50 protein-coding genes and 3 pseudogenes (1 of these 53 running past the window's edge) are annotated in these 57,059 nt (G+C 70.0%); 17 read left to right on the top strand and 36 right to left on the bottom strand.

Annotated elements, in window-relative coordinates:
- The 8 genes from AC07FY_RS30955 to AC07FY_RS30920 all read right to left on the bottom strand — a co-directional run.
- Positions 1-801 carry the 5' end (the start) of a TIGR02680 family protein gene (locus AC07FY_RS30955; protein WP_479013088.1) on the bottom strand. Its footprint begins 3,288 nt before the window's first position, so 801 of the gene's 4,089 nt are visible here — the first part of the coding sequence; it begins with the start codon at positions 799-801; its stop codon lies off the left edge, out of view.
- Between the two features lie 35 nt (positions 802-836).
- On the bottom strand, positions 837-2,147 hold the full coding sequence (locus AC07FY_RS30950; RefSeq protein WP_471399152.1) for a TIGR02678 family protein: 1,311 nt from the start codon (positions 2,145-2,147) through the stop codon (positions 837-839).
- Positions 2,144-3,700, bottom strand: coding sequence for a TIGR02677 family protein (locus tag AC07FY_RS30945; protein ID WP_479013059.1), 1,557 nt, complete (start codon positions 3,698-3,700; stop codon positions 2,144-2,146). Before AC07FY_RS30945 ends, AC07FY_RS30950 begins: the two co-directional genes overlap by 4 nt.
- Positions 3,701-3,817: 117 nt before the next feature.
- A complete protein-coding gene (locus tag AC07FY_RS30940; RefSeq protein ID WP_479013056.1) occupies positions 3,818-8,362 on the bottom strand; it encodes a sacsin N-terminal ATP-binding-like domain-containing protein in 4,545 nt (1,514 codons plus the stop codon).
- On the bottom strand, positions 8,349-11,228 hold the full coding sequence (locus tag AC07FY_RS30935) for a pPIWI_RE module domain-containing protein (RefSeq protein WP_391955279.1): 2,880 nt from the start codon (positions 11,226-11,228) through the stop codon (positions 8,349-8,351). Before AC07FY_RS30935 ends, AC07FY_RS30940 begins: the two co-directional genes overlap by 14 nt.
- Positions 11,229-11,297: 69 nt before the next feature.
- Positions 11,298-14,744 carry a pPIWI_RE_Z domain-containing protein gene (locus tag AC07FY_RS30930; RefSeq protein WP_479013052.1) on the bottom strand — a complete coding sequence of 1,149 codons (3,447 nt, stop codon included), beginning with the start codon at positions 14,742-14,744 and terminating at the stop codon, positions 11,298-11,300.
- Entirely contained in the window at positions 14,737-15,933 is a 1,197-nt protein-coding gene (locus AC07FY_RS30925) for a pPIWI_RE_Y domain-containing protein (RefSeq protein WP_479013049.1), read from the bottom strand. The genes AC07FY_RS30930 and AC07FY_RS30925 overlap by 8 nt, the downstream gene beginning before the upstream one ends.
- Entirely contained in the window at positions 15,930-17,555 is a 1,626-nt protein-coding gene (locus tag AC07FY_RS30920; RefSeq protein ID WP_479013046.1) for a PD-(D/E)XK nuclease family protein, read from the bottom strand. Before AC07FY_RS30920 ends, AC07FY_RS30925 begins: the two co-directional genes overlap by 4 nt.
- Positions 17,556-17,694: 139 nt before the next feature.
- Here AC07FY_RS30920 and AC07FY_RS30915 point away from each other — a divergent pair, with 139 nt between their 5' ends.
- Genes AC07FY_RS30915 through AC07FY_RS30900 form a run of 4 tightly spaced genes read left to right on the top strand, consistent with a single transcriptional unit; the run spans position 17,695 to position 22,620 of the window.
- Entirely contained in the window at positions 17,695-18,594 is a 900-nt protein-coding gene (locus AC07FY_RS30915; protein WP_479013044.1) for a hypothetical protein, read from the top strand.
- A 53-nt stretch (positions 18,595-18,647) separates the two neighbouring features.
- The gene (locus AC07FY_RS30910; protein WP_479013041.1) at positions 18,648-19,772 is read left to right on the top strand and encodes a hypothetical protein; all 1,125 of its coding nucleotides are present in this window, start codon (positions 18,648-18,650) and stop codon (positions 19,770-19,772) included.
- Complete coding sequence (locus AC07FY_RS30905) at positions 19,769-21,280, top strand: hypothetical protein (protein ID WP_423635055.1); 1,512 nt, start codon at positions 19,769-19,771, stop codon at positions 21,278-21,280. The genes AC07FY_RS30910 and AC07FY_RS30905 overlap by 4 nt, the downstream gene beginning before the upstream one ends.
- On the top strand, positions 21,277-22,620 hold the full coding sequence (locus AC07FY_RS30900; RefSeq protein WP_479013038.1) for an AAA family ATPase: 1,344 nt from the start codon (positions 21,277-21,279) through the stop codon (positions 22,618-22,620). Before AC07FY_RS30905 ends, AC07FY_RS30900 begins: the two co-directional genes overlap by 4 nt.
- 79 nt (positions 22,621-22,699) lie before the next feature.
- Here the strand turns inward: AC07FY_RS30900 and AC07FY_RS30895 are convergent, their stop codons facing one another.
- The 3 genes from AC07FY_RS30895 to AC07FY_RS30885 form a co-directional block, all read right to left on the bottom strand.
- Positions 22,700-23,686 (bottom strand): tyrosine-type recombinase/integrase, encoded by a 987-nt coding sequence (locus AC07FY_RS30895; RefSeq protein ID WP_479013035.1) that lies wholly within the window; start codon positions 23,684-23,686, stop codon positions 22,700-22,702.
- A gap of 162 nt (positions 23,687-23,848) precedes the next feature.
- Positions 23,849-24,055, bottom strand: a complete 207-nt coding sequence (locus AC07FY_RS30890) for a helix-turn-helix domain-containing protein (RefSeq protein WP_479013032.1) — start codon at positions 24,053-24,055, stop codon at positions 23,849-23,851.
- A gap of 314 nt (positions 24,056-24,369) precedes the next feature.
- On the bottom strand, positions 24,370-24,654 hold the full coding sequence (locus AC07FY_RS30885; RefSeq protein ID WP_479013029.1) for a helix-turn-helix domain-containing protein: 285 nt from the start codon (positions 24,652-24,654) through the stop codon (positions 24,370-24,372).
- Positions 24,655-24,924: 270 nt separating this feature from the next.
- Here AC07FY_RS30885 and AC07FY_RS30880 point away from each other — a divergent pair, with 270 nt between their 5' ends.
- From AC07FY_RS30880 to AC07FY_RS30870, 3 genes are all read left to right on the top strand, one after another.
- Positions 24,925-25,809: a hypothetical protein gene (locus AC07FY_RS30880; RefSeq protein ID WP_479013086.1), complete on the top strand. Its 885-nt coding sequence runs from the start codon at positions 24,925-24,927 to the stop codon at positions 25,807-25,809.
- The gene (locus AC07FY_RS30875) at positions 25,806-26,504 is read left to right on the top strand and encodes an ATP-binding protein (protein ID WP_479013084.1); all 699 of its coding nucleotides are present in this window, start codon (positions 25,806-25,808) and stop codon (positions 26,502-26,504) included. Before AC07FY_RS30880 ends, AC07FY_RS30875 begins: the two co-directional genes overlap by 4 nt.
- Positions 26,505-26,611: 107 nt before the next feature.
- Complete coding sequence (locus AC07FY_RS30870; protein ID WP_479013027.1) at positions 26,612-27,097, top strand: DUF2637 domain-containing protein; 486 nt, start codon at positions 26,612-26,614, stop codon at positions 27,095-27,097.
- On the opposite strand, the gene AC07FY_RS30865 is transcribed toward AC07FY_RS30870, so the two are convergent.
- A protein-coding gene (locus AC07FY_RS30865) for an IS5 family transposase (RefSeq protein ID WP_479013024.1) occupies positions 27,094-27,929 on the bottom strand; the annotation gives its coding sequence in 2 pieces (ribosomal slippage) (positions 27,094-27,579 and positions 27,582-27,929; 834 coding nt in all). The genes AC07FY_RS30870 and AC07FY_RS30865 overlap by 4 nt on opposite strands.
- A 230-nt stretch (positions 27,930-28,159) precedes the next feature.
- Here AC07FY_RS30865 and AC07FY_RS30860 point away from each other — a divergent pair.
- From AC07FY_RS30860 to AC07FY_RS30835, 6 genes and pseudogenes are all read left to right on the top strand, one after another.
- Positions 28,160-28,312, top strand: coding sequence for a hypothetical protein (locus AC07FY_RS30860; RefSeq protein ID WP_365326962.1), 153 nt, complete (start codon positions 28,160-28,162; stop codon positions 28,310-28,312).
- Positions 28,313-28,576: 264 nt separating this feature from the next.
- Positions 28,577-28,984, top strand: a complete 408-nt coding sequence (locus AC07FY_RS30855) for a plasmid mobilization protein (RefSeq protein ID WP_479013021.1) — start codon at positions 28,577-28,579, stop codon at positions 28,982-28,984.
- Positions 28,981-30,704: pseudogene (locus AC07FY_RS30850) on the top strand (relaxase/mobilization nuclease domain-containing protein). The gene AC07FY_RS30855 and the pseudogene AC07FY_RS30850 overlap by 4 nt, the downstream one beginning before the upstream one ends.
- 102 nt (positions 30,705-30,806) lie before the next feature.
- On the top strand, positions 30,807-30,992 hold the full coding sequence (locus AC07FY_RS30845; RefSeq protein WP_479013019.1) for a hypothetical protein: 186 nt from the start codon (positions 30,807-30,809) through the stop codon (positions 30,990-30,992).
- A 243-nt stretch (positions 30,993-31,235) separates the two neighbouring features.
- Positions 31,236-31,553, top strand: a complete 318-nt coding sequence (locus AC07FY_RS30840) for a hypothetical protein (RefSeq protein ID WP_479013016.1) — start codon at positions 31,236-31,238, stop codon at positions 31,551-31,553.
- A gap of 205 nt (positions 31,554-31,758) precedes the next feature.
- Positions 31,759-33,147 (top strand): hypothetical protein, encoded by a 1,389-nt coding sequence (locus AC07FY_RS30835; RefSeq protein ID WP_479013013.1) that lies wholly within the window; start codon positions 31,759-31,761, stop codon positions 33,145-33,147.
- Positions 33,148-33,204: 57 nt separating this feature from the next.
- Here AC07FY_RS30835 and AC07FY_RS30830 read toward each other — a convergent pair whose 3' ends face one another.
- Positions 33,205-33,756 carry a flavoprotein gene (locus AC07FY_RS30830; protein WP_479013081.1) on the bottom strand — a complete coding sequence of 184 codons (552 nt, stop codon included), beginning with the start codon at positions 33,754-33,756 and terminating at the stop codon, positions 33,205-33,207.
- Positions 33,757-33,927: 171 nt separating this feature from the next.
- Here AC07FY_RS30830 and AC07FY_RS30825 point away from each other — a divergent pair, with 171 nt between their 5' ends.
- Positions 33,928-35,013: a phosphotransferase gene (locus tag AC07FY_RS30825; protein ID WP_479013010.1), complete on the top strand. Its 1,086-nt coding sequence runs from the start codon at positions 33,928-33,930 to the stop codon at positions 35,011-35,013.
- Here the strand turns inward: AC07FY_RS30825 and AC07FY_RS30820 are convergent.
- From AC07FY_RS30820 to AC07FY_RS30765, 12 genes are all read right to left on the bottom strand, one after another.
- Entirely contained in the window at positions 35,010-36,041 is a 1,032-nt protein-coding gene (locus tag AC07FY_RS30820) for a glycosyltransferase (RefSeq protein WP_479013007.1), read from the bottom strand. The genes AC07FY_RS30825 and AC07FY_RS30820 overlap by 4 nt on opposite strands.
- 6 nt (positions 36,042-36,047) lie before the next feature.
- Positions 36,048-36,662 (bottom strand): hypothetical protein, encoded by a 615-nt coding sequence (locus AC07FY_RS30815; protein WP_479013004.1) that lies wholly within the window; start codon positions 36,660-36,662, stop codon positions 36,048-36,050.
- The gene (locus AC07FY_RS30810; protein ID WP_479013001.1) at positions 36,656-37,582 is read right to left on the bottom strand and encodes a PIG-L deacetylase family protein; all 927 of its coding nucleotides are present in this window, start codon (positions 37,580-37,582) and stop codon (positions 36,656-36,658) included. The genes AC07FY_RS30815 and AC07FY_RS30810 overlap by 7 nt, the downstream gene beginning before the upstream one ends.
- Complete coding sequence (locus AC07FY_RS30805) at positions 37,579-38,310, bottom strand: glycosyltransferase (RefSeq protein ID WP_479012998.1); 732 nt, start codon at positions 38,308-38,310, stop codon at positions 37,579-37,581. The genes AC07FY_RS30810 and AC07FY_RS30805 overlap by 4 nt, the downstream gene beginning before the upstream one ends.
- Positions 38,307-39,086 (bottom strand): aminoglycoside phosphotransferase family protein, encoded by a 780-nt coding sequence (locus AC07FY_RS30800; protein WP_479012995.1) that lies wholly within the window; start codon positions 39,084-39,086, stop codon positions 38,307-38,309. The genes AC07FY_RS30805 and AC07FY_RS30800 overlap by 4 nt, the downstream gene beginning before the upstream one ends.
- Before the next feature lie 101 nt (positions 39,087-39,187).
- Positions 39,188-40,075: a glycosyltransferase gene (locus AC07FY_RS30795; protein WP_479012992.1), complete on the bottom strand. Its 888-nt coding sequence runs from the start codon at positions 40,073-40,075 to the stop codon at positions 39,188-39,190.
- Positions 40,076-40,140: 65 nt separating this feature from the next.
- Positions 40,141-40,335, bottom strand: coding sequence for a hypothetical protein (locus AC07FY_RS30790; RefSeq protein WP_479012989.1), 195 nt, complete (start codon positions 40,333-40,335; stop codon positions 40,141-40,143).
- On the bottom strand, positions 40,332-40,778 hold the full coding sequence (locus AC07FY_RS30785) for a hypothetical protein (protein WP_479012986.1): 447 nt from the start codon (positions 40,776-40,778) through the stop codon (positions 40,332-40,334). Before AC07FY_RS30785 ends, AC07FY_RS30790 begins: the two co-directional genes overlap by 4 nt.
- Positions 40,779-40,971: 193 nt before the next feature.
- Positions 40,972-42,174: a helix-turn-helix domain-containing protein gene (locus AC07FY_RS30780; protein WP_479012984.1), complete on the bottom strand. Its 1,203-nt coding sequence runs from the start codon at positions 42,172-42,174 to the stop codon at positions 40,972-40,974.
- Between the two features lie 90 nt (positions 42,175-42,264).
- Positions 42,265-42,924, bottom strand: coding sequence for an HAD-IA family hydrolase (locus tag AC07FY_RS30775; RefSeq protein ID WP_403601098.1), 660 nt, complete (start codon positions 42,922-42,924; stop codon positions 42,265-42,267).
- A gap of 300 nt (positions 42,925-43,224) precedes the next feature.
- On the bottom strand, positions 43,225-43,686 hold the full coding sequence (locus AC07FY_RS30770; protein ID WP_479013078.1) for an ASCH domain-containing protein: 462 nt from the start codon (positions 43,684-43,686) through the stop codon (positions 43,225-43,227).
- Positions 43,687-43,703: 17 nt separating this feature from the next.
- Entirely contained in the window at positions 43,704-45,275 is a 1,572-nt protein-coding gene (locus AC07FY_RS30765; RefSeq protein WP_479012981.1) for a PIN domain-containing protein, read from the bottom strand.
- A 285-nt stretch (positions 45,276-45,560) separates the two neighbouring features.
- On the opposite strand from AC07FY_RS30765, the gene AC07FY_RS30760 reads away from it, so the two are divergent.
- Positions 45,561-46,061 carry a very short patch repair endonuclease gene (locus AC07FY_RS30760; protein ID WP_479012978.1) on the top strand — a complete coding sequence of 167 codons (501 nt, stop codon included), beginning with the start codon at positions 45,561-45,563 and terminating at the stop codon, positions 46,059-46,061.
- Between the two features lie 731 nt (positions 46,062-46,792).
- On the opposite strand, the gene AC07FY_RS30755 is transcribed toward AC07FY_RS30760, so the two are convergent.
- From AC07FY_RS30755 to AC07FY_RS30745, 3 genes are all read right to left on the bottom strand, one after another.
- A complete protein-coding gene (locus tag AC07FY_RS30755; RefSeq protein ID WP_479012976.1) occupies positions 46,793-47,728 on the bottom strand; it encodes a hypothetical protein in 936 nt (311 codons plus the stop codon).
- Between the two features lie 14 nt (positions 47,729-47,742).
- On the bottom strand, positions 47,743-48,612 hold the full coding sequence (locus AC07FY_RS30750; protein WP_479012973.1) for a papain-like cysteine protease family protein: 870 nt from the start codon (positions 48,610-48,612) through the stop codon (positions 47,743-47,745).
- A gap of 289 nt (positions 48,613-48,901) precedes the next feature.
- Positions 48,902-49,444, bottom strand: coding sequence for a hypothetical protein (locus tag AC07FY_RS30745; RefSeq protein ID WP_479012970.1), 543 nt, complete (start codon positions 49,442-49,444; stop codon positions 48,902-48,904).
- Positions 49,445-50,175: 731 nt separating this feature from the next.
- On the opposite strand from AC07FY_RS30745, the pseudogene AC07FY_RS30740 reads away from it, so the two are divergent.
- Positions 50,176-50,433: pseudogene (locus AC07FY_RS30740) on the top strand (ABC transporter ATP-binding protein); the annotation flags it as partial.
- An 85-nt stretch (positions 50,434-50,518) separates the two neighbouring features.
- Here the strand turns inward: AC07FY_RS30740 and AC07FY_RS30735 are convergent.
- Both AC07FY_RS30735 and AC07FY_RS30730 read right to left on the bottom strand, forming a co-directional pair.
- Entirely contained in the window at positions 50,519-51,547 is a 1,029-nt protein-coding gene (locus AC07FY_RS30735) for an AraC family transcriptional regulator (protein ID WP_479012967.1), read from the bottom strand.
- Between the two features lies 1 nt (position 51,548).
- Positions 51,549-52,403 carry an NmrA family NAD(P)-binding protein gene (locus AC07FY_RS30730; protein ID WP_479012964.1) on the bottom strand — a complete coding sequence of 285 codons (855 nt, stop codon included), beginning with the start codon at positions 52,401-52,403 and terminating at the stop codon, positions 51,549-51,551.
- Positions 52,404-52,663: 260 nt separating this feature from the next.
- Between AC07FY_RS30730 and AC07FY_RS30725 the strand changes: the two genes are divergently transcribed.
- The gene (locus AC07FY_RS30725; protein WP_479012961.1) at positions 52,664-53,215 is read left to right on the top strand and encodes a flavoprotein; all 552 of its coding nucleotides are present in this window, start codon (positions 52,664-52,666) and stop codon (positions 53,213-53,215) included.
- Positions 53,216-53,228: 13 nt separating this feature from the next.
- On the opposite strand, the gene AC07FY_RS30720 is transcribed toward AC07FY_RS30725, so the two are convergent.
- The 6 genes and pseudogenes from AC07FY_RS30720 to AC07FY_RS30695 all read right to left on the bottom strand — a co-directional run.
- Complete coding sequence (locus AC07FY_RS30720) at positions 53,229-53,735, bottom strand: DinB family protein (RefSeq protein WP_479012958.1); 507 nt, start codon at positions 53,733-53,735, stop codon at positions 53,229-53,231.
- Between the two features lie 7 nt (positions 53,736-53,742).
- Complete coding sequence (locus AC07FY_RS30715) at positions 53,743-54,915, bottom strand: epoxide hydrolase family protein (protein ID WP_479012956.1); 1,173 nt, start codon at positions 54,913-54,915, stop codon at positions 53,743-53,745.
- A 463-nt stretch (positions 54,916-55,378) separates the two neighbouring features.
- Positions 55,379-55,639 carry a transposase family protein gene (locus tag AC07FY_RS30710; protein ID WP_479013092.1) on the bottom strand — a complete coding sequence of 87 codons (261 nt, stop codon included), beginning with the start codon at positions 55,637-55,639 and terminating at the stop codon, positions 55,379-55,381.
- 113 nt (positions 55,640-55,752) lie between these two features.
- Positions 55,753-55,821 (bottom strand): annotated as a pseudogene (locus AC07FY_RS30705) (hypothetical protein); the annotation flags it as partial.
- Between the two features lie 282 nt (positions 55,822-56,103).
- Positions 56,104-56,652 carry a hypothetical protein gene (locus AC07FY_RS30700; RefSeq protein ID WP_479012953.1) on the bottom strand — a complete coding sequence of 183 codons (549 nt, stop codon included), beginning with the start codon at positions 56,650-56,652 and terminating at the stop codon, positions 56,104-56,106.
- A gap of 126 nt (positions 56,653-56,778) precedes the next feature.
- The coding region (locus tag AC07FY_RS30695) for a transposase (protein WP_479012950.1) at positions 56,779-57,059 on the bottom strand (281 nt) is incomplete at its 5' end.

The raw sequence follows: 57,059 nt of genomic DNA, 5'->3' as shown, positions 1-57,059 counted from the left end.
GACGTTCTCGGCGGCCGTCACCTCGGCGTCGAGCCGGTCGAGGTGGTCCCGCTGCCGATCCAGGCGCTCGAAGCCCTCGGCGAGCTCGGTGATCTCTCCATCGCCGAGCGGGGGCAGTGCCCGGGACAGCAGGATGGACAGGAGGGAGGGGTCGAGCCGTTCGGACAGCTTGGGCTGGCGGAGCTGGAGCAAGGCGGAGAGCAGGGACTCGTACCGCTGCTCACCCATGCCCGCGAAGAGTTCGCGCCGCACAGTGGTGCGGTAGTCGGTGGCTGACGGATGCACCTCGCCGCGGTCGCGCAGGGCTTCGGCGAGGGCCGCTTTGGTCAGGGGCTGTCCGGTGTCGTTGACGAGGTGGACCCCGTCGGGATGGGCGATCCGGGCGGTGGTGGTGAAGTAGTCGGCGTGCGCCGTGGTGGTGTGCACGCTCGCGTGCAGGCGGGCTCCGCAGCCGAACCAGTGCTCAGTGCCGTCGTCTCCGACGCGGCGGAACTCCATCCACACGTACCCCACACGGGTCTTGCCGGACGCTCCCTGGCCTAGCAGGTTCCAGTGCATCGTGCGCTCCGAACCGCCGAACGTGGAGAGGCGGTTGGGGCGGAGGCTGGCGTCGAAGAGGAAAGGGAGCAGCAGTTCCAGGGCCTTGGACTTGCCAGTGCCGTTCTGACCTCGCAGCAGCAGGCGACCCTGGTGGAAGGTGAAGGTCTCGTCGTAGTAGCGCCAGACGTTGAGGATGCCCGCGCGATGGGGCTGCCAGCGTCCGCGGCCGGTGTCCGCCTCGTGAACGGGCGACGGCTCCATGGTCTCCTCGGGCCGTCGCTGGAGCGTCACGCTCACTACTTGTCTCCTTCTCCGGCGCTGCCGGTGGCGGTCACGGCTAGCGGATCGTTCTTCGGGGCTGGGCCGGTGGTCTCCGTCAGGCGGTAGCGGTACGCGGCCGGTCGCGCGACGACGCGGTCTCGGACCCTGCCTGCCAGGCCGACGTCGAGCAGGATCCGTACGGCGTCGTCGGCAAGGCGGGCCGGTCCTTCCTCCGACTGGTACGCCTTGGCCCAGCCCGGGAAGCGGCGCAGCAGCTCTGCTCCGGCCTCGGCCAGCTGTTCGAGCAGCAGGCCCGCGGGCGTGGCGCAGAGCGGCGCGAGGAGGAGTAAGGCAGCGACTCGGGCGGTGGAGGTGTCGTCGGGGAAGCGAACGTCGGTGGCGATGGCGTCCGGGTCGACGAGTAGAAAGCCCTCCGCCCGTTCCTCCAGGAGGAAACCGGCCTGTTCGACAGAGCGACGCAGGATCTGGCGTCCGGTCAAAGAGGTGACGTAAGCGAGCTCGTCGTCGGCGAGGTCTGCCCGGTAGAGCACGGGGTCGTCGAAGAGGCGGCGCAGCACCGAATGGCGCAGCCTCAGGTTGCGCTGGGCGTCCGTGATCGCGGCTGTCTCGGCGTGCGTGTCGTCGGCCGTCCCGTCGGCAGAAGCGCCTCCGTAGCGGCGCTCCCTGACCAGGTCGGCGAGGAGGTCCTCGAACCGCGCCGGCACCTCCTCCGGGGGCACGGCGAGCCGGGAGGCGCCGACCGGGGCGGCGGGCAGCCTCATGAGCAGTGTGTTGTCCACGCGATAGAGCACCTTCGCCTCCGCGGAGTCGACGTACGTCTCGGTCGTGCCGTCCACAACACGCAGCACGTCGTACGACTCCAGCAGCTTCAGGACGTCGACGAACGCCATACGCTCCGGCCGGCGGACCGGGTCGAACCCCGCCAGTGCGCGGTCGGCCGCCATGGCCTGGACGACGCGGTCGGCGAGCATGCCGATGGTCGTCATCGGCATCGACAGCAGCTCCGCGGCGGTCACGCACAGCAGGACGTACCGTCGGCGGTCGAACGGGGCCCGGCCGGAACGCGCCCGGCGAGCGGGGCGGGAGCCGTCGGGGTTGACGCGGACCTTGGTGAGGCGGGCGTAGCCCCGGCGGGGCTCCACGACCAGATTCCAGCCGCAGGTGTAGTCGAACCAACGAGCCAGCGGGTCACGGCGGCGGCGCACCAGATCGAAACCGGTCGGGTCGGCTGCCTCGGTGAGCAGCGGGCGGGCCAGAAGGAGGCGGATGGCACGGGCGACCTCCTCCCGTTCGGCGGAGGCCAGTTGGTTGGCGAGGGTGCTCATCCTGCGGCCTCCTGCCCCGTGGCGGCGCGGACTGCCGGAAAGGCGATCGCCCCGCCCACGGCCGTGACGTGGATGACGTAGTCCGGTCCTGCCATCGTCCCCTGCACGGTACGCAGTACGGCGGTGCGCCCGTCGGGGGGCGGCGACAGCGCCACCTCCACCCGGCCGTCGCCGGTCGTGGCCCGTCGCCGGCCACCCGCGTCCGGCCGGGCGGCCAGCGCCCGGCCTAGCAGATCGAGGAGACGGTCGAAGGCCGCGGGGTCGAGGGTGCTGAAAGAGGAGAGCCGTACCGGGCCGTCCGTCTCCAGCGCCTGCCAGGCGCGTGCCAGCTCCGCTCGCTCCGCCCGGGCCCGCTCGGCGCGTTCCGCCCTGACCGCCGCAACGTCCCGCACCGTGGCCGTACGAGTGAAGCGTTCGGTCCGTCCGCTGGTCCTCAGCAGGGCCGACACCTGTACCGGCGGCGCCTCGGACCAGGAGTGGGACGAGGGGATCAGCTCCGGGTCCGGGTGGGCGAGGTGGGCATGGCGGGCCGGGCCGAGGCCGAAGGCGGCCGACCACAGCCGGTGCAGGTCCTCCTCGTCGGGAGCCGCAGCGAACCAGCGCGCGAGCTCCCGGAAGTCCTGTACGGCGCTGGAGGGGCGGCGCCGGGACTCGTTGATCCGCTCCAGCACCTGCAGGAGGGAGACGATGGCGCGCCGGGCGATGTCGTGCAGCTGCTCGATCCGGGGGCGCGCCCCGTCGTCCGGCAGGAACCAGGCCCTCAGCCCCGCCCAGCGCGCCCGCCGCCTCTCCAGCCAGCCGGCTGCCGGGTCCTCTCCCGGGGTCGGAGGCAGCTCGGCACCGCGCAGGGCCCGCTCACGCAGCACCGCGATGCCCCGCTCCTCCACGCGGGCCACGGCGGCGGCCACCGTCTCGCCGCGCCGGTCGAGATTGACCAGGAACTCCTGGAGATACGCGACGGTGGCGGCCTTCACCTCACGGAACACGTCCAGATCCACTCCTTCGGCGCGAAGGAGCCTCTGCAACTGGCCGTTGAAGGCCTTGGTGTTCTCCATCAGGCCCTCCAGATGACCCTCCAGCTCCCGCAGGGTGCTGAAGATCCGTCGGTCGGCCGCGGCAGGTTCGCCTGACAGGAGGGTCAGTTCGTCGAGCCGGTCGGCGATCGCCTCCAGCACCGCGGTCTGCAGCGCCCCCGTGGAGGCCAGCACCTCCAGGGCGTGTCGCACCCCGGCGAGCGCGGCCTCGCCCCGGCGGGTCAGCGAGTAGTGCAGGTTGCGCCGCTCGTACTCCTCGGCCGTGCGGTAGTTCTGGGCGTGGTTGTGAACCACGTCGAGGAGTTCCCACTTCACCAGCCGTTTCAGCGTCTCGTGCAGTTCCTCGTCCTCGAGATCCGAGACCCAGCCCACCGCACGCAGCCGCTCCCGTACGCCGTCGAGCCCGAGCGCGGTCTCCAGGTGCTCGCCGGCCACCCCGAAAGCCTCGAGCACGGCGCCGTTCAAGTCGGCCGTCTCCCCCGTGGTGAACCGGAACATCTCCGGCGGAACCCTGCGCATGCTGGTACGTCCCCTCCGCCGCCACCCCTGCGGCACTTCGGCGCCCACGTTAAGGGGCGGTCCGAAATCACGTTCTCGAGTCGCTGTCATCATTCTCATGGCAGTTACGGCCGAGGATTACTCCGTGCTCTCGAACGGGTAGACAAGGCTCTGCGCGCCCCGGATGCCGGAGACGAGTACGTTGCTGCTCGGACGGTAGGGCAGGTGCTTCAACGGCTCCAGGATGATCCGTACGGTGACCGGTGCGGCTCCGGCCTCCAAACCGGAGACGACCACAAGGAAGAAATCGTCGCTTTCGATCGCCCGCTGGAACTCCGCAGGGGTGAGCTGGATCGTGTCCGGCTCGGCACCGCCGTACGTCTTGAGTTCGTAGAACCGGGCCAGCTCGTCCACTGCGTCCGCCCCCAAACCGTGCTGAGCCCTCAGGTCACGCAGCTCGGTCTCGTCCAGCGCCAGAGCCCGGCGTACGAGGTCCAGTGCCGCCTTCTCCTGCTCCACGGCCGTATAGGGACGTGCGGCGGTGCGCTGCTGGGGGACGGCCGAGCCGGACCGGGGCTGGGGCAGGCCGACCGGGCCCTTCTTCGGGGCGGTGCCCGTCGCGGGCCCGGCCCCGGATTGCGGTGCCGTGAGGTTTCCCCGGTCCACGACGAGACGGAGGGTGGCGGGATCCACCAGTCGGCGGAACGAAGCGGGGGGCCGCACGGCGGGGACGGAGGGGCCCCGGCCGTGCGGGATCGCGGGTAGTGCGGGCGCCCGGCCACTGATCGTCGACGGGGCTCCCGCAACCGGACGCCTTTCCCGTCCGTTCGTCCGGCCGCGTCGGTCCGCTTCTTCCCGCATCTCCATGAGCCGGCGATCGCGTTCGGCGACGGCGGCTTCCTGTTCACGGCGGACCTGATCCTCCGCGAGGCTAAGGTCCACGGCAGTGCGGCCCCGCTCCGCCCGGTCACACGCGGCGGTCCAGGCGAGGGCCGCCGCCCTGCGGTGTCCAGGGAACTTGGTGGCGATCGAAGCACCGCCCGCAGAGGGCCGGTTCACCGCTGACAGGTCACGGACGTACAGGGTGCTGGAAGCCCAGTCGACACCGGCGTCGACGGATACTTCCACCGGAGTACCGGACAGTTCCACCCGGCAGATCAGGTCCGGTGCCACGCTCACCGTGAGTGTCGCGAGTCCGTCCCAGGAGCCGTCCAGGCCGCGGGCCACCTCCGGGGCGTTGCGTTGCAGGTCCTCGCGCAGATGGGTGACAGCCGCGCGGACCAGTTCCGTCGCGTCCGGATCGTGCGAAGCGACAGTGGAGCTGTGCACACTGAGTTGCTCCACTCCGATCCACGTGAGGCGCAGGGCCCCGGCCAGTGGACGGAACTGATCCAGCTCTGCTCCCGGCCGCCACACGGCGTGGTCACGGCCCAAGCCGTCGGCGACCATGGGGTCCTCGACCGCGTACACAGGCCGCTTGCTAAGCCATCCCTTGCTCGTGACCAGGGGAAGTCTTCCCAGCCGCCCGGCTGTCAGCTCCTCCGACCGGACGGCAGAGGGGCGACGGAGCATCTTCAGGGTCTCCAGGACTACCGATTGAGTGGTTCCCTCCGGAACGTTCCGTCGCTCCCTCCTGTCCTTCTGCGCCAACTCCCTGATCACCTTCACAGCGTCGTCGACGGTCGGCCGACGCGCCCCGAGCCGCGCCCAGAACGCCTCGCCACCAGTGAACACGGGAGCGAAGGCCCGTGACGCTCCGAACAGTGGCTCGCCGATGAGGCACTCGCCCGGGCGCCGCCAGCCGGAGTTCGTGAGGACCAGCCCTTCGCCTGTGGTGAAGGCACGAAGGACTTCACTGAACGGCATCTCTCCTGATCCGCCCGAAGTCCCCCTTCCGGTGGCACGCTCGGCCAGGGCTTCGTAGACGATCATTGCGGCGGGGGCGTTTCGTTCAGCCCCGTCCTTCTCCTCACGACGGAGCCGCCGCAGGCACTCGACGAGATCGCGGGTACGGGCGTCTCCGACGACGTCCAGGGCTCGGAGTACCTCAGTACGCCGCCGTGCCTGCTCCTGGATGTCCGGGTGCAGGAATTGGGCGTCCCCGTCCCCGTAGACGGCCACGGTGCCCGCGGTGCGGGTACGGAGCCGGAAGGGGCTGGACGGAGTGCCGTTCCGATCGTCCAGCCAAGCCACCTCGCGTAGTTGCCAGAGCCACAGGGCGGCCGTCCGCCCTCGGTCGTGCCATGTGTGGTAGTCGAAAGCCGCACCGACCTCGGCATGTTCGGAGAAGCGACTCCATGAGCGGCCGAGTACGTGGAGAAGCGCGGCCGCCCTGCGTCGGCGACGTGCAGAGTCGTCGTCCTTCGCGATATCGGTTGCCACGGCATACAGGTCGGGGCAGTCGTAATCGTTGAGGGTGTAGGTCGCGCGAAGAGCCTCCAGCGCTTCCGTGCGCGCCTTCGAACCCGAGGCGAAGGCTGAGGGAAGTCCTCTGGCGCCTCGTTCGAACCGCGAGTGCTGTCCAGGATGACTGCGCGGCCGGGGAGCCGTCTCGGCACCAAGCAACCGGAGAAATCTCAGGGCTCCGATGCTGCCGCCTTGCAACACCTTGGCGTAACGCGATCGCAGCCACGCCGGGCCGGAAGTCGAGCCGGCGGCGAAGGCGAAGCTCTCGTCGTGCTCGGCGCTGTCCAGCCCGGACGGAAGATAGGCCCGAGCGGGTGCGATCTCCACGTCCTCCCGCGCTCCATCGGTGGTGTAGCGGTGGCCTTGGAGCCGCACTGCCAGCCCGACCTTCCTGCCCCACAGCTCACGGCGGCTCTCCGGTACGTGTGCGAAACCGTCCCGCAGCGCCACGAGCTGCTCATCCGTGAGGACAAGCCCAGCTCCACCTCGCGCACCCCCGAAGTCTGCGAGACGCTGAATCACCGCTGCCGGGTCGTCGTCGTTGAGCAGTACCCCTTGCTTGCCGAGCCATTCCCGGACCGACCGGGCGTCGTCGGTGTCGGCCAGAAAGTCCGGGTGGATCTCACGGGTGAGCCCCAGTTCGAATCCCAGCCCACGAGGAGTGGCGGCGAACAGCACGGGTACAGAGCCGCGCATGCCGTACTGCGTACCGGAACTGTCCACGAGCCAATCACGTGACGACAGGAGGCCGCTCCAACCCGCTTCGATGACTCGCGCGACCAGTCGGACCGTCGCTCGTGGTGATCGACTCCCGTCGCCAAGGAGGTCCAGCGTGTCGTACACCTCGACCCGGGCCGGTGCGCCGACACCGTTCTCCTCCCAATCCGACAACACCTCCCGCCACCTGCCGTCCGGGTCTCGCATCGCTCCGGGCAGCGCGGCGGGCACATCAGCCAGACGGGCGACCTCCTCCTCGGTCACGGCACCTTCGAGTTCTTCGTCCTCCACGGCAAGCGATTCGAGATCGAGGAGACCCTCCCCCGGGACCTCCAGGAGCAGCTTCGCGGACACCAGACGCCGGGCGTGGTCGAGCAACCGCTGTTCCATCGCAGCAGCCGGATTGCGCCCGTCACGGACGTGATCCGGCAGGGGAACAGCACTCCAGGCGTTCACCGGATCCTGCCGGAACTGCCGCAGAACGGCTGCCGTCCACAGATCGGCCACCAATGGAACGAGCGCACGGTTCCACGGGGTTTCGTCGAGCGCCTGCCGGCTGGCGAGCGGGTCGAACTGCGCACTCGTCCAGAGGGCCGGCCCGATCTCCTGAACCGGCAGACCGACGTGGATCCGTCCGGGACCGCCGTGTCCGAGCGGGAGGGCGACGGCGAGAGTCGTGGTGGGTCCGGCAGCCTTGTGCGCCCTGTCGATGCCCGAGGGACTGGGCACAGTGGTACGGCACACCAGCCATCGAGTCCCAGTGGCCGCACGGGCGAGGTGGGTCCCCACCTCTGCCGGTCCACCGCCGACCTCGGCCTCGAAGCCGGGTCCGGGCTCCCGGGATAGAGCGAGCCGGTGCCGGACGCCGCCCTGCGTATCCAGGTGCGTGACGTCGGATACGTGGTCGAGGAAGAGCAGCGCGCCGGAGGTCCAGGCAGCGAGCCACCCGTCGACGCTCTCCGCGTCGAGCGCACCGGGTGCAAAGGGAACGCGGAGCACGGTCCAGGCATCGTCCGCGAACCAGTCCGGTACGACGAGCGGTTCGGCGACGGAGACATAGGGATCGCCGATGCGCACCCGGTAGTGGCCACTGTGCACTTCCAGATGGGGAGAAAGCGACTGCAGCGTCATCAGCCCGATGCCGAACCGCCCTGTGGATTCGGCTTCGTCCGCCTTGCTGGACAGCCACGGCATGGCCAGGGCCACTACGTCCGGCAACCGCACCGGGGCACCGTTATGGGCAACGAGAAGGTCTCGCTTCCTGGTGAGGATGCGCACTTCTGAGGCGCCGAGATCCTCCGAGTTCTGCACGATCTCGGACAGGCCCTGCAGTGGATCACTCGAAAGGTTGCCCGCGTGGTCCCGGGTCCGGCCGAAGGCGTGGCGAACCATCCCGGGCAGTGTCGCGAACCGTTTGCCCAGGTGCTCGACGGCTGCGGCCGTCGCTTCACCGCCCTCCGGCTCCGGTACGGCGTTCGCGTCCCGCATTTCCTCCTGATCGAAGATGCGGTCGGCGAACCCGACGGCCCGCGCGGCCGCCTTCGTGTCACGCGTTCCCATGTGCCTGGTCCTCGTCGTCCTCATCGGTGTCGAAGTCGAATGCGAGCTGCCCTGGGCCGTCTTCGACGCCGGTCCCTACGATCGGCCCCGCCGTCGGGTCCACCGCCTCCTCCTCGTCGTGCGGCAGCGCGTACTCGTCCGCGAGCCGTGCGAGGTGAAGAGCGAGCGGCAGGCCGAGCACGTCCCGGTAGTCGTCCTTGCAGATGCGCTGTTGGTGGACGAACGCGGCCCATGCCTCGGGGTCGTCGCCGGGCTGAAGGCAGGCCAGGGTGAGCTCCAGTAGCTCGGGGTTCCACGCGTTCACCGTCGGCCGGTGGGCGCTCCGGCCGGCGGGGTTGACGTGAGGGGTCAGCTTCGCGTCGTCGTTCGTCAACTTCGTCTGCGTGCTCGCCTTGTCCGCCGTGCTGTAGAAGACGCGGCCGGGGGCTCCGGGCTCGTCGGGCACCCACAGTCCCATGCCGAAGCCGCCCCGCTGTTGCCCGGCCAGCTCTTCCTCGCGCTCCTCCCGTTCCGCCCACCACTGGGGCGTCTCGTCACGGCCGCTGTCAGCGACCCTGACGACCCGGAGGTGCTTGCCGTAGAGACCGATCCGCTGCGCGGGACCCCCGTCGAGGCCGATCCGATCCACCTCGAGACCACCGTTGGTGAGCCACGGCCAGCGCTTGCGCACGTCCTGTGCGTGGGCCAGGACCAGGGTCGGCGTGCCGCGCAGGCTCGCCAGGGTCCTCCTGATGAAGGCCGCCGTGACTGCCGACTGCTGCGCCGAGGTCCTCAGGTCATTCCCCCGCACTCGTCCTGTCAGGGTCCGGAGCAGGTCCGGGTAGGGCATCCACTCCGAGGCGTCCGAGGTCCGTCCGAGAACACACGGTGCGTCCGGCCGGAGCAGCACGGCGATCGGGGTGAACTGTGCCCTGCCCGTGGGACCGTCGACCCGGCGCTCGACCAGATGGAAGGCCACCTGGTTCAGTCCGGAAGGGATGCGATCGCCGAGAGTGTGCTGGGGCACCAGGCGCATCCCGGTCTGACGGAGGCCGTCCGCCCAGGCCGCTTCGGCCCGCAGGGCGGCGTCCTTCTCGGCGTCAGCCTTGTCCATCGCGGTGTCCAGGGGGCGGATGAACTGGGTGACCAAGCCTGCGTCCGCGTACCCGAGCCGGATCGCGTACTTGGGGTCGGTGCGCCTCGCGGGACCCTGGAACGCTTCACTTCCTTCCAGCTCGACAAGGGCGATCCGCGCCCCGGGCACCTGGGCCTTCAGACGGGTCATCGCCTCGGCGACGCGTCCGCGCCGCTCACGGATGGCCTGGTCGTGTTCCTGTCCCGCGCGCGGCGGCCGGTCCTCCGCTCCAAGAGGGGATCCCAGCTCACCGAGCGGGTGGGCGTGGAGCCGCACGGTGAGCTCCTCGGCCTCCCACACCCATGTCTCCGGCCCCTGTTCACGCCGAAACTCCGTGAGTCCGAGCGTACTCTCGGCGGTGGCGGCGAGCCGGTCCCGCTGGTCGTCGGTCTGGTGGACCAGGAAGCCGACGAGGTCGGTGCCGTCCAGCGTCGCGGCGAGCGCCGCACGTCGCACCCGTGCGTTGTCCGCAGCGGTCCGTTCCGTCCGCTCCAGGAGGGCGGCGAGCTCTTCGGTGGTGGCGTTCTTGGGCATGGAGGGCCGCTTCGTGAGCTGCCTGACAGGCGGGCGACCGTACCGGCTGCGCTGGAGCTTCGGGGCGGGGACGAACTCGGGGGCCAGCGCCTGCTCGGCCCACTCGATGAGACGGCGGCGTTCGCTGGGCATCAGTCCGGTCCCGATGGGGTGCCTGCCCATGGCGGCCTGGTGACCGACCGCCAGCCTGATGCCGTCCTTTCCGTCCCCGATCCAGTGGTCGGCCTCCTTGACCAGTCGATCCACCGACGGGAGACCGTCGAGCGCGGCGACGGCGGCGAGCATGCCGCTGGGGCCGCCCTGCCTCCAATCCGTGGTGCCGTTGCGCCACTGCAGCATGGCAACCGAGAGTCGCCGGGACACCGGTGCGTCCGGCACGAGCGAGGTCTCCGGCAGTAGGTAGACCGAGACACCCTTGCGGAAGGGCATCCAGACCTTTCCGGTGACGAACCGGCGGATTCCCGCGCTGAGATGAATCCGAGGAACCGGTGAGAACGGAACGGTGCGCACGCCGACGCGGAGGGTGGCCGCGTAGTACGACGGCTTGCGCTCGCCGCTCCTACCCGTGGGCCGGTATTCGATCGGCGGCCACGACATCAGTTCCGCGCTGCTGCTCCCGGCGTCGTACCCGCCGCCGGCGCCGGCGACCTGGTGGAAGGTGAGTTGCCGGCCTCCGTGCTCGTAGGCACCCTGACGTGCGATGCGTGCGGCCAGTTCGTCGGGGAGCAGTCGGTACACCAGACGGGTGGGCTTGGCGGTGCCACCGGGAGAAGGCTGCTGTTCGAGCAGGTCGATGGTGTCTGCGCGCCAGGTCAGGCTTCCGGTGTCTAGCTCGCGGAAGCACTCCGCGAGCAGACGCCGTGCGTCCGGAGCATCGGGATCGCGGGGGAGGTTCCTGAGCCAGGTGGCGGCGTAGAGGTTCGTCACCGGGGCGGGAAACGGCTCGGCGCAGTAGAGCCAGGGGGAATCCGTTCCGAAGGTGGCGTTGGACGCTACGGTGACGACGTCCGGGGCGGTGGTACGGATCAGCTGGTTGATCTCCCGGGTGGGGATGCGGTGTGGACCGTGCCATCGGCCCTCCGGCCGACCATGGTCACGCAGCCGGCCGAGCGGCTCCTCCCAGTGAGCGGGCAGCGAGAGGGTGTGCCGTAGGACGGGGAAAGGCCCCTGCGCCGGGTCAGGCATGTACGAGGCGGTCCGTACGTGCTGGTACGCCATCTGGTGGGTCTCCTCAGATCGGAGGGAGGTGCGGGAACAGGTGTGGGGTGCGGACGGGCGGCCGCGGTCTCAGCCCATGTCGACGAGGGCGCGATAGAGCGGCTCGTACAGTTCGTGGACGAGTGACTTGTCGATCGGAGAGGGTTCCGGCGGGGCTTCGGCACCTTTAGCGACGACGTCGGGCTCGTCGAAGTAGGGGGCCAGCACGGCGCGCATGCTCGCCAGCAGGCTGGTGTCCGGGGTGTCGACAGCCTCGAATCCCGCCTCGCGGGGTGAGAAGGCGGCGTCCACGAAGGCCACCCTGGCGGGCACACCACCGCGTACGAGGCGGCCGATCACCTGCCACATCACGACCAGCTGGTCCCAGGTGAAGGCGACCTTCTCGTCGTCCCGGAGGCTGGACCAGGCCATTCGGCGGGTGAGGTACCGGTTCCACTGGCGGCGTGCGCGACTGCGGAACCCGATGGCGGCCTGGTGCGGCGTGGCAGCCGCGAGCGTCGCCTGTGTGAAGACCCTTCCGGTGTCGCGGAGCTGGCGTACCGCCCAGTCGTTGATCGACTGGATGGCGAGGGCGATGTCGTCGGGTCGCGGGTGGGGCCGGGCGAGGAAGTAGACGCTGCCGATCGCCGCCTTGCCCGTGCTCAGCACGATGTTGTGCCCTCGTTCCACTGCGAGCAGTGGCGCGACCAGGAGTTCGCCGCCGGTCTTCGCGAAGGAATGCACGTCGCCTCGGGTGAGGGTGTGCACCGCGGGGTCCTCCGGCATCCGGGCCCAGGCGGTGTCGGCGTCCGCGTCGTCCGAGACGAGCTGGACGACACGGCCGTTCCACTCGGGGATTCCGTTGAGGTACTCGGCCGCGCGCCGCGCCTCGTCGTAGCTGCCGACGAGGAGCAGGATGCGGCGTCGATCCTGGTCGGGGATCTCGTCCAGCTCGGTGTCGAGCATGCTCGATGCGCCGGGCAGGCTGCGGTCAGGGACCGCGAGCTGCCGGAGCATCTCGACGAGCGCCTGGGGCCGCTCCTTCGGAGGGCAGCCCGACAGCCGCAAGGGCCGCGGTCCTTCGCTGCCCGGCCAGTGGAGGAACTCCTTGCGGAACTCGGTGCCGAGGACCGCCTCGACCTCCTCGTCCCGCGGGCGAAGCACGGCTCCTACGTCGGCGTGCAGGTGGTACCGGCTGGAGGTGCCGGCCCAGCTGGTCGCGGACATGAGCAGGACGTGGGGGGTGGGTCGGCCGTCCACCCGGCACAGGTCGCCCATTCGCATGAGGAGTTCGCGCCCCACGCCGTTGCAGTGGAAGAAGCGCAGCTCACCGCTGCGGTCACCGTCGCGCTCCGAGTCCGTGAGGCGGAACTGGAAGCCGAGGACGTTGCCCATCGGTGATTCGGGGATGACCGCCTCGTAGTCCTTCGGAGGTCTGCGGGAGAGGACGTTCGACGCGTTCTCCAGGTGGAGTGCGGCCTCGACGCGCGGCCACAGGATGGTCATGAAGTCGAGTCGGCTGTGGAGCGCGGCGAGGAGCAGGGTGAACTCGAAGCGTCGGGCCTGTACGTCGATCCGGTCCAGGGCTCCGGAGTCGTGGCCCACGACAGCAGTGAGGGTGGATCGGAGCCGTTCCCGGGTGCGGGCGCCCTGGGGGGCGTGGAGCAGTTCAAGGGTCAGGTGGACGAAGGTGTTGACCAGGGGGGTCACCTGGTCGCCGTCACCCGTGCTCTCGTGTTCGTGCAGGGGGTCGTCCCGGAAGCGCAGCAGCGCCTCGTCCAGCAGCCGCGCTGCGGGCGGTGGTTGGTCGCCCGCTTCCCGTCCGGGGAACCAGCTGTCGATCAGCAGGGTGTGCAGGGTGAACGCGCTGAAGTAGTCGACGCTGATCCACTGCCTCAGCTCCCCGTCCTTTACCAGGAGCGAATAGAGCCGGTCGGTGGCGGCACTCACGGTGTTGACGGCGTTCGTCCAGTCGTCGACGTCGCGTTCGGACAGCTGGAGTCGCCCGTCTCGCGCCATCTGCTGGAACTTGTGGACGGCGACCTCGTCGAACCATGAGTTCGGGTAGGTGCCGACGAGGGTGCTGGCCGGGGCGAACACGGTGTCGAGCTGCATCTGCACGCGGTCCGCCTCATCGACGATGATCACGTCGCTGAGTCGGCAGGCAAGTTCCAGGTAACGGATCTGCTCGTCGTGCTGGTGCTGGGGCACGGAACTGTGCACCAGCCCGGCGGGGGTCGCAACCCAGACGCGGGCGTCGACGAGGTCCCGGGCGCCGCGATGTCTCGGGCAGCGGTTCCACAGCGGGCACAGCCTTCGTTGAGGCTTGGGGCGCGGCCTTCGGCCGGCCGGGTTCTCCGCTTCGACCAGTGGATCGTCGGGGGTCTCTTCCTGGTCCACGGCGGGGTACAGCCCGAGGCACGGGGCTTCCCTGATGCCGAGGGGCCTGCGTGCCTCCATGCCGCGCAGGACGTCCACGGGGCAGGCGCTGCTCAGGTACGCGAAGCCGGGGTGGTCGTGTCCCAGCATGGTGTCGGCGCCCGCCACCGCGGTGCGGCGGTGCAGGCGTCCGATGTTCCGCTCTCGCGTGGAGTGGCCGAGGATGGGTGCCGCCGCCACTCCCAGCCGCTTGAACAGCTCCACGACGGCAAGGGTTTCGGCGACGTCGCCGACCACCAGGGTGACACGGCGTGACGTCCGGGTGACCAGGTGGTAGGTGAGGATGTCGCGGAGGGTCGACTTGCCCGCACCGACCATGCCAACCATGTGGAGCAGCTGGTCGATCCTGAGGCGCTCGCCCCGCGTGAACCGACCAAGGGCCTCGTCCCGGACGAGTAACCGGACACGGCTCAGTCGACCGCGCCATCCGCTTCGGGAGCCGCCGATGACCTCCTCCTTCGCGTCCATCGCTGCGGCCGCCGACTCGAGTTCTTCCCAGGTCACGTCCACGGGTTCCCCTCGCCCGGCGGGTGCCGCGTCGAGGGCGTGCGACCTGGGCACGGCGCCGAACAGCAGGTCGTCGGTGATCTCGACCGAGTGGAGCCGGTCCTGGGCCCGGAAGGTGTGCTCGCCCGACCCAGCGAGCGGAACATGGCGGGTCGCGAACTCGGGTCCTGTGGTGAGCAGCTCTTCGAACACCTCGAAACGACGCGCTGCCCGGGCGGGTACGCGTTGACGCGGGACCGCGTCGACGCTTTCGAGGTCGTATCCGCGCAGCTGCTGCGGCACGCGTAGGTACGACTCCAGCGCTTCAGACCAAGCGTGTCCGCGTCTGAGGACCCACAGGTGGTGGCGGGCGCGCAGGATGCGCAGCCGCTGTTCGTCGGAGCGGACGTCCCCGAGCGCTTCGCTGTGGGGGTATCCGCCGAGGAGGGGCCACACGTCGAGTGCGGCGCGCGTGGGCGCCACGCTCTGCAGCAGATAGAGGCCCAGTTCGACGTCGAGGAGATCGGCGACCCGGAACGCACCGAGGTCATCCGGCCATACATCGGTGAGCTGGCGGGAGCAACGACGGTGCCAGCTGCTGCGATCACGCATCGTGGTCTCCTTGGCGGCGAGGGGATCCGGCGGCTTCCGTCCGGTCGGCGATCTGCTCGGCCACGAGACGCAGGAAGGTCCGGTCGTCGAGCAGGGTGATGTTCCCTGCCAGATCTTCGGGAAGATTTCGGCGGAACTGTCGTCCGTACGCCTCGTTCTCGCGGAATCGATAGCGGGGCACGACCAGGAAGGCTCGGTCGAAGGGCGGGTCGGCCCGGAAGCGGGTGAGTGTGCGTGCGAGCAAAACCGGGTTCACCCGGTCCTTGACGTCCACGGCCCAGTACCGGCCTCCCGGCAGCGGGACGCGCAAGTCGTACGCGTCGAACTGGGGCCACATCTCGGCGTCGATGCCGAAGCGTCTCTTGAGGGTTGACCCGATGTCGTTCTCTGCCAGGCCCGGACTGGTGACGAACATCCGCAGGGGGCGGCTGAGCTGGTGGAGCCCGCTGCGGTCGGGACGTACCGGAACGGGGACAGCCGCGGTGGCGTCACGGCGGCAGCGGTCCAGCTCGCAGCGGTGACCTCCGCCGGGCAGTGGCACCATCAGGCAGCGGCAGCGTCCGCACTGCTGGTACCCGCCGTCGCGTCGATAGGTCGCAGGGACGGGTTCGTAGCACTGTCTGATGACGTGGTGGAGCAGGAGTCCGCACTCCGGGTCCCCGCCGAGCAGGGCGAGCTCCGCGCCGGTGAGCACGGGCCGGGTGGTCAGCAGGGACCGGAAGGCGGTGTACGCCGCAGGATCGCCTGCTGCCCGGCATACGGTGAGTGCCTCCAGCATGCGCTGGTTCTCGAAGATCTCCGCGGCGGGGTCCGCCGCATCCACCTCCCACTCGAGGCAGAGCTGGTGCGGCAGTCTCGTCTGGGGATCCACGAGCGTGCCGGCGGCCCCACGGGCTTCGGGAGGCAGGTCCAGCGGCCAGCCCGTCAGCGGTCGTTCGCAGGCCCAGCGCACCATCTCGGGAATGCTGCCCGGCGGTTCGACTCCCTGTCGCAGGCAGTGCAGGACGAGTCGGTTGTAGGCGTTCTGGACCTGGGCCGGATAGATCGGGTGGGGCACGCCGCGCTGCCGGGACAGACGGACCAGCGCACTGGCGATCTCCCGGAGCAGGGGTTCGTCCGAGCCCGCGGACGGTCGGGAGACCAGGCCGGATCGGGCTGCCCCGGAGTTCGGTGGGGTCTGGGTGATCATGCCTTCTCCTCCGCGTCGGCAGGGGCTTGGGCGCTCGGGCACCACCGCGAGACCGGGCACTGGTGGCAGTGCCCGCCCGGCCGTGCCTCCCACGCACGGTCCTCGCGCCAGGGGCCGGCGTACCGTCGGAGCACCGCTCGCGCCTTGGCCAGGCGCTCCGCGTCCATCGGGTCGATGACGTGGGGGTCGGATCCATCGGGACGGAGGACCTCCAGTTCCACCCTCGATCCGGAGGGGTCACCGCCCAGCTCCCCCTGGGCAAGCAGGACGACGGCCAGCGCGAGCTGCGGATACGCGTCCAACGGATCCTTGCCGATGCGGGCAGGAGTGCGGGTGGTCTTGAGCTCCCGCCATACCCAGGAACCGTCCTCCCTGTAGAGCAGGTCGGGTTTGGCCACGACCAGGGCCTGGGCCGCCGTGTCGTGAAACACCCGGGTCGGTTCGCATTCGACCCGCTCGATGGCCCCGGGGAACTGGAAGGGGCACGAGTCCACATGCTGCAGGAGCATGGCGCGGCCCGTCTCCGCCTCCTCGTCCGGGACCCTCCACCGGCCGGCGGTCCAGTTCTCCCCCGGCGGGGGCATGTCGCCGCGCGTGCAGGGAATGGGGCCGGTGCGGCGGTGGAGCGCCTCGACCCAACCGTGCACGGCCTGGCCGAGCTTGGCCGCGTCGCTGTACTCGCCTGTTTTCGGCAGGTGCAGGGAGCGCAGCAGGGACTGCGCAGGGCAGGCGGCGTGGTACCTGAGGTCGCTGATGGACACCTTCCGCAGCGGTAACCGGCGGGAGGGCAGTGCCAGTACCCCCGGAGACCGGGGCACCGCCTCACACCCGGTGAACTGCTTGCAGTCGAAGCAGGCCGCCCCGGGGCGCTCCGGACCGCCCCTGACCACATTCCTCACGTGGGGGCCGCCGTGCGCCTCGTAGTACGCCTTGGCCTCCTCCGCAGTTCCGTCGAACTGAACGGTCCGCGATCCGTCGCCCAGGCCGATCTCGATGATCCTGACCCTCGCGACGGGCCCGGGAGAGCCGTGGATCACGAACTCCTGGTTCCAGCGGCGCGGCCACGCCGCGTCGGCTCCGAACGCCGCGGTGTACGCGGCGACCGCGATCTCACCCCGGCTCGACGCACGGGCGTCCCCGTGTCTCAGCCGCCGGTACTCGCGCACCGTGCCGTCGGCCGACTGGTAGCGGCGCCACCATGCGTAGAGCTCCCAGCGCCGACCATTGTCCTTGCGCACCGCCCAGTACGGCTGAACGGGCACGAAGGCGTCCGGCCCCTGGCTCGTGTACTGCCGCACCGCGTGCTCCACGTAGGTCCGGTGCCCCTCGTGCAGAGCAGGCCGGTGGCCGGACAGGGCTCCGAGCGCCTCGTCCACCGTGGCGCCGCCGAACTCGATACGGTCCAGTGCCGCGCACACGGGACCGAGCGTGAAGGTCTCGTGCTCTTCCCGGGGAAGCTGCGACGGCACCCGCGCCCGAAGTCCTGGCCGGGCCTTCGCCGCGTCGCGGGCCGGGCAGACGTGCGGCTCGTCCGCTCCCCCTCCTGTGCCCGGCCCGATCCGGACCGGCCCCTCGTCCCCCGTCATCCACTGCGGCACACGCCACGGCACGTCGCACGTCATGTCGTTCCCCCTCCCGGCCGAAGCACGGAGTTAGGCCGACCGTCGTGAACCCCGAGGCCGTGCCGCCGAGCGTAGCGCACAACTTTGGAACTCTTTGGAGAACCTTGGAAATCAGAGGGATCGGCGATACAGTGCGCCCATGACCGCATCGCTGGAGGAGCTCGAGGAACGCCTGTCGCGCCTGCGCGCCCTCCTGCGAGAGGCTCGACGCGCCCGCGACAACGCGGCCACCGCCCGCATCCGCGCCGAACTGCGCGAGGCGGAGGCCGCGTGGGAGCGAGCCCTCGACGCCGAGGAGGCGGAGGGGGCCGCGCCACCTGCCGCGGCTCCTTCCTCACCCGCCGGGTCCCCGGCACCTGCCACCACCGCCGGGACCGCATCCTCGTTCCGGCTCCAGGCCCACGGGAAGCAGTCCACCCACGGCGCCGTCCCGGTCCGCGAGCAGGTGCACCAGGCACTCACCCTGCTCGGCGCTCCCGCGTCGCCCAAACTGATCTCATCCGTATACCAGGCCTTCTTCACCGAGCCGCTGGTCGCGACGAAACTCGCCTCGCTCCGTCGCGACGAGGAGAGGTCCTTCACCGCACAGGGCTACGCCCGCCCCTACTACATCTGTGCCGCCCTCACCCACGACCGGCTCACACCCGCCCGCGGTCTCCTCGCCGTATCCGTCTGGCCCCTGGAGCAGCGCATCGTCGGCCCGCTGAGCCCGCGTGCCGACTTCCTCGTCCACGCCATCGGCACCGCCGAGCAGATCCTGCGACTCGACGTCTCCGGACACGCACCCTCCGGCGCGGCCCGCCAACTGCTGCGCCGTTTCGCGCTCAACATCCCCGGTGCGTACGACGACGAGGAAATCGACCCCGAACGCGTGATCTCCGCAGCACGCACGGAGGCCGCAGTGCACCAGGAGGCGGATTACTCCCTGCGTCGCACGACCGCCGACCGCGCACGCGGCCAACTCACAGAAGTACAGCAGCTCTTCGGGGCCCCGCCCCTGCACAATGCCCTGCGTGGTTCAGCCGGCTTCACCATCTGACCGACTACCGGATTCCTCCGGTGCCGCCACAGAATTCCGCGTAAGAAGAGAAGATGCCTCCGCAGCACCCCTCTGCCCCCTCTCCGGGAAGGCTCGCCGTCCTGCGCGGACCGCGACCCCCGCAGGAGTACACGGCACGCAAGATCACCGCTCTCACGGCCAACCCGGCCTGCTCCCGCCGCGCCGTACTCGACGCAGCGGGCGTGGACAAGGCGTTGCTCGCCCAACGCCTGGGCCATGAGCCGCGTTTCGGCCAGTCCCCCTTCGCGATCCGGCGCGAGCAGAGCTTCGAGGCCCTGGTCAAATGGGGCGGCTACGCGGAGCTTATCCGCCTGCTCCGGGAGCAACTCGACGTCCCCGTCGAAGAAGCCGCGGTAGCCGATCTGACCGAGGTGGGCGGCGACGCTTCGCTCGCGATGCGGGCGGGCGAGAGTCGGCGGCTTCTGAACCGCCTGGCGGCCGGCGCCGACGAGCGTCTGATCCTGGACCGCCCCGTCCTGACCCTGGAGGTCGCCGGTCAGACCGCCCACGTGATACCGCAAGCCCTCAGTCACCGCACCGGCGGACAGTTCTACGTGGTGGAGATCCGCTCCTTCCCGGCCATCGACGGCCAGGCGAACCCCTCGGCGGTTGCCCAGACCACGAAACAGGCCGCGGTCAGCGTCCTCGCCCTGCGGCAGACCTTCACCGAACTCGGCCTCGATCCCAAGGCGATCGCCCACAGGTTCCTTCTCATCTGCCCTAAGGACTTCTCCAACCGGCCCTACGGAAAGCTGATCGACCTCCGCCAGGAACTCGACGCCCTGCGGTTCCAGTTATCGCGTCTGCGCCGGGCCGAAGACCTGGCCCACGCCCTCTCTCCCGACGCGACGCTCGACACCGAACGGCCGAAGGCCGAGATCGACGCCACGATGCGGGAGCTGGACGCCAGCTTCACCCCCGACTGCCTCTCGTTCTGCGAGATGTCCCGCTACTGCCGGGACGAGGCCACTGACTGCGCCTCCCCGGCCCGGCTGGGTGGAGTGGTGCGCAACAGTCTTCCCGGCATCGACTCCACCCGGACCGCCCTCCGCCACCTCGACGGCACCAGCGCCCCGGGCCCCGCCGAGGAGGCGGTCATCATCCGGCTGCGGGCCGCCGAACGACTCCGTCGTCTGCGTGGAGGTGCGACCGCGTGAGCGTCATCGCCACGGTGGCCGCCCTGCGGGCATCCACGTCGGAATACGCCGAGCGGCTGACGACCGTGCGCCACGAGCATGTGGACGACACCCCGTTCGTCCTCGTCCCGCTCACCCTCGCCGGCGAGGCCTGCGCGCCACTCGCCGCTCTCGCCGGGACGGATCCCGACCACCCGGCGCTTCTGACGGTTCGCCGCCCCCACGACCGAACCGAGCGCTTCGGCTTCGTCGAGAGCCTCGCGGACCTCCTCCTGCCCTACTTCGAGGAATGCCGCGCCGCGCCGAAAGAGCCGTACACGGTCGGGCGCGGCAAGGACAAGGAGGAGCGGGAGCGACCCCTGCGCGCACCCCAGCTCCTCGTCCCGAACGCCGGGGGGATCACGTACGTCCGGCTGCTGGGCCGTCTGACCCGGCTGCGCGCGACGGATGGTCCGCATGCCGTCTCCCCATCCGTACCCCTGCTCGGAAAGTGGCTGACCTGGTTCGCCGACCGGGCCGAGTTCCCGGATTCCGCCCTGCTCCAGGCCATGACGCGGACCCTCTCCGCCCACTGGGCCACTGGGCAGAGCCCCACCGAGAACGCGAACCTGGCATCCCTGCTCGGCTGGATCGATCCCCCCTCCGGACGCACCGGGGCCGAGACCGCCCGGGAGCGCGAAGACCCTGCGGCGTGGCCGCCCGCCGGGCCGGCGACCGATCCGGTCTTCGACCGCACGCTCGACGAACTGATCACGAAGTACGACGGCGCAACCGGAGAGCGGGCGCGGGACGCCGCCGCTCGCACCATCGACCGCGAGCTGCACGCCCAGATGCTGCCGACCTGGCAGCTGATGTGGCACGGCGTCCGCCTGTTACGCGAGCTTCCCGCAGGAGACCACGTCGCCGAACGGCGGGCATATGACCGGCGTCTGTTCGGCGAGTACGCGACCTACCTGGACGACGACGGGCGCCCACAGGCCCGCCGCGATCACGCGGTGGGGGCAGCCCGCCGCCTCGCCCGTATGGAGGAGGCCCAGGAGCGGTATGACGCCGAGCGCGCGTATGACGATCCGCTGGTGATGGCGGAGTACGAACTGACGGGCGAGGCTTTCACAGGCGTGGTCACGGCCCGGGAGGAAGAGCGCACCATCCCCGGGGCGCGGCCCGGGTCCCCTCTGTGGCGCCCGACGATCACCGTGCACTGCGAAATTCCCGTGTCCATGGCGGTGGGGACGACGGTTAAGTCCCCGGCAAGACCGAGGCAGAAGGCCGAGATCCTAGACGTCGCCCCCGACGGAGCCGGGTCCGCCGTGCTGATCCAGCTGAACGGTGGCTTCGGCAACAAGCGCAAGCCGCCCGCGCCTGAGGGGACCATGGCCGACCTCGGCGAGACGGTCACCTTCACGTCGATCGATCCCAAGAACATGCCGTCCTCGCTCCCAGCCGAGGAGGACACCCCCTGGACCCACGGCGGTCCGCCACAGCCGTACGAACCCACCGACGAGGACGCGGAAGAGGTCTGGGAATGACAGCCACTCCGGAACCCGACAGCGGCACGTCACCCGGCGCCCTCGCTGACCGGGCGGTCGCAGACGTGCTGTCCGGCCTGGACTTAGCCACCGGACGCGGCATCGTGGTCGACTCTCCACCGGGCGCGGGAAAGTCCACGCTGGTCAAGCGCGCCACCGGCCACCTGACATCGGCCGGCCATCAGGTGATGATCGTCGCGCAGACCAACGAACAGGTCGACGACCTGGTCGACAACATCGCCCGGGAGTACCCTGCTCTTCCCCTCGGGCGCCTGCACGCGAACGGCTTCCGTCTTCCCGAGCGCGTGAGCCGACACGCGAATGTACGGGGCAGTAATGAGGCAGACGCCCTCCGCGAGCTGGCGGTCGTGGTCTCCACCGCCAAAAAATGGTCGTACGTCAAACCTGAGAAGTGTGCTCCATGGCGCTGGGCCATCGTGGACGAGGCCTACCAGATGCGGTCGGACGCGCTGCTGGCGACGGCACCGCTGTTCTCCGAAAAGGACTCACAAGTCCTCTTCGTCGGCGATCCCGGGCAGCTGGATCCCTTCGCCACAGTGGACACCGACCGCTGGCAGGGACTGACCTGGGACCCGCTGCGCAACGCCGTCGACGTGGCGCTGGCGCACAATTCCGACCTGCTGCGACACGAGCTCCCGGTCTCCTGGCGGCTGCCGGAGATGGCAGCCCCTCTCGTGCAGAAGGCGTTCTATCCCTTCTACTCCTTCATCTCCGGTACCAAGGCGGCTGACCGCGTCCTCACCTATGGCACCGCACCTCACCGTGCAACACCGTCGGACGCCGTCCTCGCCTGCGCGGCCGGGTCGGGCTGGGGTCTGCTGGAGCTTCCCGCTCGGCACACTCTCGACGATGACCCCGAGGTGGCCGAAGCACTGGCAGAAACGGCGGCCCGGTTGCTGGAGCGAGGGGCGCTGGTGAACGGAGAGCCGCTCATCGAGTCCCGCATCGCGATCGGAGCCGCCCGTACGATCCAGGCGGACTCGGTACGGTCGCGACTGGAGAAGCGGGGTCTCACGGACATCACCGTGGACACCGCCAACCGTCTCCAGGGCCGCGAGTTCGACGTCACACTGGTCTGGCACCCGCTCTCCGGCCGTCAGGATGCCTCCGCCTTCCATCTGGAGACGGGGCGCCTGTGCGTCCTGCTCTCCCGCCACCGCTTCGCCTGCATCGTCGTGGCCCGCGCCGGCATCACCGACCTCCTGGACCGGCATCCCCGCAGCAGCCCGGTCTACCTCGACGTACCACCGAAGTTCCCGGACGGGTGGCGGGCGCACCAAGTGGTCATGGACTACCTGGAGAAACAAGCTCGTCCATAGCTGTAGGCCGCCCTTCAGCTCGCCCTGTACGTAGGGCGCAGCGCGCATCCGACGCACGCCAGTGGACAGGCCGAGTTGTCTACGCTGCAAAGGCCAGCGGGACGTCCAAACGCTCCCAAGCTGCCAGCACTGCCTTGTGCGCGTCCGGCTGCAGGTGGGCGTAGCGCTGGGTGGTCTGGAAGCTCTCGTGGCCGAGGAGGTGCTGGACCTCGTAGAGCGAGACTCCCTTCTGGACGAGCCACGAAGCGCAGGTGTGGCGCATGGAGTGGGGCGGATAGTGCGGAACGGGGAGCTTCTCCCCGTCGGTGCCGAAGTAGTGGGCATTCTCAATGGCAGGCCACCAGGTCTGGCGGCGCCAGTTGCCGTCGTCGAGGCGACGGCCAGCGCGGCCCTTGGTGACGGTGGTGAAGACCAGGGCGTCACGGTCGAGCGGGTGGATGTGCCGGTCGAGCGCGTCCAGGACGTGCAGCGGAAGCGGGACCTCCCGGCGGCTCCTCGAACTCTTGGGGTACTCCTTGATGCCGCTCTTGGTGTTGACCTCCACCACGAACAAGCGGGAACGGCGCTGGTCGATCCGATGGCGATGCAGGCCGGTGAGTTCGCCCCAGCGCAGACCCGTGTAGAAGCCGAGCAGGCACATGGTGCGCCATGGGGCCGGGAGCTCGTCGACGATGCTCTGCGCCTGATCGAGGGTGAACCATTGCGGAGGCCTGATCGCGATCTGCGGCAGGTCGATGTTCCGGCAGGGGCTGACCGCGATGACATCGTCGTCGACGGCCGCACGCATGATGGACGACAGCAGGTTGTACGCCCTCTTGATCGCCGAGGCACCGACCCCCTTCTCGACCAATCCGCGGATCCAGCTCTGGACGTCCATACGGGTGATGGCCCGCATCTCCCAGTCGGCCCAGTGGGGCAGCACGTGGTTCTTGATGCTGGAGGCGTCCCCGCGCAGCGTATGGAGCTCGACGACGCGGGCCTGCCACCAGCGAGCGTGCCACTCGTGAAACGCCATCTCGCCCGCCCGGGGGTCCCGCATGCTTCCGCGGGCGAACTGCGTCTCCATATCGGTACCCCAGGCGCGGGCCTGCGCCTTGAGGGGAAACGACTCGCTGAACCGGTCTCCAACCCGGTTGCGGACGGTTGCCTGCCATTTGCCGGACTTCAGCTTCCGGAGGTACGTGGTTCCGGTCCTTCCTGTTTCGCGTACGGAGGTACTTGGTCCTGGTCAGCGGCGGCGCGCGGGCGCGGAAATCGCCCGGCTGTTGATGAAGTCGTCCAGGCTCGCGGCCGGGACGCGAACGCGAGAGCGAGCCGGTCCTGTGCGCAGGTCGACGACGGGCAGCTCGCCGGCGGCGATGAAGCGGTAGACCGTGCGGCGGTCAACGTCCAGGGCGGCGGCGACGGCGGGTATGGACAGCAGGCGCGGGGCCATAGGCGGTTCCTTTGCGTGAGAAAGAGCGACGGGAATGGAGAGATCTAACTGGGATGGGAGGCAACAAGCCCAGCCGATTCCGCGAGTTCGTCGAATAGGGCTTCTACGTACGGCCGGGATCTCCGAGCGGAGCAGAAGAGGAAGCGAGCGGGGCTACGTGTGCGCGGCGGAGAATATGAAATCGGCGCGTAGGCAAATCGAGCAAGGCATCCTCTGGGGAGGTGGGCAGACTTCTGGCAGGGACCGGCACGGCGAGCGTTCCGGGACCCCCAATCATCCGGAGATTCCCGGTTTCGCTAACCGGGGATCGTCGGCTATATTTCGCCCACCCCGGCCGGCCCTGGGGGCATGAGGGGGCCGGCGAGGAGGGTCTGCGGGGCGATTCCCAGGGCTGTGGCGATGGCGACGAGGTCGTCGATGTCGCAGCGGCGGACGGTGCGTTCGATGCGGGAGAGCGCGGTGAAGGTCATGGGCCGGCCCAGTGCGGTGACCCGGGCGGCGAGCTGACGCTGGGAGTAGCCGCGGGCGGTGCGGGTGCGTTCGATGGCGTGGGCGGCGGCGTGTCCGGCGGGTCCGATGACGAGAGGGCGTGGCGGCATGGGTGGTGTTGTAGCTTGCGCGCCGGCCGGTCCGGAAGGGCACTCCTGTCTGCCGTGAGCGATGCAAATCACCCGGCGATTTCCCGCAGCGATTTCGGTGAGCGGGAATTCGGCCCTACAGTTGCGGGACTCGCCGACGCGGCATGCCGCCGGGCTGTACGGAATTCCAGTGCAAAGTCTGGACTTCTGCGCCCCAGGTGTGGCTGTGTTGGCCATGCACCCCGCACCGCCGGATTCCCCAGCCCTCTCCCTGAAAGGTGGTCGATCGCCATCGCCCGTATCCGCACCATCAAGCCCGAGGCGTTCTCGTCCGAGTCCCTCGCGGCGGTGTCGCTGTCCGCCGAGCGGACCTTCTTCGGGCTGCTCACCCAGGCCGACGACCAGGGCCGGTTTCGCGACCAGGCCGCCGTCATCGCCGGCCAGCTGTGGTCGCTGCGCCGCGAGCACGGCCCGGAGGCGGTCGAGGACGACTTGATCCAGCTCCACGGTGCCGGGCTGATCTGCCGGTACGAGGGCGGGGACGGCCGGTACCTGCACATCGTCACCTTCGCCCAGCACCAGAAGATCAACCGGCCCAGCGGTGTCCGGACGCCCCCGTGCCCGCACCACGATCTCGGGATTCCGCGTGAGCCCTCAGCGCAGGCGCAGGGAGCTCTCGTGGAGACTTCCGCAAGTCGTCAGCGAGGACTCACGGAGCCCTCCGTGAACAACGAATCCGCAGGTCAGAGGCAATTCCGTGAGCACTCACCGCAGCCGCAGGGAGGGCTCACCGAGCCCTCCGTGAGCCCTCACCGTCCGGATCTAGGACCTAGGAACAGGGATCTAGGATCTACCCCGTTGGGGGCGCAGGCGCCCCCCGCGCCCGACTCGGTCTCGACGAAGGACCTGATCGGCGAGTACGCCGCCGGATGCGCTTACCGCCCGCCGCAGGACGTGCTCAGCCACCTCGGCCAGGAGGTGAAGAAGCTCCTCAACGAGGGCATCGCCCCGGACCACATCCGCGCCGGCCTCAACCGTCACCGCGCCAAGGGCCTGCACCCCAGCACCCTGCCCAGTCTCGTCCACGAGGCCATGAACGCCACCCCCGCCGCCGCTGCCCACCAGCCGTGGACCAACCCCACCAACACCGCCGCTGCCTACGGAGGCGACCTCTGACCGCCGCCCTCACTCGCGACCCGCAGCAGCCCGCCCGGATCACCGGCCGCCTCGGCGACATCCTGGCCCAGCGCGGTATCGCCCCCAACGCCGCCGCCCAGGAGCCGACGCCCGAACCCGTCACCGCACTGCAACAGGCGGAAGCCCGCATCCCCGCCCGCTTCCGCCACGCCCTCGCCGACCACCCCCAGGTCACCGCCTGGGCGGACGAGATCACCCGCGCCGGACGCCCCGGCCCCGGCGGCGCACCGGGCATCGCGGAGGGCCCCTCGCTGCGAATCGTCGGACCGACCGGCACCGGCAAGACCCACCAGGCGTACGGCGCCATCCGCACCCTGCTGGCCGCCGGGGTCCGCCTGCGCTGGGAAGCCGTCACCGCCGCCGACCTCTACGCCCGGCTGCGCCCGCGCCCCGGGTTCGACAGCGAGCGCGACCTGCAGAGCCTGATGCGCTGCCCGCTGCTGCTCCTGGACGACCTTGGCGCGGCGAAGACCAGCGAGTGGACCGAGGAGTTGACCTACCGGCTGATCAACCACCGGTACGAGCACCTGCGCCCCACCCTGATCACCAGCAACCTCACCACCGACACCCTGCGGGCAGCCCTCGGCGACCGCGTCGCCTCCCGCCTGGCCCAGATGACCGAACGCGTCACCCTCGAAGGCGACGACCGCCGCCGTCAGAAGCCCGTCGCCTGACCCCGACAGCGCCCATCCCGCCCCTTGCACCACACCGGAGATTCCTGCTCTTGCCCTCCCCTGCCCCGATACGCCCCGCCTTCGAACGGCGAGGCCGTCCCCTCCTCATGGGGATCACCCTGATCGCCGCCGTCGGCTTCGTCCTCTCCTACGACGCCCTGCGGCAAATGGCCGTCGCCGCCCACATCAGTGGACCGCTGACCTACCTCTTCCCCCTCGTCATCGACGGCTTCATCGCGCTGGGCGTCACCGCCCTGCTCATCCTGCGCACCGCCCCTCTCCGCTCCCGCCTGTACGTGTGGACGCTCGTCACCCTGGCGACCGGCGCCAGCATCTGGGCCAACGCCCTGCACGCCATCCGCCTGAACGAACAGGCCCGCCTCCACCTCAACAACGCCACCGTCGGCGCCCTGTCCGCCATCGCCCCACTCGCCCTCGCCGGCGCCGTCCACCTTTACCTCGTCATCAACCGCCACCTCGCCGCCAACAAGGCGATGGCGGCCGAACCGCCAACCGCCAAGGCACACAGTGGCGGACCGCCACCGCCCGCTGCCAAGTCCGCCGCCACCGCCATACCCGCTAAGAGGTCCTAACAAAGGCGTTGGACGTGTCGGTGGGTGATGAGGCAGGTGGCGAGGCCGAGGAAGGCTTCGTGGATGTCGTCGCGTCGTTCCCATCGGATCCGTAGTCGGCGGAAGCCGTGGAGCCAGGCGATGGTCCGCTCTACGACCCACCGGTGGACTCCGAGGCCGGATCCGTGTGGGACGCCGCGCCGGGCGATTACTGGTTTGATGCCGAGCGCCCAGACGAGGCGGCGGTATTTGTCGTGGTCGTAGCCGCGGTCTCCGAGGAGGCTGTCGGGGCGGTTGCGGGGCCGTCCGACCAGGCCGGCGACGGAAGGGATCTTCTTCAGCAGGGGTATCAGCTGGGTGACGTCGTTGCGGTTGCCGCCGGTCAGCGAGACGGCTAGTGGGATGCCCTGGCCGTCTACGACGAGGTGGTGCTTGCTGCCCGGACGTGCTCTGTCGACCGGGCTGGGCCCGCTTTTGGGCCCCGCCGAGCGGCCCTGACGTGGGAGGAGTCGATCACCGCCCGCGACCAGTCCAGCTTCTTTGCGACCCGCAGCTTCTTCAGCAGCACCACGTGCAGTTGGTCCCACACGCCGGCAGCGTTCCACGCGGCCAGACGCCGCCAGCAGGTCATGCCGGACCCGAAGCCCAGCTCCTGCGGCAGGTACTCCCACTGGATCCCGGTATGCAGCACAAACAGGATCCCGCACAGTGCCTGCCGATCTGGCACCCGAGGACGTCCTTCCACCTGCTTCGGCGCCGGCTCAGGCAGCAACGGCTCGATGAGCGACCACAGTTCATCCGACACGATCCATGGCCGCGACTGACGTTTCCCCACGGCCAGACCAACGACCATCCGAACCGAAAGTCACATGATCAACAGCTTCTGTTAGGACCTCTAAGCAGCGCCTGGTGCAGCCGACCGCCACGCCAGAGCCGAAGCCGCCCGCCGCACCGGCTTCCCCCGCCACGACCACCACGGCGCCGCCTCCCGCCACCGCCACACCGCCGAGGAAAGCGACGCCAAAACCTGGCGGGCGCAAGGCCAGCGCCCCTGACGCGTACCTCCTGGAGCTCGCCCGCCAGATGCGCTACGAGACCGGCACCGTCCGCCGGACCGACCTGGAGCGCACCGCCCGTGCCCAGGGCTACACCGTCGACAGGGCCCGGGCCCAGAAGGCCGCCGACACCGTCCTGGACGAAGCGGCCACCGCCAAGAATCTGGCGGCCACCGCCTGACGTCCCCGTCACCCCAGGCCCACACGGGCGCCCCTCCAGCACTCGCTCCGAAGGAACACTCCGATGCACGACAGCCACACCGAGGCCCTCACCAACCAGCCGTTGGTGCCCACCGGCGCTGCCCCGGGCGGAGCAAGTTGGAGGTTCGGACACTCCCCCGTCGGGGGTGCGTCCGAACCGGTGCCCGCCCCGGGGGTGGCGGGCACCCTCCCGCGCCAGGGGGCGCGGGAGGGTGGGGCTGCGGCCGAGGGCGGACCGCAGCCGGTGCCGCGTCGCCGTGGCAAGTCCCGCGTACGCGCCCGTACGCAGCGCCGCGCGCACAGCGTCCACCTCAGCGACGCCGAGCACGCGACCATCGCCGCCGGCGCCGAAGCGGTCGGCATGAGCATCGCCGGCTTCCTCGCCCACAGCGGACTCACCGCTGCCCGCGACCTCGACCGCACCGCAGCCGCCATCGCCACCCGCCAGGACACCCTGACCATCCTCTTCACGCTCCGGCGCCAGCTCGGGCACGCGAACAACAACCTCAACCAGGCCGCCCACGCGCTCAACAGCGGCACCTACCCCGACGGCCTGGAGGACACCATCGCCGCCGTCCGCCACGCCGTCGACGCCGTCCGCCACGTCACCGCCCGCCTCACCGACCCGAACTCCGAAGGCACCGCCGCTTGATACCCCGCATCCACAAGCAGGGCCGCAACACCGTCCGCCTGCTCGCCTACCTCTACGGCCCCGGCCGCCGCGAGGAACACACCGACCCCCACCTCGTCGCCTCCTTCGACGGCTTCGCCCCCGACCCCGGCCGCGACCGGAGCACCACCATCGTCGACCTCGCCCAGCTCCTGGACGAGCCCCTGCACCTCCTCGACGAAGACGCCCGCCCCACCACCCACGTGTGGCACGCCTCCGTCCGTGCCGCCCCCGGCGACCGCACCCTCACCGACGCCGAATGGGCGGACATCGCCCGCCGCGTCATCGCCGCCACGGGCATCGACCCCGGCGACGGCGCGGGCTGCCGCTGGGCAGCCGTCCGCCACGCCGACGACCACATCCACCTCATCGCCACGCTCGTCCGTGAAGACGGCCGCCGCCCCGACCACCACCGCTCCGCCAAGCGCGCCCAGACCGAATGCCGCCAGATCGAAGTCGACTACGGCCTCCACCGCGTGGCGGCGGGGGACGGTACCGCCGCCACGCGGCCCACCAGCTCCGAACGCCACAAAGCCGACCGCCTCGGCCGACAGCGCACCCCACGCGAGGAGCTGCGCGAGGAAGTCCGCCGCTCGGTGGCCGGCGCAGCCAGTGAGGAGGAGTTCTTCGACCGGCTCGCCTCGGCCGGTCTGCTCGTCCGGCGGCGCATCGCACCCTCGGGCGACACCCTCGGCTACACCGTCGCCCTACCTGATGACCGCAACGGCAAGGGCGAGCCGGTCTTCTACTCCGGTTCCAAGCTCGCCCCAGACCTCTCGCTGCCCCGGATCCGTGAACGCTGGACCACATCCGCGGAAGCCCTCTCCTCGGAGCCCTCCCAGCCGTGGGTGACCGGGCCCGCGTCCGCACGCCGACACGCCGCCACAGCCACTGGCAGGCCCTGCTCGTCATCGACCACGGCGACGACGGCGTCATCGCCGCACAGATATCCGCCACAGGGGAGGTCCTCGACGCCCTCGCCAAAACCTCCGCCGCCCACACCCGCCACGAACTCCAAGCCGCAGCAGCCGCCTTCGAACGTGCCTCCCGCTCCCACGTCCGCGCCGCACGCGGTCACGATCACGCCTTGCGCCGAGCCGCCCGCGACCTCGTCCACAGCGGCCCGGCCCTCGGCCGGGGCGAGGACGGCGCCACCACCGCAATGGTCATCGACATGCTGTTCTTCCTGATCACCGCCGCCGCCCACTGGCACGCCAGGAAGCAGCACTTCCAGCAGGCCGAAGCCGCCCACCGGGCCGCCGCACACCTCCGCGCCGCCTATCCCGCCGCTGCCGCCCACCCCATGGCCTTCCTCCACCAGCGGGGCAGCCGTCTGGCCCCTGCCTGGCAACGCCATCACGCCGCCACCCTGCGCCAAGCTCTGCCCCAGCTGGCCGACCAGGTCCTCGCCGAACGCGGATGGCCCGCCCTCGCAGCCACCCTCGACGAAGCCCGGACCACCGGCACCACCGGCCACAACCCCACCGCTCTGCTGGTGCAGGCAGCCACCCAGAGGGATTTGGACACGGCGGAGCGCATGAGTGACATGCTCGTGTGGCGGCTACGACGGATGGCCGACCTCCCCGCCGATCCCCAGAACTCCCGCAGCACGCATGGACGAGGCAGCGCTGCCGCCTCCTCGCAGCAACGTGCGGCACACCTCGACGCCAGGACCTCGAACGACACCCGAAGGCAGCGCTGACCCGCGAAACGAGGCGGAAAGATAGCCCAGAATCGCCGGTTATCCTAACCGGCGACTCTCCCAACAATTGACCTTCCGACCAACCCCCGGAAGGAATCCCGCATGCCCCCGTCCGAAGCCCGCCCCGAGATCGTCTCCCTGCTCTGCGACGCGAACTTCCCGCACTTCCGCGAAACCGGCTCCTGGTCCCATCGAGACGGCCGCTCCTTGACCCAGGAGGAACGCACACTAATCTTCCAGGCCACGCGCGCCGACCTCGAAGAGCTGAAGATCCAGCATTCGCGCTAAATGGATTACCTCCAGATGCACGAGGAAGCACCCGAAGCCATCCAGCTTTTCCTCGCCCCGTTCATGGAATAGCTCGACGAGAAGGACCTCGGCAACGCCCACGCCCTCATGGCGGAGGACGAGCGAGCCGAGTTCGACCGGCTGCTCAAGCTCATGATCGAACCCGCTCTCTCCTTCACCCCGTACACCTCCTGACCAGGCACAAGGAAACCTCCATGCCCACCCCTCCCCCGCCCCCACATCATGGCCCTGCTGTTCGACACGGACTTCGACCGGCCGTGGGGCACCCGCACCTTCCGCCACCTCGACGGCCGCCCCTTCACCGACGAAGAACAGGCACTCGCCGATGACGCCACTCTCGAAGAATTCCAGGCCGCCGGCGTCCGCATCCACAACCCCGAAGCAGGAACCGAAGCCAAAGCAGCCGTCACCGAACCCGCCAAGCTGATCTATTCCTACGCCCTGGACCATCACATGGCCCTCGTCCAGTTCATGACTCACGAGGACATGCTCGAATACGACCGCCTGTGCGGCATCGTCGCCACAGGCGCCGATGCATGACCCGAGAGAAATAGCAGGAACGGGCCAGATCCTCCATGTAAACAACCAGCCGGTGGCGAGGGTCTTCCCTGCCACCGGCTGCATACTGTCCGCCGCCGTGCCGAAGTCCAGACCACGCGCCCCTGCGCACTTGCGTGCGCCGCTCCTCCCTTCCGTACGGTCCAGCCGATGGCGAACCGCCCTCGCACACCGTGAAGGAGAGCTGTTGAAGCCGACCGAGGAAGTGCTCCAGGACCTGACCCAGCCGTCGAACATCTCCATCCACTCCGACGACGCACTCGTCGGCAAGGTGGAAGCCGCCGTCGCAGCGGACGACAAGAAGCGGAAGGAGAACGAGGACGAGCCGCTCCGCAGGAAGCCCGACCTCGTCCCGATCCCGTCGACGGAGCTGCCCCGGCAGTTCGAAGTGACCCTCTGGGACGTCCTCCACACCCTCGCCCGGGCCACCGCCCTCTCGTGGCGTGGCGCGGGCCGGGGACTGGCGGAGCACTGGGGCGCGCTGAAGTACACCCAGGCCCTGGCCGGCGGCAGGGACTCCTTCCTCGGTCTCACCGACGAGGGCCACCGCATCGCGGACCACTACAAGTCGCTGCAGTCCGGCGAGCTCGGCATCGGCTTCGCGCTGACCCTCGCGGAGCACATGCTGCGCAGCCGCTTCCCCGACCATTCGGTGACGATCGTCCCCGCCGACACGGTGTTACGCGCGGGCTGGGCCCTCACGAGCAGGGACAAGGGCGAGAAGGTGAAGTACCGCTACCGCCCGCAGTACTTCGCCGAGGTCTGGCGTCCTGGCGAGCCGTCTCTCGTCATCCCCCTCGCCTGCAAGGGCAACCACGGCGACGCCGCCACCTCCGCCGACCAGCTGGCTTCCGCCTCCGCCCACGCCGAGGCGGTCCACATCGGCGCGTGGAACGAGACCCCCGGCCTACTGTTCAGCACGCAGCTCCCGACGGACGGCGGCGCGATGACCGTCCATGCCCTCCAGGCACCCGGCAGCGGAGGCCGGTTGTCCCCGGCGGAAGTCCGTGAGGCGAACCTGAACGCCCCACCGTTCCAGGCGAACGTGATGCCGGACATCCACCCGCCCACCGAGGGCCTGGTAACCCCGGAGCCCGTACGGGGCTGCCACGTGCAGCCGAAGGACTACGCCTGGTTCCAGGAGTCCCTGGCCCACACCACCGCGGCGGGCCTCATGGCGTTCACCGGCTCCGGCCACGCCACCGCCCGCCACCTCACCGACCGGCAGGGCCGTAAACGCTTCACCGGTCTCGAACACGCGGCCGCCATGAGCACCCAGGACGCCGCCCACACCCTCTCCGGCACCGCGTACGTCGGCACCGACCACGTCTTCCGCTTGAACGGCCCCCGCGTCGAGGCGTTCTCCGGCGTGGACGAGGAGATCTTCCGCCTCCTCGCCAGGGGCGACGTCGAGGAGTACCGGGCCATCGTCCATGCCGGCCGCCACGCCCGCTCCCGGCTCAGCTACGACAAGGACTGGGGCGGCCCGGTCTCCGTCCACGCCGACGGCTCGGTCCTCGCCCTGCGACTGCTGCCGGGGCAGGACGAGGAGCCGCGTCCGGGCTCCGCCCACTGACGAAAGATCCGCCCGGTCCTCTCCGACCGACGACAGGCGCGCGGGCGTCGATCCGGATCACCGTCCGAAGAGACCTGCGCCCCTGTCGTCCAAAAGCTCCAGCGCCTCCTCCCACCGAAAACGCTCCGCTCCCCCGCCCGCCTTCGGCCGGTGCGGCTCGTACGACCCGACCAGCACGCCCATCTCCCGCAGCTGGTTCAGGCTCCGGTCGTACGCCGGGTGTGCGGCCATGGCCGCGTTCACATACGGCAGGACGACCGTCGGGATACCCATCCCGTACGCCTCGCACAGGATGCCCAGCGCGAGAGTGTCGGCGATGCCGGCGGCCCACTTGTTGATCGTGTTGAACGTGGCGGGCGCGACCGCGATGGCGTCGGCGGGCGGGAGGGGGCGCGGGTCGCCAGGGCTGCGCCAGGCCGAGCGGATCGGGTAGCCGGTCTGGGACTCGATCGCCTTGGTGTCGAGGAAGCCGAGGCCCTGGGGTGTGGCTATGACGCCGACGCCCCAGCCCTGCTCCTGCGCGGCGGTGATCAGCTTGTGCGCGTCGCCCGCGATGCCGGCGGCGCAGACGACGACATACAGGAACGGCTTCTTCGGCCGGTCGTTCATGGCTTTGCCCCCCTCGTCGACGCGCTCCCCTGCGGTCACGATTCAGACCCTAGGCGTCGGCATCCGCGGACGGGGCCGGGTCGGAGAAGCCGCCTGCCACCTGCACGAAGGGCACGGTGTCTGAGTACAAGCGTCGGCTGGACCACTGATGCCGGTGCCGCGCGGTGATCCTTGTGCACCCGGGTGCTCAGCTCACGTATCGTCGCCAAGGTGACCAACGCGCATATGGCGAGCAGGCACCGCATTCCCTCCCATGATCTCGCGGAACTGATCAAGGACTTCGACCTCGGGGACGTCGTCGACTGGCGTCATCTGGCTGACGGCCTCATGAACATGAACTGGCAGCTGAACACGTCGCGAGGGACCTTCGCTCTGAAGCGGGTCACGGATGTACCGCTCGACAGGTTGCGCCGCAATTTTGCCGTGTTGCCGACCCTGGCCGAGGCCGGCATTCCAGTGATCGTCCCTGCGGTCGGCTCGTCGGGTGGGGTCGTGGTCGAGGTCGGCGGGAGCGGGTACTGCCTGTTCCCCTGGGCACAAGGGGTGCACGTTCGTGGCGTGGACCTCCCCCTCGCTCAGGTGCGACGGCTCGGCGCAGTCCTCGCCAAGCTCCACCTGGCGCTCGGGCACGCCGCCGAAACCGGGGTCCTCCCCGCTGTTCCCGACAGTCTCACCGCGGACGTCGTCACGCCGGAACGGGCGTCGGAGAAGGCCGACCGGCTCGCCACTGCTGCGCGGGCCCACGGTTCGGGCGACTCCTTCGACGCGGCGGCGCTCGACGCCCTCGCCAAGCGTCGGGTGCTGCTCGCCAAGTACGCGGCCCTGCGCCCTGAGGGAGACGTTCCCGCAGGGCCGTACGGCTGGACGCACGGCGACTTCCAGTACCGGAACCTCCTCTGGGCCGACGGCGATCTGACGGCCGTCCTGGACTGGGACCGGCTGGGCGTGCGCCCTTACGCGGAGGAGGTCGTCCGTACGGCGCAGGTGCAGTTCGGGGTGGAAGGCGTCTTCGACCTGGGGCGAGTGGCGGCCTTCGTGAGCGGCTACCGGTCGGTGATCCCGTTGGAGCCGGCCGCGCTGCTCGACGCCGCACGCCGCCTGTGGTGGAAGCGGATGACGGACTTCTGGCAGCTCGAATTCCACTACGACCGGGGTGACCACTCCTGCGACGACCTGTTCATCGCCGACGAAGCGCTCCTCCACTGGTGGACGGAGCGGCTCGACAAAGTGGAGCGGGCGTTCGGCGGCGCTCGCTAGATCCCCAGTTCCCGGAGCTCTGGGAGGCACGGGCGGGTGAAACGTGCCGCTCTGGTCCGTGCCCGCTCCCCCAGCGCTTCGCGGTCCACGTCTCGGATTGCTCGCGCCCACGCCTCGGGGCCGGCGGTGGCGGGCAGGACGATCCCGGTGTCGCCGACGGCTTCGGGGATCCCGCCCCGGTTGGTACCGATGGTCGGGACGCCGTGGAGGGCGGCCTCGACGATCACGCGGGGGAAGGCGTCTTCCACGGTGGACGGGGCCAGCAGAAGGCGGTGGCTACGGTACAGCGGCTCCATGTCGTAAACACGGGGCACATACGTGACGTTCGGATAGGCCGCGAAGTCGGCAGACGTGTCCCACCAGCCCTCGACCAGGGTGAAGAGCTGCTCCGGCATGAGGCGGATGAGCTGGTGCAGCAGCTCGGCGCCCTTGGCGGGGATGGGGTTGACCATCAGTACGGCTGGGGTGCGCTCCGTGTCCGTAGCCGGTCGTGGGCGGGCGAACGGCGGGTACACCACGTCGATGCGGGTGCCGGGCGTGTGGGGTGCCCGGTCTCGGACGAACTTCGACACAGCAAGCCCATAGTGGGGACGGCCGGCGAGGACGCCCAGTCCGGTGGCGGAGACGGAGTGGAGCAGGCCGGCGACGAGGGTGGTCGGCTTCGCCAGTTCGGCCAGCCTCGCTGATCCTTCCTGGGCGGTGAACACGACGTCGGGGCGGAGTTCCCCCAGGAGGCTGCCCAGGGCGTGCTCCACGTTGTTCTGCGTCAGCGCCGCGCACTCGACCCCGTTCCACCGGTAGCGCAGGGTGCCGTTCGCTTCGTCGTACGGGACGCGATTCCTGTGGAGATGGGCGCGCATGTCGGTGAGCTGGGTGGCTCCGTCCCACGGCGCCTCGTGTGAGCCGAGGTAGGTGACGCGCCAGCCGGCGGCGGCGAGTTCTTCGGCGAGGAGTTGCTGGGTGACCTCGGCGCCTCCGATGAGGAATGGGGGTGGGGTGCGGCGCCAGGCGAAGAGGGCGGTGGGCACCGGCGGTCACCTCGTCCAGAAGCCGACGAGGGCTTCCACGGCCCGGGTGACTTCGTCCGGGTCGGCGTCGGCGGCGAGGACCGTGAGCTCTCGCGTCATGGGCCGGCGGGCCGTGTGGACGAAGTAGTCGCGTGCGTGGTGGAGGAAGCCCGGCTCATGGAGGAAGTACTCGGACTCGGCGGCGGTGTGGCCGGCGGTCTTCCGGCGGAGGTGGAGCGTCTCGGCCGGTACGTCGAGGTAGAGGGTGCGATCGGGGCGCAGGAACGGGAGCGTCGTGAGTCGGCCGCGGAGCCGGTGGTGGACTCCGTATCCGAACAGGGCGTCCAAGGCGTAGGCGTGGGCGAGCAGGGTGTCCACGGAGCGGTCGAGGACGACGAGCTGCCTGCCGCTCGCGGCGGCCTCGGCCACTCGGGTCGCCTCGATCTCCATGAACCGCTCGAAGGCGGCCAACTGGGCGGCCGCGGAGTCGGTTCGGGCCGGAGGGATGTCGTCGCGGTGGGCGATGTGCTTGACGTAGCAGTCGGAGACGAACGCGCGCGAGCCGAGGGCGGTGTGGCGGAGGTGGCGTATCGCCGTGGATTTGCCGGCATAGGAGGGCCCTTCCAGGGCGATGATCAGCACGTCGTCTCCTCCGTCCGGTAGAAGCGCTCGGCGTAGAGTCCCGTGCCGTCGACGAGGTCGGCCGCCGTGGTGAAGGCGTGCCGGATCGGCCGGTACATCTTCCGGGCTGGGTGCATCTGCGAGCCGTGCATCCTCAGGACGGTGACCTTGTCCAGGACGACGTCGGTGATGTCGACCAGCTCGGGCCGCATGGCCGCCCCCGTACGTGTACGGAACAGGTGCTGGTCGCAGCCGGCGAGCGCGTACGTCGCCCAGAAGGCGAGGTCCTCCCAGAACCAGGTGCAGCCGAGGCGGACGGCGGCCTCGTGGACGAGGAGGTGGTCGGGGTGGCGGGTGACCGCGGCGGGGGCGAGGAGCTCGGCGTCGGGATGGAGCGCGGCGATCCGGCGTAGCTCCTCGGTGACCCGGTCGAGCAGCTCGGGGTCATAGGGCCTGTACGGCGGCTCGGCGTCCCTGTGGCCGAGAAGGAGTCGGCGGGCGGCGAAGGGTGCGAGCGCGGCGGCGCCCTCGCGGTCGCGCAGCTCGGACACCGTGTCGACGTCGGCGTACGTGGCTTCCAGGGCGGGGTGGACGCTCCGGGAGCGGGTGAAGACGGTGACCACGGTCAGCGGTCGGGGGTTGGCGAGGAAGGCACCCGAGGCGGAGAGGGCGAAGTCGTCGTGGTGGGGTTCGATGACGAGGACCGGGCGGCCGGCTGGGGTACGGGCCTCGACGTAATAGGGGACGCGGGTGTGGGGCGCCGTCACCTCCAGGGCACGGTGGTCCATGGCCTGGTGGCGGGCGGCGAGCTGCTGGGTGTGGGTCTGGTGGGCGCGGTGGAGGTCGTCGGGGAAGGTGTAGATGCCGCTGCCGTCCGGGACCGGCAGGTCGACGGCGGGCAGGGGCTTGGGCTGAGGCCGCACAGGGGTCTCCTTCGTCATCGCACGGTGGTCTCGTACCAGTGGCGCCACATGCGGGGCGACCGAAGCCGCAGGCGGGCGGTGACGGGGTTCTGCCACCAGAGCATCCGCAAGCTCGACCACTGGTCGTAGCGGCGGGTCGACGGGCGTACGCGCAGCTCGTCGAGGATCGTCACGGGCCGTCTGGTGGCCTGGCCGTGGGCGGTGAGCCGGGCGAAGAACTCCACGTCCTCGCTCATGAACAGGTCGTCCCGGTACCCGCCGACATGATGGAAGGCATCGGCGGTGCAGAACTGGTTGACGCCCTGGGCTCCGCCGCGCCGGGTGCGGTAGTGATCCCAGTACGCGCACAGCAGGCGGGCTCCGAGCCGCTCGGGTGTGTAGAGCGGCGGGATGGCACCGCCGACGGCCCCGGCGTCCATGGCGGCAGCGGCGGCGCTGACCGCCTCCAGTGGCAGGGCCACGTCGGCGTCGGTGAAGAAGAGCCGGCCGCCGCGGGCGGCCGCCGCTCCGGTGTTGCGTACCCGGCCGATGTTACGGACGGACTCGGTGACGACGCGGGCGCCGAAGGAGGCTGCCATGTCGGCGGTAGCGTCGGTGCTTGCGTTGTCGACGACGATCACCTCCCCGGTGCGGCCGGTGACCTCCTCCCAGCGGGCGACGGAGGCGAGGACGGAGGGCAGGTAGCGGGGCAGGTAAGCGACCTCGTTGAAGGCGGGGATCACCACCGACAAGGCAGGGGTGGTCATCGGTATGTCCTTTCCGGGCGGGGTACGCGAAAGAGGTGCGGGGTCCGTCGGCTCAGCTCGTCCAGGCGGCCGGCCCACCGGGCGCGGTCGTCTCCGGGTTCGGAGTGGGCCCAGCAGCGCATCGTGTGGAAGACGGCCCAGGCCGTCAGCTGGTGGTGGTCCAAGGCGAGTGGATAGGCGTCGGTGACCGTGCGGGCCCGGGCGGAGGCGATGACGCCGGACATGACCAGGGCCTGGGCCACGTCGAATTCGCGGGGGCCGGCTGCGGCGTCGGTGAAGTCGACGAGGTGGCGGACGGCTCGGGGCCCGGCGAGCACGACGTTGTCGCCGTGCAGGTCGCCGTGGCACCACACCGGGGCAGCCGCGGGGGCGTCGGCGATGGCGGCCAGGGCGGGCGCGATGCAGTCCAGAGCGCTGGACGGGCAGCGACGGCCGATCGAGGTGACCTGCTCATGGAGCGGCCGGCGCGGGGCCCACGGTTGGACCGGGGCCCGGTGTAGGCGGCCGAGCAGGCCGCCGAGGTCTCTCAGGGCTCGCTCGTCGTCCACCCGGCCGGATCGCACGGCGTTTCCCAGGGTGAGCGGGCCGAGGTCCGCGGTGATGAGAGCGGTCACCTCGTGGCCGGGCACGTGTCCGTGTGCGAGGGCGGCGGGCACGGGGACGTGCTTGGCGACGGCCCGGACCGCCGCCGCCTCGGTTGCCGCGTTGCGGCGGGCGGTGACCGCGTACAGCTTGATGACCACGCTCCGACCGTCGGCCAGGAGAGCCCGGTACACGACCGTCCTCGACCGTGCCGACAGACGGTGTGCGGCACGGACCGGCACTCCCACGAGACCGAGGGCGGCCCGCGCAACGGCCGGGGGGACGTTCGTCGGGCTCACCACGCACCCGCCGGTTCCGCCCCGAAGGCACCCAGGCGGCGAACGTGCCGAAGGGCGACCGCCAGGTGCCGCCGGTACTCGGCCACGTCCTCGGTGACGGGACAGTCAGCCTGCCAGGGCTTCTCCGGGCCGACGAAGTGCACGAGAGCCGCGGCCGGGTCCGGCCTGAGCGACCGGGTGACGACCCGCCGCACCCAGTTGCCCCGCTCAAGGAACCGGCCGGTCTCGAACCTGTTGAGCCCGGCGGCGACCGGCCGCACGCGGCCGGAGTGCAGGAGCCACAGGTTCAGGGCGTCCTGGTCGTTGTGGAGGATGTGGCGGCGGCCGTGGATGAGCGCGTGCTCGACGCCCTTGCGGACGACGGGCATGTGGCCGGTGCGGCTCCAGAGAACGCCGCCGTTGAAGTAGGGGCGGCCGCGCAGGTGGGGCCAGCGTTCGGCGGCCCCGGGCAGCGCCGGGCACTCTCCTACGGCCGGGTTGAACTCGTCGCGTACGGCACCGATCTGGTCCTCCCGGAGGGATCCAAGCGGATCGGTGATGTCTCCGCGTACGAGCACGTCCGCGTCCACGTAGATCAGGTAGGGCCGGCGGACGAAGTCGGGCGTGAACTCGAACCGCAGGTAGGTGGTGACGGTGATGTACGAGGCGTCCGCCATGCGCGAGGCGCGCAGCGGGACGCAGCGGCGGAGGTCGAAGGAGCCGAAGCCGGTCCGCTTGGCGAAGTCGGAGAGGAGCAGGGCCTGCGCCGGGGCGAGGTCGAGGGTGAGCACCCGTACCGCTGCGTTGCGGCGGGCGACGGGGGTGAGGCCGTCGGCCAGGCCCGCGATCGCGGCGAGGCCGGGGACGAGGTACTGCTGGTCGATGCAGAGACCGAACGCGTACACGGGACGTCGCCTTTCAGGCGTGGTGCACGGGAGGGAGTGAGGGATGGGACGGTGAGCGTGGAAGCTCACCGGTTGTCCCCGCCGCCGGAGGGAGCGAGGACTTGGAGGCTGTCGGGGTCGTCGGTCTCCCAGCAGGGCCCGCCCCCGGTCGGCGGCCGCAGCACCCACACGGTGCCGTCGGCGCGGACGTCGGTGACGATCGCCCGCCGCCCGTCTCCGTCCCGGACGAGGTCACCGACCCACGCGCGCCGGGCGCTCACGAGGTGCCCTCGTCGTGCGTGTCGGTCTGTCCGAACCAGCCGGAGGCCGCGTCCGCGAGGTCGCGGCGGCGTCGGGCCTGACCGGGTGTACGGCGGGCCGGGGTGCCGTTCGACGCGTCCGCGAGGAACCCTCCCCGATCGCGGAGGAGCAGGCCGAGGGCCGCGAACTGGGCTGCGTCGGAGGCGACATGGGCCGCCGCGCTGACTACGACACCCCGGATCATCCCGGCGGACAGGGCGGCAGTGACCGCCTGCCACCCCGGCCGCTCAGCGAGCGGCAGCGCCGGGTCGGAGTCGGACCAGACCCCGGCGACGTGCCAGTGCCGGGCGTCGGCGTAGTAGCGGCCACGCTCCTCGCTCTCGCCCAGGGCGGTGGAGGTGGTGGCGCAGGAGTAGACGGCAACGGGTACGTGCCCGAGGCCGCCGGGCGGGTTGTTCGGCATGCCTCCAGGCTGGTGGCCTGCGATGCACGGGCCCAGGCACGGCCCGTCGCAGCGGAGGAACCTCGTACCGGGCTCGACTGCCACCTCCCGTGGCAGCGGTCGCGGACTCCGCCGTGGGGCTGACACGGCCCGTAGCAGTCATGCTGGCGGCACCCGCGGAGCTACGACGGACCGTGGTACTGCGGCCCGTTCCTCAGCGCACCCCGAGCGGGACACCGGCGGAGTTGGCCAGCCCGCGCAGCCGGCTGACGGACACGCCGGCGAGCCTGCTGATGATGACGCCGGGCAGCATCTGGTGGCGCACCCAGCCGGGAGCCGTCTCGCACACCGTTTGGAGGATGTCGGCGGCGGCCTCCCACCGTCGGCATTCCACCTGGGTGAGAGCGACGTCCAGGCCGAAGCGGGCGCGGGTGGCCAGAGGCACGCTAGCGTCCGGGCGGACGGTGTCCATGAGGCGCAGAGCGCCGCCCGTGTCGCCGAGCGCCACCGCGATGCTCATCGCTTGCGTGGCGGCGTACATCGGCCCGTACGGCTGTGCGTGCGAGCCGCGGGCGTGTTCGTCTCCGATGCGGGCTGCGACGGCGTGCGCCTGGGAGAGGTACTCGCGGGCGTGGTCCGCGCTCGCCCCGCCCCGGGAGGCGGCGACGGCGGCGTTCGTGACGAGCTGACCGTAGACGCTGAGCCGGTCCGGATCGTGCTCGCTCATCTTGGGCTCGATCCGGTCGGCCTGGGCCGCTGCGAGGAGGAAGCCCTGCTTGGTGCGCCCATCACGGAGATTGACCCACGCGGTCGTGGCGGCGAGATGGGCGTCGCGCAGCTCGTCCCCGCCCTGGACGGCGATCTGCCGCCCGTACGTCAACGCCGCGTACGCCAGGTCTCGCGAGCCGAGCACGTTGGCGGCCATACCCGCGGTCTGGAAGGTGTCGATCAGGACGCCGGCTGCGGCCTCCCGTTCATCGAGGCCGGCGGCGTCGAACCGGGCGCGGGCTTCTGGAAGGAGCCGCCCGAGGAGGGTGCCGAGCTCGGTGTACCGCCCTTCCCAGTAGGCGGCGTCCGCCCGACGCACGACCGCTCGAAGTTCTTCGACACTGCCCGGCTCGACCTCGGCGGGGATGCCGATGGCAGCGTCGTGGGTCGCCGCGGAGACCAGACGCAGCGCGGCCCTCTCATCACGGTCCATGGACCGGCGCGGCGCCTGCTGCCCGAGGAGCACGGCGATGTCCGTACCGAGCGCGTCGGCGATCGACAGCAGCGACGGTAGGGAAGCCGTCCCGCCGCGTTCGAGCTTGCGGACGACGCCGACGGACACCCCGGCGGCCTCGGCTAACTGCTCCTGCGTCATGGCACCGCGCAACGCCTTCAAGCGCTCAGAGGTGGTGTACTCCGACCACTGCATGCTCCAGAACCTCCGCGTGATGGGCCCCACACGGACAGTACTCACAGAAACGGGGCGGTGGACAGCCTTCGGCCAGGCGGCAGTTGACGCTCAGACCGTGAGCACAGCCGTGACGCCGAGAAGAGCCTCCAGCTCGGCGACCGCCCTGTGTTCGTCGGTGGCGTGAACAGTCGTGATGCCCAGCTCGGCAGCCGGCGGCAGGTTCACCTCATGGTCGTCCACGAACACGCACCGCTCGGCAGGCAACCCGATCCGCTCCAGGGCCAGCCGGTAGATAGCCGAGTCCGGCTTCGCCATCCCCTCCAGCTCGGACACGACGTGCACGTCGAAGAGGTCCCAGATGCCCACGTGCTCGTACGGATTGAACGGATCGAGGCCGAAGCTATTGGACAGCAGCGCGAGCCGGTGGCCGGCAGCCCGTGCGGCCCGAGCGAGCGCGATCATCCGACGCGCCGGAGGAACGTCGACCCAGGCCCGTCCCATCAGGTTCACGGGGTCCACGTGCTTCCCCAGGAGAGCTGCTGTTCCTTCATTCCACTCGGCCTGCCCGATCTCCCCGATCTCCAACGCCGCGTACAACCGCCGACCTTCCGGATGATCGTTGAGCGTCGCCCGCCACGCCCCGGGTTCAAGCCCCTCAGACACGCACCAGGCCCGGTGGACCTCGATGGGGCTGGCGGTGAGCACCCCCGCGAAATCCAGGATCAACCCCAGCTGCCCGTCCCCGTCAGCCCTGCCCCCGCGCACCATCCGGCGTTCGCCCCTTCCGAGATCGGACTCATACGGGGACGCTACCGCGCATCCACCGGTCAGAGCACACGGGGAGAAGTCACCTAACCCTGGACCAACTGCCCGCCCTCTGCCCGGCAGCCGTTGGGCAGAGGCTCTCACCCACGAGCACCTCCCTCAGCCTGTCTCCGCCCGCACGGATCCGCGACACACGCCGAGCCTGAGCCAGAAGGTACCGTTTCCTTGCCTGGCCCCAAGAAGTCACCGGTCTCGGTGCCGTCCGGCCGAGCTCCCAATCACGTCACGTGACCTTCGCGTCAGTTAGGAAGGCGCCCGGTCCACCAGTGCCTCGTGCAGGGTGGAGGCATCCTTGTCCGGCGCCGCTTCAGACAGCCTGCGAAGGTCCTCATCGGTCAAGTACCTGTAGCTCTGAGGCGGGTGAAAGGGTCCTGCGGCCCGCAGCGCAGACAGCGGAACGGGGTCCTGGAAGGTGACAGGTGCCTCTAGCGAGAGGCCGCTGGCGCGGGTCGCCCCGCTCATATATTCGTCATACTCTCGGCGACTGATACCTGCACTCGCACGGCTCGCCGACCACACCTCACGTGGCGAAGCCACCTGCACGGAGGCGATCCGAGCCATGCCCACGATGGCCATCGTGGGCGCGGTCGCGTAGAGGAGCACCGGAGTTCCAGGTGGGGCTGCGACGCGCTGACGGCGCACCTCGACCGTCTTGGTTCCAGCCAGGATCGCCGTGGCGAACCGCGGGCGGACGGACAGCAGCATCGCTCGCTCCGGATCGCTCACGTCTTTCGGTGCCCCTCTTCGTACACGGCCTGGAACAGCGCGCTGTCGATCTTCATCATCGACATCGGCGTCTTCCACGTTAGCCCCAAGCCCTTAGCCAACGAGGTCAATCGCGAGCGCGTCACCTGCGCAGGGACGATCTCCGTGTCCGAGAACCTCAACGCCATTACCTTGCCCGTCGGTTCGGCTTGCGCACGCACGTCAGCACGACCGTATACGCCCAGGTGTTCGAATCGCGAGAAGAGGGAGTCAGGGTCATCGACTATCACCTCGTCCAGCCGCGAGCAGCCGACGGCCATCATCCCTTGCTGCCCAGCAGTCCCCCGACTGACGTACCAAAGGACTCTGCTAGGAACGCTCTCCCCACGATGGCCAGCAGACCGGTAGTAGACGTGCTCACGGCTGATCCCGAGCACGTCGTCACGCGGCACGAGCATGGCCGGCACGTTGAACAGCTCTGTGGACCAAAGAGGCCGAACAGGAACGACGAAGGAAGGAAGGGCGGTGTCGATGAGTTTCGCAGGCCACCAGGCTCGCTCAGCTACGCTTACGACTTCCGGTGAAGCACGAGCATCCAAGCGCGGCGCCGTACGGCCAGCACGTGCGGCAATCTCTCCTGCCGCCTCCGAAACGGCCTCAGCCGGCCCGCAGAGATCGACGATGAGTGCCGCGAAGCCGCGCTCGTCCTCGGTGAATCCGTCGGCACCCAGAGCAGACCTGGCGGCTGTGGAGAGATAGGGATCAGCAATGCGCACGATCTGCGCGCCTCGATCTCGCCCCAGCCGCTTGAGCATGAAGAGCAACTGCCGGGCAAGCGTCTCCTCCAATGGATGGGAAGCGGTGCGCAGGATGGCGACGTTCAACGTGCGACCATCCATCGCCCAGGCATAGAGGGCCACCGGATGCCCGTCGCCGTCCCGAAGCAGCTCTCTCCGCCACAGCACGCCATCCGCGCCGAGCGCCTTCAATCGCTCCACGAAGGCGGTTCCTGTGTCGCCGCCCGTCTGCTCGAAGAAGGCGACCAACTCACCTTCACTCCCGGATGCGACTTCCTCCATCGAGAAGGCTGTCCCCATGAGATCCGCCGGACGGTACACCTGGGCTTGGCGGAGCTCGTCCACATGAAGTGTCACCATGGCCGGCGACACCACCCGAACGCGCGCCACATCCCAAGCGATATCAGCCAGCCTCTCCAACTCGGGATCGCGCGTCACCAACACCTGCAGCCCGGCGCAGGAAGTCTCGGCCACGTAGCGCAGTCGAGCACGCATCTTGCCGTCGATCAGCAATTCCGGCAGTTCTTTGCTCAGGGCTGCAAGCATCTCCTGCTGGCGAACCGATACCGCCGCCCCGTCAGGCGACGCCGCTCGAAGCTGGGGCAGACCGTTGCGCTGACGCTGTCTCGCCTCACGGTTCTCGATCTCGTGCACATCAAGAAGGAGCTGCGGTGTGTATGTCAGCTCGATCAGGTCCGCTAGCCAGCCGGCTTCAAGGGCCTTCGACTCCTCGACAGCCCGCTCAGCACCCTCGCCCCGCAGTCCGGAGAAGACGCTGTGGTGGACAGTCACGACCAGCAGGGCGTCGCTTCGCACCTCGGTGAACAGGTCATCATGACCAAGGTCGAGCCTCGCGGCGGCCCAACTCGTTCAATCCACGGTCACGGCGCTGCTATCCGGCTCCTGAGGCCTGCCCGTCGCACAATCACGTCCGACCGCTGCCCACAACCCCTCGGTGAAACCGGGAAGGAGCACGATGCCGAGTTCGGTCGCAGCATGAGCAGCGATCGTGAACGGCCCGGGCGGATCACCGGTACGACGCCCGTAACGGCGAGGCACCCCGATGGTTGATCAGACGTGAGAGTTCAGGAACGCCGCAGGGGGACGCCGGCGCCGCGCGATGCCAACACGCGGAGGGTCATGGTCGCTCAGCGAAGCCGGGACACGACTCCGGAGCTTACGCTTCGCCGGGCTCTGCACTCATTGGGCTTCCGCTACCGCGTGGACCTGCCGATCGTCGGCATGCCGCGTCGCCGCGCCGACGTCACGTTCACGAAGTGGCGCACCGCCGTGTTCGTACAGGGCTGCTTCTGGCACGCCTGCCCGAGTCACCTGCATATGCCCCGACACAACTCGGAATGGTGGCGGCAGAAGCTTCGGGGAAACGCCCGCCGCGACGAGGAGACCGATGCCCACCTCGCGCTGATCGGTTGGCTGCCCCTCCGCATCTGGGAACACGAGACCGTCGACGGCGCGGTCGAGCGGGTGGCGGCAGCGCTCGCCACCCGGGGGCATCCCCGCGCCCTGGCCATCAGCACCTGGTCGCCCGTGTCGGAACGGGCGACCGAGGGCTCGTAGAGGAGCGCGTGCGGCATCCGAACACACGCGGGACGGGGCTCTCAGCCGTAAGGGAGCCACCACAACGCCCAGCGCCACCCAGTCGACGTAGAAGACGCCTTGCGTAGTCAGCAGGACGGGGAGGGGAACGACCTGAGCGACCCAGCCCTGACCTGACACCTCATCAGAACGAGCGTCAAATGAGCGTCACGGGCGTCATCTCAGCGTCAAGACATCGCCCGTAACGCCCACACGGCACATCCCGCGCACGCGCAAAACCGCAGGTCAGGCGTCCTTCTTTGCCGGCTCAAGGATCGCCACGCACGCCACGTGGTGCGTCACAGGGAACAGTGCAGGCCGAAGCAGGTGAAAGAAAGTCGCCGGCCAGGGCCTTGCAGATGTGGGCTTCGTGATGTGAAGGGTGTGCGTTGGGCGCTGGAGCCGCCGTCAGATCCAGCCTGGCCTCGCAGCCGTTACACAGTGAGCCCTTCCACATTGGGCTTCGTTCCTGCGGCGCAGTACGCGGTGACCTGCGAAGGCCAGGCAGGAGCAGCACCCGATCAGTGAGGGAGCTGAAAAGGCTCACTGCTGCTTGGGCCCAGGTAGCGCCGGCAGCGGTCCACGACCGCATGCGGTCCACGTCGGTACCGACGTGCACCGCACGGCCGGGCCCCCTTCCCGAGCTCATGCGCATCCGACGATGGAAGTCGTCAGGCTGCGCACGGAGGGGGCCCGGCCTGCACGGGGTCGGGTCAGCGGACGCCGGCCGTCTGCCGGCGGCGCGCGTACACCACCGCACCGCCGATCGCCGCCAGGGCTGCGGCCGCGGTGACGGAGATCGGCTGCCAGGACTCGTCGGCGACCGGCGTCCCGGACGCGACGGCGACCTGTTCCGGCTGATCCTCCGCGAGGCCGGCGTACCCGCCGGCCAGGCCCCTGCGGTCGTACTCCGAGCCGGGCATCTTGTCGCCGTAGCGCGCGGTGACCAGCTTCTGGTAGGCGGCGAGGGTGACACCGCGCTTTCCGCCGAGGCCGGTGGTCGCCTCCTCGTTGAGCGGCTCGACCATGCCGTCGGCGGTGAGCCGGTACCAGGCGCGGATCTGCGGCTCGGTGAAGGTACGGGCCTGGGGAGTACCGCGCTCGGCGAAGCCGACCTCGGCGTCCCCGTCGCGGATGCCGGCCAGCTGCCAGCCTTCGGCACCGACGTTTTGCGGACCGCTTCCCGGCGTAGCGGGGTTCCCCTTGGGTGCGAGCAGTACGGCGGCGTGTTTGCCGTCGGAGGCGGTCACCCGGGAGGCCAGGTAGGAGAGCCGGAGTGCGGTCTGCGGGGTTGCCTGGGTCTTGCCGGTCACGAACTCGGGGCTGATCTCGAACATCGGCACCGGGTCCTTCTTGAGATCGAACCCGGGCGGCGCGGCGACCGCCGCGGGTGCGTTGTTGGGGGTGCCGACGGCGCCGCCGTCCGCGGCGGGGGCCGTGCGGGGCTGTCGGGCCGAGACCAGAAAGCGGGAGACGGTGTCGTGGAGTTGCTCGCTCCGGAGGGCTTGCTGGGCGGACTGGTAACCGGCGATGCCGTCGCCCTCCGCGGCCTGTGCGGGAACGATTGCGCTCAGGGCGGCGGCGAGTGCCGTCGTGGCGAGGACGGCGGCCCGGACTGCCACGTGCTTGGGGTGTCGCGTGGTGTGCATGGTCGGTCTGCTCCTCAGCCCTGGATGCCGATGCGGGAGTGGGTCCACTGGAACGAGTTGTTGTTCGCGTAAGTGGAGTGGTTCCACCAGGTGTAGGTCTGGGTGGTCTGCCACGGGTCGCCGACCGCGATCATGTTGGTGGCGCTGTCGTAGCCGTAGATGACGTTCATGTGACCGCCGCCGGTGCGCCAGCCGAAGCGGACGGCGAACGGCCGGCCTGCGTCAATCTCGGCGGCGGACTCGCCGAACGAGGCGTTGCGGTACAGGCTGCGGCCGCTGTTCCTCAGTCCCAGTCTGGCCAGGCCATTGGCCATGTCCTCCAGCGTCGCGGGTTGGTTGTTGCAGTTCACCCAGGTTCCCTGGGCGGCGAGCTGGCAGAACTGCTCCTGGCTGACGGATCGGCCCCAGTGTTTGGCGATGGTCACGCCGGAGGCGTCCCAGCACCACTGGGTCCTGACCTGCTTTTGCATGTCGATCGGGAGGGTCTTCGCGGTCGTGGGGGGCCGAGTGGGGGTTGGTTTCGGGTTCGGGGTCGAACCGCAGACCGGCAGGGGGGTGGTGTTTTCCCTGATGAAGGCGTCGGCGATGTAGTACGAGCCGGTGTAGATCCACCGCGGGTTGTTCTCGACGGTGTCGCCGGTGGTCCGGCAGGACATCTGGATCTTGGCGCCCACCCTGGAGGAGCCCTTCACCTGGGCCGAGAGGGACGGCTTCGCCCGATGGTTGACGGTCTGGTAGTTGCCCTGCCCGCCGATGACCGTGCCGCTGACCACATCGGCCTGGGCGAGGGTATTGAAGCCGAACAGCAGACCGCCGGAGAGTGCGGCGGTGATCGCGGCTATCAGCGCTTTCTTGCGGCGGGACGCGCGACGTTTGTGCATCATGCTCCTTGATCTGAAAAATATGGGAATTGCCTGCCCGGCAGCCCGGTCGTCCGGTCTGCGCGACAGATGTCGTAGGGCGCCTGGCTCGGCGGCGACATACCGATGGATGACGGACAGTCAGACAGTTGGCGGACGGAACGGCGTGGGAACGTCACGGCCGCCACGATGCTTGGGCTCACACTTCGCGCTGGTTACGGACCGCTTCGCCCGTCGCCCCGAGGCTGCCTGCGGGCTCGGGCCCGGCGGACCAGCAGCCTCCCGGAAGCGGCCCCCGCGGGGGCAGCCATGGTCAAGCCCGTCGCGGTCCAGGAGAAGGCGCTCCCGTCGCCGGCCGGGGCGGGCTGGGCGGGTGCGGCAGACGAGGCACGGCTGCGGCCGAAGGGCTCGCAGGAGCAGGAACGGGAGCGGTGGGCACGGCGGAAGTGCTGGGCGGTGCCGGGTCGGCGACCGGTACGGAGACCTCGCGTTCGGCGCGTCCGCGGGAGGGGAACCCGATGTGGACGTGCACCTTCCAGGTGCCGGCAGGCAGGCCCTCTGGCGTGCTTCCGCCGGTGCGCGTGCCGGAATCCCGGACCAGCCTCCAGGTGCCCCCGGTGCGGGTGCCGTCCGCGCTGCTCGCGTTCACCGTGGCGGCGACCGCCTCCTCGATGGCGTCCCCGTCGTGCTCCCGGGTGATGTCGGCGGTGAGGTGGCCTTCCCGCTGCCCGGTGATCACGACTTTGACGGTGTCGCCGTGGGCCTGGGTCGGGATCGCCAGGGCCGGGACCTGGGCGAGGAGGAGGAACAGGACCCCGAGTCCGGTACGTGCCGGGGGGCTGTGCCGTATACGCATTGTTGTGGTGCTCCCTGGTCGACGCCCTTCGGCGGGGCGTCGGGACCGTGGCTGCACAGTCCGGCTTCCGTGCGGTGGACGCCGACACACTTGTCGCCCTCGGGCGCGGCCTTGAGGCCGTCGTAGACCATGCCGCGCGTCGTGTCGTTGGCGGGCGCGTCCGCCATGGGCGCAGGCTCCGCGTCACGGGCCGGCGCGGCGGCCGGTGTGAGGACGTCCGCGGCAGCGTCGGCCTGAGCGGGGGTCCCCGCCTGGGCGTTGCCGCCGAGCCCGAAGTAGGCGATGCCACCCGCTGATGCCGCGGCCGACGCAGTGGCGGCGGAGAGGAGCATCAACCGGCGCGGTTTGCGCCGGTGTCCACGTTTCTTCCGACGGTAACCCGTCATGCGCACCTCAATTCCTGGCCGGAGGAGTGGGTGCACGGAAGCCTGCCAGACGGGTGCGATGGAGAATTCGGACAAACGGGAATGGGCTTCGAGATATCCGACTGTTACCTTGGGGGTTGCATCTGATGATCTATCAACTAACCTTGGGCGCAAGGGAGTTACTCGTGTAGATACGCAAAGGTCCAGGCCATTTCCGTTATGTCGTTATGAAATCGAGATAATCGAGTGAGGCTTGCTGACGGAAATTCAGTCAGCGATTCACCTATTTACTACCGGACGAATTCCCCTTGTTACGAGCGGTAAGGAATCCCTCGCTCCGCCCGAGGGCGACGACATCCCATCGCTCCCGACCATTACCTGGACGTACTGGGCAAACGGTGGCTGGAGGACCGGCTCGGTGAGACCGGCAAGACCGTGCTGTTCGTCTCGCACGACCAGGAGCTGCTGGAACGGGCCGCCGAGCGGATCATCGCGGTGGAGCCGAGCCCGGCCGGCTCCGACGTCCGGGTGCACGGCGGCGGTTTCGGCACCTTCCCCGAGGCGCGGCAGGAGCGGTTCGCCCGGTTTCAGGAGCTGCGCCGCCGCTGGGACGAGAAGCACGCCCTGGGAGGCCGCGCGCCTTCGCTCACGTGCTCTTACGAGTGAGGGCTGAGGCGAGCGCGGTACTCGCGGGCCAGGCGTGTTCGCTTTAGGCGGTGTCGGCGGCGGTGTCGGGGTCGGTGTCGTCCAGGACCACGGTCCGCGGCGGCCCGCACACCGCGCCGGCCCCCCGCGCGGCGGCCGCGTTCGTACGGAACTCCTGCGGGCTGACCCCCCGTACCCGCTTGAAGGCCGTCGACAACGCGAACGCGCTGCCGTAGCCGACCCGTCGGGCCACCGTCGCGACGGTGGCGTCCGGTTCGCGCAGCAGGTCCGCCGCGAGCGCGAGCCGCCAGCCGGTGAGGTAGGCGACCGGGGGCTCGCCCACCACGTCCGTGAAGCGCCGCGCCAGTGAGGCCCGGGAGACCCCCGTCTTGCGGGCGAGTTCCGCCACCGTCCACCCGTGCGCCGGGTTCTCGTGCAGCAGCCGCAGCGCCGGGCCCACCACCGGATCGCCCTGCGCCCGGTACCAGGACGGGGCGCCCGATCCCGGCGCCGCGAGCCACGCCCGCAGCACACCGATCAGCAGCAGGTCGAGCAGCCGGTCCAGGACGATCTCCTGCCCCGGCTCGTCCCGGGAGACCTCCGAGGCGAGCAGCGCGATCAAGGTCGCGTCCGCCGCCCCCGCCGGACGGACCACGATCGTGGGCAGCGCGCCCAGCAGCCGGCGCCCGATCTCGCTCGGCGCCAGGTAGGTGCCGCTCAGCATCACCGCCGAGCCTTCGTCCTGGTGCCGCTCACCCCAGGTCCGCACGCCCAGCAGCATCGACTCGCTGACGTCCTCGCCCGCCTGCGTGCTGCACCGCTGGTCCGGCCCCACCGTGATCTGCACCGGCGTGCCCGGGGCGTCCGCGACCGTGTAGGGGGCGGGTCCCCGTACGACGGCCACGTCCCCCGGGCTGATCCGCACCCGCTCCCCCGCGTCGGGCAGCAGCCAGGCCGAGCCGCGCACCATCGTCACCACCGACAGCGGGGCACGGTCCTCGATGCGCATCGCCCACGGCGGATTGACCAGGGACTTCTGGATGAAGGCGCCCCGTGCGGTGGGCCCTTCGAGCAGGCCGCTCAGCGTGTCCATATCAGGACCGTACGTCCCAGACCCCGGTGGCCGCCGCCATCCGCGCGAAGTCGGCGAAGTCCCGCGGCTCACGCCCCAGCACCTCCCGCACCCCGTCCACCAGGTGTGCGTTGCGCCCGTCCAGGATCAGGGCGAAGAGGTCGGCGAACTCCTCCGGCAGCCCGTTCTCGTGCAGCACCGCCCGGTAGTCCTCATCGGAGACCGGCACGTAGACGATCTCCCGTCCGGTCACCTTCGACAGCTCGGCGGCGACGTCGCGGAAGCTCAGCAGGCGCGGGCCCGACAGCTCGTACGTCCGGCCGATGTGCCGGTCGTCGCCCAGCGCGGCCACGACCACGTCGGCGATGTCGTCGGCGTCGACGAAGGGCTCGACGGCGTCCGCAGTCGGCAACGCGATCTCCCCGGCCCGTACGGCGTCCAGGAAGAAGCTCTCGTCGAAGTTCTGGTTGAACCAACTCGCCCGTACCACCGTCCAGTCCGCGCCGGAAGCCTTCAGGCTGTCCTCGGCGCGCTGCGCGGCCTCCTCACCCCGCCCGGAGAGCAGCACCAGGCGGCGCGCCCCGGCGGCCACGGCCGCCTCGGCGAACGCGCCGACCTGCTCGGCGGCGCCCGGGAAGCCGAGGTCGGGGTAGTAGGTCACGTACACCCGGTCCACACCCTCGAGCGCGGCCGGCCACCCGGCGGGCTCGTTCCAGTCGAAGGCCGGGGTCCCGGCCCGGGAGCCGATCCGGACCGGGCGCCCCTGGGCGGTGAGCTTCTCGGCGACGCGGCGTCCGGTCTTGCCGGTCCCCCCGATGACGAGGGTGGTGGTGTGGCGGGCGGAGTCCTGCGTCAGGTCGTTCGTCGTCTGCGTCATGGACACAGTCAAGTCCAGCCGGACGAGACGGCACATAGCCGAAGAGCTCAGGCCCATACGCGAGCGTCTCAGGACCTCGGCCGGAACCGGCGGGGTCGTCCGGCCACTCCCCTACGGCGAAGACCACGCGAGGACGTGGGGAGCCACTCGAAGAGGGTGAGGCCGCTCGAAGACGAGGGGAACCACTCGGGGACGGTCGAGGCCACGAGGAGGGCCACTCGGGGACGGTCGAGGTTGAGCAATATGATCATATTGGCTGCATGACCATGAAGACTCTCTACCTCCTCTGCTCCGCGGCCCCGCCCGTCTTCGACGTAGCCCATGTGATCGAGGACGCCCAGACCCGCGGCTGGGACGTCTGCCTGGGTCTCACCCCCACCGCGGCGCACTGGGTGGCCGGGAGCCTCGACGGACTGGCCGCCCTGACCGGCCACCCGGTGCGCTGGCAGTACAAGCTGCCCGGGGAGGACGACGTATGGCCGACGGCCGACGCCCTGCTCTTCGCCCCCGTCACCTTCAACTCGGTGAACTCCTGGGCCCTCGGTCTCACCGAACGCTTCGCCGTCGGGGTCGCCGCCGAGGCCATCGGCAAGGGCCTCCCCGTCGTCGCCATGCCCTGCGCGAACGCCGCCCTCGCCGCCCATCCCCAGTTCGACCAGTCCCTGGCCGTCCTGCGCACCTCCGGCGTCGAAGTCCTCTACGGCGACACCGGTTTCACCCCCGGCCCGGCCGGCCCGGACGCCCCGCCCCACTTCCCCTGGCAGCTCGCCCTGGACGCCGTGGACCGCGCCGGCGCCGCCCCCCAGGCCTGACACGCACGCCGCCCTACTCCCCGGTCACCCCGTCGATCGCCTCGCGCAGCAGGTCCGCATGCCCGTTGTGCCGGGCGTACTCCTCGATCATGTGGGCCAGGATGTAGTGCAAGGAGTACGGCTGGTCGCCGAAGTGCCCCGTCACGTCCAGGGATTCGGCGGCCTCCACGATCCGCCGGGACCGCGCACAGGCGTCCTCCCAGATCCTGAACGACTCCGCCGGATCCGCGTCCTCGACGCGGAACTCCGTCGACTCCCCCGCCTCGTCCTTCGGGAAGTAGCCGCGCACGTCCTCGCCCGCCAGGACGTTGCGGAACCACCCGCGCTCCACCTCCGCCAGGTGCCGCACCAGCCCCAGCAGGCTCAGCCCGGACGGGGCCACCGCCTGGCGCCGCAACTGCTCGGCGGTCAGGCCGGCGCATTTCATCATCAAGGTGTCCCGCTGCCACTGCAGGACGCTGGTCAAGGTGGCCCGCTCGTCGCCGTCCAGAACGGGCCTGCTCCGCTGCTCATCGATCATCGGCTGATCATGACAGCTCCCGGAAGAAGGCCCGCACGTCCCCCACCAGCAGCTCCGGCACCTCCATGGCGGGGAAGTGCCCACCGCGGTCGTAGGAGGTCCAGCGCACGATGGCGTCGGTGCGCGCCGCGACGTGCCGCAGCGGTACGAAGTTGTCCCGGGGGAAGTCGGCCAGCGCCGTCGGGGTCCGCGACACCTCGGGCGGCTGCCCGAAGTAGTCGGCGTGCGCCCGCTCGTAGTAGATCCGAGCGGCGGAGCCGGCGGTCCCGGTCAGCCAGTACAGCATGACGTTGGTCAGCATCTGGTCCCGGTCGACCGGGCACCGGGGGTCGCTCCACTCGGCGAACTTCTCCCCGATCCACGCGAGCAGCCCCACCGGCGAATCGTTCAGGCCGTACGCCAGGGTCTGCGGCCGTGTCGCCTGGATGTCGGCGTAACCCTGCCGCTCACGCGCCCAGACCCGGTACCGCTCCCAGGACGCGAGGGTCCGATCCCGCTCGGCCGGACTCAGCGCGGCCAGCTCCTCCTCCCCCGGAGCCGCGGTCGCCCCGCCCCCCGGCAGCAGGTTCAGGTGCACCCCGACCACGTTCCGCGGCCGGATCCGCCCCAGCTCGCGCGAGATCGCGGCCCCCCAGTCGCCGCCCTGCACCCCGTACGCCGCGTACCCGAGCCGCTCCATCAGCACCCCGAAGGCCCGCGCGACCCTCTTGAACTCCCAGCCCGTCTCGGTCGTCGGCCCGGACAGCCCGAAGCCAGGAATGCTCGGCAGCACCAGATGGAAGGCGTCGGCGGGATCCCCGCCGTGCGCCCGCGGATCGATGAGCGGACCGGCGACCCGCTGGAACTCGACGAACGACCCCGGCCACCCGTGGGTCATCAGCAGCGGCCTGGCCCCCGGCTCGGGCGACCGCAGATGCGCGAAGTGCACCCGGGCCCCGTCGATGACGGTGGTGTACTGCGGCCACTCGTTCAACCGCGCCTCGGCCGCCCGCCAGTCGTAGGCCCCGCGCCAGTACTCCACGAGCCCGCGCATCTCCCCGAGCGGAATCCCGTACGCCCACCCCACCCCGGGCAACTCATCGGGCCACCGCACCCGCTCCAGCCGGGCAGCGAGATCGTCCAGCTCCTCCTGCCGCACATCGAGCCGGAACTCCCGCACCTCTACCCCAAGATCACCCATGCCCCGATGCTAGGCCGCGCTCCCCCGCCCCCCTTAACGGCGTTAACGCCGTTAACGCCCTCACCCGAGCCGGACCCTGAACGCCGTTAACGCCGTTAACGCCGTTAACGCTCGCCGAAGACGCGACGCCCGGGGCCGGCCCAACCCTTACGACTATGGGAGGAATTGAGTTCGGGGTGTGCTGCTCTGGTGTTCGACTGTTGGTTGATCAGTAGGCGATGGCGCGGGTGAGGGCGTCGGGGCCACTTGGCGGCTCGGTCGGGGACCAGGCATGCGATTGCGATGTGGGTCTCGGCATACGTTTCACGGCGTCCGGTGAACCGCCGGAGAGGGGCCCACTGCCGCAGCTCGGCGTTGGTGTGCTCGACACAGATCCGGGTCGAGGACTGGCGGCGCCGCGCTTCGCGCCAGGCGTACTTGTCGCCGTCGCAGGCGTCGTCCTTCGGACTCTTCGGCGGGGCGCTCACCTGGCCGGGAACTCCTTGGCCAGCCCTTGATACCCGGAGTCAACCTCGGCTCTCACGCCGGAACGGTGGCGGAACTGCTCGGCGATGCCCTCGCTGCGGACCGCCGTCTGATCATGCATGTGGCCCGGGCGGACGACACCGGACAACAGCATGCGGCTTTGGCCGTCACTGAGCGTCGTCGTCTTGATCGTGTTCTGCCTGCGCTTGCCCGAGACGAACGCCCGCCGGCCGGGCCGCCCCGCCTGCGGGCGGCGCACTTGAGGTCCTCCAACGTCTTCAACCTCAGGCCGGGACGGTCGGGGACTGCGAAACCCCGGGCCTCGAGCAGGGGACGGACCTGGCGGATCGCCGCGGAGACAGTGGAGCGGTTCACGCTGAAGAACTCGGTCAGGACCGCGTGCGGCAGCCCATGCCTCCGGTGGATGAGGGTGACCAGCAACCGGTCGACGAAGACCAGTTTCGGCTTCCGTCCAGCCCCACCGATCGGCGCCGGGGGCCGTCACGATGATCACGTAGCGCGGACTCGCGCGCTGCCTCCCACGGAGCCGCGAGTTTTTCGAGCAACTCGCCGCACTGTGCGCGGGAGACACCGGACAGGGCAGGCTGGGAGCAGGCCGCACGGGCCCAGGTCAGCTTCACAACTCACCCAGCTCGGGCGGCCCGTCTCATGTCACGGTCCGAAGTTCCGTATGACCGACCTGCGGTAACAGTGTCGGCCCTGTCAGCTGTCTGTCGGCAGCAGCTTCCTGATCGCCGCGACGGCGGTCTGCGGTTCGTCGGCGTGGCAGCGGACCGTATGAACCTCCGCGCGCCGCCCCAGCAGGCTAACGGTGGTGACTGGTTGGGTAAGCTCGATAGTGATCGAGGTCTGCGACTCGATGGCCACGTCCAGCACACCGTCCTCGGACTTGTTCGTGTCCGGGACGCGGAGGTCGTAACGGGCGGACGCGATCCGTTCCAGGGGTATCCGCAGATCGAGCCGTGCACCTCGCCGTATTCGCAGCTCGCCCGGCCCCAAGACGTGTGGGCGTGTGACGGCGGCGGCGTGCAGCCCCAAGACCAGAAACACCGTGTAGAGGTCGAGAAGCAGCATGACCAGGTGGGCGACCGGATACGCGGCGAGCATGAAGGACACCCCGACCGTCTCGACCACGAAGACGAAGACCAGCCCGTACGCCGTCGGCGTCTGAGCACGCGCATACCCGACAGCGATATCCGCGTCCCCGACCCCGTGCGAGCGCCGAGCCACCCACAGCCCGAGGCTCGCCATCCACCGCCCCTCGTGTGCCGCCAGCCGTCGCGCCTGTGTGATGAATGCCCCAATCCCCATATGCCTCAGTGAATCAGAGGGATCCCTGAATTCCTCCAGGTCGTTAGGGCCTGTGTGATGTCGTGATCATTGGGTGGTCTTGAGCAGGTCGTCGATCCAGATCATTGCGGCGCGGAGGTGGAGACCGGCGAGGTAGCTGTCCGGTGTCTTGTCGTACCGGGTGGCGATGCCTCGCCAGGCCTTCAGCTTGTTGATCAGGCGTTCGACCGTGTTCCGCTGTTTGTAGAGGTCGGCATCGTGGCTGACGGGCCGGCCGCCTCGTGCGCCCTTCTTCTTCCGGTTGGCGGCCTGGTCCTTCTTCTCTGGAATGACGGCCTTGATACCGCGTCTGCGCAGGTAGGAGCGGT

The organism is Streptomyces sp. NPDC045967, assembly GCF_056430495.1.
Note: the sequence above shows the minus strand (reverse complement) of the source record. Positions and strands in the feature narration are given on the sequence as shown.

What these genes read in the sequence shown, in the direction of transcription:
- AC07FY_RS30890 (WP_479013032.1), bottom strand. Translation starts at nt 24,055, where the DNA reads ATGGCCCCGCGCCTGCTGTCCATACCCGCCGTCGCCGCCGCCCTGGAC.
- AC07FY_RS30725 (WP_479012961.1), top strand. Translation starts at nt 52,664, where the DNA reads ATGACCATGAAGACTCTCTACCTCCTCTGCTCCGCGGCCCCGCCCGTC.
- AC07FY_RS30885 (WP_479013029.1), bottom strand. Translation starts at nt 24,654, where the DNA reads ATGCCGCCACGCCCTCTCGTCATCGGACCCGCCGGACACGCCGCCGCC.
- AC07FY_RS30935 (WP_391955279.1), bottom strand. Translation starts at nt 11,228, where the DNA reads ATGGCGTACCAGCACGTACGGACCGCCTCGTACATGCCTGACCCGGCG.
- AC07FY_RS30780 (WP_479012984.1), bottom strand. Translation starts at nt 42,174, where the DNA reads ATGCAGTGGTCGGAGTACACCACCTCTGAGCGCTTGAAGGCGTTGCGC.
- AC07FY_RS30950 (WP_471399152.1), bottom strand. Translation starts at nt 2,147, where the DNA reads ATGAGCACCCTCGCCAACCAACTGGCCTCCGCCGAACGGGAGGAGGTC.
- AC07FY_RS30920 (WP_479013046.1), bottom strand. Translation starts at nt 17,555, where the DNA reads ATGACGTGCGACGTGCCGTGGCGTGTGCCGCAGTGGATGACGGGGGAC.
- AC07FY_RS30755 (WP_479012976.1), bottom strand. Translation starts at nt 47,728, where the DNA reads ATGCACACCACGCGACACCCCAAGCACGTGGCAGTCCGGGCCGCCGTC.
- AC07FY_RS30830 (WP_479013081.1), bottom strand. Translation starts at nt 33,756, where the DNA reads ATGAACGACCGGCCGAAGAAGCCGTTCCTGTATGTCGTCGTCTGCGCC.
- AC07FY_RS30745 (WP_479012970.1), bottom strand. Translation starts at nt 49,444, where the DNA reads ATGCGTATACGGCACAGCCCCCCGGCACGTACCGGACTCGGGGTCCTG.
- AC07FY_RS30700 (WP_479012953.1), bottom strand. Translation starts at nt 56,652, where the DNA reads ATGGCGAGCCTCGGGCTGTGGGTGGCTCGGCGCTCGCACGGGGTCGGG.
- AC07FY_RS30735 (WP_479012967.1), bottom strand. Translation starts at nt 51,547, where the DNA reads ATGGACACGCTGAGCGGCCTGCTCGAAGGGCCCACCGCACGGGGCGCC.
- AC07FY_RS30910 (WP_479013041.1), top strand. Translation starts at nt 18,648, where the DNA reads ATGCCTCCGCAGCACCCCTCTGCCCCCTCTCCGGGAAGGCTCGCCGTC.
- AC07FY_RS30750 (WP_479012973.1), bottom strand. Translation starts at nt 48,612, where the DNA reads ATGATGCACAAACGTCGCGCGTCCCGCCGCAAGAAAGCGCTGATAGCC.
- AC07FY_RS30730 (WP_479012964.1), bottom strand. Translation starts at nt 52,403, where the DNA reads ATGACGCAGACGACGAACGACCTGACGCAGGACTCCGCCCGCCACACC.
- AC07FY_RS30775 (WP_403601098.1), bottom strand. Translation starts at nt 42,924, where the DNA reads ATGGTGCGCGGGGGCAGGGCTGACGGGGACGGGCAGCTGGGGTTGATC.
- AC07FY_RS30915 (WP_479013044.1), top strand. Translation starts at nt 17,695, where the DNA reads ATGACCGCATCGCTGGAGGAGCTCGAGGAACGCCTGTCGCGCCTGCGC.
- AC07FY_RS30845 (WP_479013019.1), top strand. Translation starts at nt 30,807, where the DNA reads ATGCCCCCGTCCGAAGCCCGCCCCGAGATCGTCTCCCTGCTCTGCGAC.
- AC07FY_RS30870 (WP_479013027.1), top strand. Translation starts at nt 26,612, where the DNA reads ATGGGGATCACCCTGATCGCCGCCGTCGGCTTCGTCCTCTCCTACGAC.
- AC07FY_RS30930 (WP_479013052.1), bottom strand. Translation starts at nt 14,744, where the DNA reads ATGCGTGATCGCAGCAGCTGGCACCGTCGTTGCTCCCGCCAGCTCACC.
- AC07FY_RS30945 (WP_479013059.1), bottom strand. Translation starts at nt 3,700, where the DNA reads ATGCGCAGGGTTCCGCCGGAGATGTTCCGGTTCACCACGGGGGAGACG.
- AC07FY_RS30895 (WP_479013035.1), bottom strand. Translation starts at nt 23,686, where the DNA reads ATGGAGACGCAGTTCGCCCGCGGAAGCATGCGGGACCCCCGGGCGGGC.
- AC07FY_RS30940 (WP_479013056.1), bottom strand. Translation starts at nt 8,362, where the DNA reads ATGGGAACGCGTGACACGAAGGCGGCCGCGCGGGCCGTCGGGTTCGCC.
- AC07FY_RS30860 (WP_365326962.1), top strand. Translation starts at nt 28,160, where the DNA reads ATGCGCTACGAGACCGGCACCGTCCGCCGGACCGACCTGGAGCGCACC.
- AC07FY_RS30805 (WP_479012998.1), bottom strand. Translation starts at nt 38,310, where the DNA reads ATGACCACCCCTGCCTTGTCGGTGGTGATCCCCGCCTTCAACGAGGTC.
- AC07FY_RS30925 (WP_479013049.1), bottom strand. Translation starts at nt 15,933, where the DNA reads ATGATCACCCAGACCCCACCGAACTCCGGGGCAGCCCGATCCGGCCTG.
- AC07FY_RS30715 (WP_479012956.1), bottom strand. Translation starts at nt 54,915, where the DNA reads ATGGGTGATCTTGGGGTAGAGGTGCGGGAGTTCCGGCTCGATGTGCGG.
- AC07FY_RS30720 (WP_479012958.1), bottom strand. Translation starts at nt 53,735, where the DNA reads ATGATCGATGAGCAGCGGAGCAGGCCCGTTCTGGACGGCGACGAGCGG.
- AC07FY_RS30900 (WP_479013038.1), top strand. Translation starts at nt 21,277, where the DNA reads ATGACAGCCACTCCGGAACCCGACAGCGGCACGTCACCCGGCGCCCTC.
- AC07FY_RS30810 (WP_479013001.1), bottom strand. Translation starts at nt 37,582, where the DNA reads ATGACGAAGGAGACCCCTGTGCGGCCTCAGCCCAAGCCCCTGCCCGCC.
- AC07FY_RS30785 (WP_479012986.1), bottom strand. Translation starts at nt 40,778, where the DNA reads ATGCCGAACAACCCGCCCGGCGGCCTCGGGCACGTACCCGTTGCCGTC.
- AC07FY_RS30770 (WP_479013078.1), bottom strand. Translation starts at nt 43,686, where the DNA reads ATGCTGCTGTCCGTCCGCCCGCGGTTCGCCACGGCGATCCTGGCTGGA.
- AC07FY_RS30840 (WP_479013016.1), top strand. Translation starts at nt 31,236, where the DNA reads ATGGCCCTGCTGTTCGACACGGACTTCGACCGGCCGTGGGGCACCCGC.